We start from the raw sequence: 57,671 nt of genomic DNA, 5'->3' as shown, positions 1-57,671 counted from the left end.
CCTGGCAGGCCGACCTTTCAAACAGCCTCTTTCTTCATGCAGGAGATGCGCATGCACGCGACGCACGACGAACATACCGCCAACGCCGTGCCCGAGGCCGAACGCGGCTCGGCATGGCGGATCTTCTTCATCGTCGCGGGTACGCAATGCGGCCTGCCCGGCTTCGTCCTCTCCGCGCGCATCCTCTCGGCCCTCGGCCTTCATGACGGCATCGCCGCGATCATCGCCAGCGCCCTGATGACGGCGCTTCTGGCCGCCTTCACCTCCTGGCTCGGCGCCGCCACGGGCATGAGCCTCTCCCTTCTGAGCACACGCATCTTCGGCCCTTACGGCGCCGTCATTGTCCGAACGGTCATCGGCGTCTCGCTGGTCGGATGGTTCGGGGCCACGATCGGGCTGCTGGGCAGCACGGCGGCACCCGCACTCAGCGAGCAGTTCCATCTGCACATCTCCCCGCATCTGGTCTCGACCCTCGCCGGCATCGGCATCGTCATCGGCACCTGCATGGGAGCGCGTGGTCTCGAACGGATAGGCCAGATCGTCATTCCCGTCGTGGCACTCGGGCTGATCGCCGGCATCGCGCGAACATGGCATGCCCTGCCGGCCGCGGCCCTGCACGGCGGCACCCACGCCCTGACCTTCGGAGGGGCCGTCTCGGCGATGATCGGCTCCTACGTCGTCGGCATCATCATCCAGCCCGATTACAGCCGCTTCGTGCGGTCGCCGAATGCCGCCGCCGGCGCCGTCGTGGCCGCGCTGGCACTGGCCTATCCGGTCATCATGATCGCATCGGGCATCCCCTCCCTGGCTCTGGGGCGGCCCGACCTCGTCTCCGCCCTCGTCGCGCTGGGTTTCGGCATCCCCGCGCTGCTGGTGCTGGTTCTCAGCGCGTGGATCGACGCCTCGGCCTGCCTGTATTCGGGCAGCCTCGCCCTGGCAAACCTGCTCCAGGGCCGCCGCCTGTGGCCCTATGTGCTCGGCAGCGGCATCGTCGGCGGCATTCTGGAGCTTGGGGGCCTGACCGATGCCTATGTGCGCTTCCTGCTCCTGCTCGGCATCGTCCTGCCCCCGATCGCCGCCATCCTGATCGTGGACACCCTGATCGGCCTCCCGGCCAATGCCGGCCGGCCGGCGGCGGGCAGGCAGCATGCCGCGATCCTGGCCTGGATATGCGGCGGCATCGCCGGCGCCCTGTCCGAATTCGGCATGACGAGCCTGACGACTATTCCCACCTTCGACGGGCTCCTGGTCTCGGCCTGCATCATGACGGTCGCCAGCCTGTACGGGCGTCTCACCCCATCCGATCCAGCCATCTGACCACCGGCATCCCGCCCTCTTGGACGTCCGGAGGACAAAGGCCTATCGTCGGCAGGCAGACGAAACCGCACCACGGAATAATGCCGCCAACCATCCCTCCGACCACCGACCCGCTGGCCGGGTTCACCCAGGCGACCCGCGCCTGGTTCACCGCCGCGTTCGCGTCGCCCACGCCGGTACAGGCGGCCGCCTGGGCCGCCATCGGTGCCGGCGAGAACGCACTGGTCATCGCGCCCACCGGCTCCGGCAAGACCCTGGCCGCCTTCCTGCATGCGATCGACCGCCTGTTCCGCGAGCGCGAGGCAGACACCACCGCCACGCCGCCTGACGCAAAACCGGCCACACGCATCCTCTACATTTCACCCATCAAGGCGCTCGGCGCCGACGTGCAGCGCAACCTCCGCCTCCCACTGCACGGCGTCGAGGCGGAACGGACGCAGCGCGGCGATCCGCCCGTCACCCTTACGGTCGGCATGCGCACCGGCGACACACCGGCGACCGAACGCGCCGCCCTGCTACGCCGCCCGCCCGACATCCTCATTACCACTCCGGAATCGCTTTATCTGATGCTCACGTCGAAGGCGCGCGAGACGTTACGGGGCGTGCAGGCGGTCATCCTCGACGAAGTCCACGCCGTGGCCGCCACCAAGCGCGGCGCGCATCTGGCCCTGAGCCTGGAACGCCTGGACGGCCTGCTGCCCACACCCGCACAGCGGATCGGCCTGTCCGCGACCGTACGCCCGGCCGACCGGGTGGCGCAATTTCTCGGGGGCGCCCGCCCGGTCACCATCGTCAATCCCCCCGCCAGCCGCCGGCTCGACCTCACGATCGTGGTGCCGGTCGAAGACATGAGCAACCTCGCGGCCACCGGCCAACCCGGTGACGGGGACCGCAGCACACGGGCAGGTTCCATCTGGCCACATGTCGAGGCCAGCATCCTCGAAAGGGTCCTGGGCCAGAGCGCAACGATCGTCTTCACCAATTCACGCGGCCTGGCCGAAAAGCTCACGGCCCGCCTCAACGAACTCTACGCCGAACGCTTCACGCAAGACGCGCCCGATACCGGGTCCCCCGTCCATTACGCCTCGGTCACCGGCAGCACCGAAAAGCGCGCAACGGGCGCGCCGCCGCTGATCGCGCGCTCGCATCACGGCTCGGTCTCCAAGGAACAGCGCCGCGAGATCGAAACCGCCCTCAAATCCGGCGACCTGCGCTGCGTCGTCGCGACATCGAGCCTGGAACTGGGCATCGACATGGGGCTGGTCGATCTGGTGATCCAGGTCGCCGCCCCGCCCTCGGTGGCCAGCGGCCTGCAACGGGTCGGCCGCGCCGGGCACCAGGTCGGCGGCGCCTCGGCGGGACTGGTCTACCCCCGCACCCGACGCGATCTGGTCGATGCCACGGTCACGGTCGCCTCCATGCGCGCCGGCCGCATCGAGGCGATCGACCCACCACGCAACCCGCTCGATATCCTGGCCCAGCAGACGGTGGCCGCCGTTGCCGTCGCGCCGCTCCAGGTCGAGAACTGGTACGCAACGGTGCGCCGCGCGGCCCCGTTCGCCACCCTCCCCCGCAGCGCGTTCGATGCCACGTTGGACATGCTGGCCGGCCGCTACCCCTCCGACGACTTCGCCAATTTCCGCCCACGCCTGGTCTGGAACCGCGAAACCGATCTCCTGACCCCACGGCCCGGCGCCCTGCAACTCGCCGTCACCAGCGGCGGCACCATCCCCGACCGGGGCAGCTTCACCGTCGTCCTGCCCGAAGGCGAGGAACGCGCCGGCTCGCGCCGCGTCGGCGAACTCGACGAGGAAATGGTCTACGAATCCCGGGTCAACGACATCATCACCCTGGGCACCACCTCCTGGCGCATCGAGCAGATCACCAACGACCAGGTCATCGTAACACCCGCACCCGGCCGCTCTGCCCGCCTGCCCTTCTGGCATGGCGACGGCCTACGGCGCCCCGCCGAACTGGGCGAAGCGATCGGCACCTTCCTGGCCACGCTCGACGCCGAGGCGCGCGACAAGGCCGAAGACCGCCTGCGGGCATCGGGGCTCGACACGAACGCCACCACCAACCTCATGGCGCTGATCGACGCCCAGCGCACCGCAACCGGAATCCTGCCGACCGACCGCGCCCTGGTGGTCGAACGCTGCCGCGACGAATCCGGCGACTGGCGGGTCATCCTGCACTCGCCCTACGGCCGCCGCGTGCACGACCCATGGGCACTGGCCATCGCGGCGCGGGTGCGCCGTCGGTTCGGCATCGACCCGTCGGTGGTGGCCAGCGACGACGGCATCGTCGCCCGCCTGCCCGACACCGCCGGGCAGATGCCGGGCGCGGAACTCTTCCTCTTCGACCCGGAAAAACTCCGTGGCATCGTCACCGACGCCGTGGGCGGCTCGGCCCTGTTCGCCGCCCGCTTCCGCGAATGCGCCGCCCGCGCGCTGCTGCTGCCCCGCCGCGCCCCCGGTCACCGTTCCCCCCTGTGGCAACAGCGGCTGCGCGCCGGCCAGTTGCTGGAAATCGTGCGCGACCATCCCGATTTCCCGATCCTGATCGAAACCGCTCGCGAATGCCTGCGCGACGTCTACGACCTCGCCGCCCTCGACAGTCTGGCCCGCCGCCTCGCCGACGGCGCGGTCCGGATCGTCGAGGTCACGACCGAGATCCCCTCGCCTTTCGCGGCCGATCTGCTGTTCGGCTACGTCGCGGAATTCATGTATGCGACCGACGCCCCGATCGCCGAACGCCGCGCCTCGGTCCTGTCGCTGGATAGCGGCCTGCTGGCCGACCTTCTCGGCGAAGTCGATCTCGGCACCCTGCTCGATCCCACGGTCACGCAGCAGGTCGAACAGGAATTGCAGCGCCTGACCCCATCCTACCGCGCAAAGGGTCCGGAAGGCGTGGCCGACCTGCTGCGCGAACTCGGCCCATTATCGGCGCAGGAGGTCGCGCAACGCCTCGCGGAAGGCAACGCCGAAACCAGCCTTGCCACCCTTGCCGCCGACCACCGAATCATCGCCATAACGATCGCCGGCCAGTCACGCTGGGCCGCCATCGAGGACGCCGCCCGCCTGCGCGACGCGCTGGGGGTCACCCTCCCGCCCAACCTGCCCGACATCTTCCTCGCGCCCCCCGCCGATCCACTCCGCGACCTGATCGGCCGCCATGCCCGCACCCATGGCCCCTTCACGACGCACGCGCTCGCCCTCCGGTTCGGCCTCGGCGTCTCGGTCGCCGACGCGGCGCTGGACCGGCTGCGCGACCAGGGCAAGCTGCTCAAGGGCAATTTCGGCGTCGAACGCCGGCTGGAAGCACAGGACGAAACCCCACCGCCCCCCAACCCGCTGGCAACCCATGAGTGGGTCGCCGATGACGTGTTCAAGCGCCTGCGCCTGCGCGCCTTGCAGGCCGCGCGCGCGGCGACCCGCCCGGCGGGGCAGGATGCCTATACCCGCCTGCTGCTGGAACGCCACGTCCTGGTCGCCGAACCCGGCGGCCTGGGCCGGCTCGCGGGCATCGACGGCGTCGCCAGGGTCATCGAGCAACTGGCCGGCGTCCCCCTGCCGGCCGCGTTGTGGGAGAACCAGATCCTGCGCGCCCGCATCGCCGACTACACCCCGGCGATGCTGGACGAACTGCTCAGCCACGGCACCGTCCTGTGGTGCGGCCATGCCACTCCCGGCAATGAGGACGGGCTGGTGTCCCTGCACCCAAGCGATTTCGCCGCCGAAACCTTGCCGCCTCCACCGGATGCCGACCGCATGGCGGCTCTCTCGCCGCTCCAGCGCGCCATCCTCGCCATTCTCGCCGATGGCGGCGCCTATTTCGCCCGCCAACTCGCCACGCTGGCCCCCGCCCGGCTGGCGGCGGAACCGGACAGCGACTGGGACAGCAACCCGATCCTGACGGCCTCCGAACTCGATACGGCGTTATGGGACCTCGCCTGGACCGGCCACGTCACCACCGATAGCTGGTCGCCACTGCGCGCCCGTTCCGGCGCCCGCGCGACCCACCGCCCCCGCCCGGTCCAGCGATCGCGGCGTCACCGGGGCCTGCACGGCGCTGCCTTCGCCCGCCCATCGGGCGACCCCACCCTGTCGGGCCGCTGGTCGCTGCTCCCCCGCGAAGCCGTCACCGACACCGCCCGGGCACTGGCCCTGGCCGAGGGCCTTCTGGACCGCTACGGCATCGTCACCCGCGGCGCCACCATCGCGGAAGCGGTGCCCGGCGGCTTCCCCGCCCTCCAGCCGATTTTCCGCAGTATGGAAGACGCCGGCCAGATCCTGCGCGGCCGCTTCGTCGAAGGGCTGGGCGCCACGCAGTTCGCCGAACGCGCAACCATCGACCGCCTGCGCACACATGCCGAGCGCCCCACCACCGCTCCGCTCGCCATCGCACTTTCGGCAGCCGACCCCGCCAATCCGTTCGGCACCGCCCTGCCCTGGCCGCCGCACCCGTCCACAACCCGTCCGACGCGCCGCCCCGGCGCCTTCGTCGTCATCGCGGACGATCGCCTGGCCTTCTACCTCACCCAGGGCGGCCGCACCCTGCTGACCTATCTCGATCCGGACGACCCCGCCCACACGGACCGGGTCACCACCGCCCTGTCCGCCCTCGCCGCCGCGCTGAAACGCGAAAAGCACCTCATGTTCACGCTTGAGATGGTCAATGACCACCCCGTGCAGACAACGTGCCTCGACGCCGCCCTGCGCGCCCACGGCTTCTCGATGATGCCGAAAGGCCTCGGCTGGCATCAGTAACGCGGCACATTCCAAGCCCGATCTCAGGCCCAAACAGGCGCTGCTATCGACACAGAGAGGAATGCAATGCGCATCGAGAGGTTGCGGGTGAAGATCGTTCGATATCGGGATGCACCACATCAGGCTCGCCGGCAAACAATCGAGCAATGGCGGAACAGAATGCGGGCGGATCGTCCGGCCGGCGGAGTGTGACCAGCTTGCGGTCCCCCACCACCGCCCCATCCACCCGGACCGCACCTGCATTCCCGAAACAGGATGACCTGATAACGATCCTTTCATTCAATAACACCATAAATCACACACATCCCGTCAGTCGTGCATGATCGGCAATGCCTGCGCCATGCGCAGATGCTCCTTCAACGTCGGCAGCGCATGCGTGGCAAAATTGCGCAGCGCCTGATCCTCCTTGCCTTCTGCGTATCGCGTGAACAACGACACCGCATCCTCGTGCGCCGCAATCTGCTGGGTCCGATACTGCCGATCGAAGCCAAGCCCCTTGAGATTGCGCAACTGATTCAGCTTCGTCTCATGCGCGTCATCCAGCGCGGTCGGCGGCGCATCGATCGCCCCACGCCCGGCAATCGCCGCCTTGAGCTCCGTGGTTGTTGCCTGATGATCCTTCAGCATCCGTTGGGCGAAAGCGCGCACCTTCGCATCCGTGCTCTGGTCCAGCGCCAGCTTCGCGGACTCGATCTCGAACATGTCGCTCAATGCCACCATCCGCACGAAATCGGCGGTGGAAGGGCTGACGCCGATCAGGGAATTGATCCCGGACCGCTCGCTAACCGATTGCGCACGCAGCCCGCCACCACCCGAAAGCGCGACGAGGATCACCGCCCCGGCCGCAACCGGGAAAGCGCGATTTGTCATGAACATGACGAATTCCTTCAACTGAATGGATCAGTTTTCTACCCTGCCCGACAGCCAGACCGCAGACGAGTGCTCCACAGCACGCCCCTGCCGCTTATGACGCGCCGAAAAGCGTAGCGTCACGCGAAAGCCCCAAAGCGCCAGACATAAGCCGGTTTTCAAAAATCCTCTACACCAGTGTGTGAGAATCCGTTCTCACCCTGCCTTGCCCGTCAAAGGTTTGGGAAGGTTCCCTCTCCCGGCACATTCTCAAACGGTTCTCCATGAATTTTCCTTTCAGGAAAAACAGAAAGACACCGCGTGCCGGAAAATGTCAGAAACCCGGCCGACGTCATCCGCCAGCCGGGTTTCCTAAAACCGAGTGTCCGAAAAGCGCTCCAAACCCGGCTACGATCGGGCACGCCCCCTGTCGTCAGCCGCGCCCCCCCTTCCGGCACACTCCATCAAGCGCCGTCCTCTACCGGACAGAGTCCCCACCCCGCTTCATGCACCCTTATGGGAATGGGACGCATGGCCCCCCTTGCGGCCGGCCTCCGCCGCCTTCTCGGGATCATCGGCAAAATTGCCCGCTTTATGCTCGGCGCCACCGGCACTATGCCCGACATTGCCATGGCTATGCTGGCCACCCTTGCGCCCGGCCTCGGCTGCCTTTTCTCGATCCTGAGTAAAATGGCCAGGATTATGGCTCCCGCCACTGCTGCCACCTTTATCCGCCGCGCGCACGAGGAATGAATGATATTTTTCCAGTGAAATCATGGCATGCTCCTGCTGTCCAAGGTCGAGCCATGCATCGCGCTGCACATCCCGGACGACACGGCCCACACCCGATTGAATACACCTCTACGAGAGGAGTTTCAAAATTTTCTTTTTTAGAAATGATTTTTTGAAAACAAATCCAGATGACGAACTCCACTGATATTACAGAGACATTCGTCCCCCGCTCCACCATCACAGACTCGTGAAGCCCCCAGCAACATGCTGGGACTCCATGCCGATCGCCCATTCATCCATTTTATTCCAATATTTTTTAAATTTCCGCCCTTTCGGAAAAGATCGCCCTTTCCCACCGTTTCCCTCCTGAGGTGCAGAGCCATCTGATACCCGATGCAATGGAGGATTCTATGGCACATTTCACGAAATATGCTTTTATTATAACGGGCCTCACATGTTCCATGATGTCGCCCGCATCGGCGCAAGGCGCCCACCCCCCACCTCCCCCGTCTTCTTCCCATGCGCACGAAGAGAAATGCATGAACGAGAAAGATCGGAGCAAGACGGGGCCATGTCCCCTCAAGGACCCGAGCAACAGAAAGATCCCCGGCGTCACCACCCGCTCCCCGCCCCCACCGGAAAGGCCGGGCAGACCGCCGCCGCCGATCAAGCCGGACAATCCCTCACCCTAACCCGCAAGACCTCTCCGCCACGCATCGGAGCGCACCTGATGAAGGGTCCCGCCCCGATGCACCGACAGGGCTCATTTTTTCCGGTCCGAACTTGCGCCGACCGTCCGTGTTGCGCCCGGTGCCCGTTCTTCCTTCTGATGCAAGAGGCAGGCCCATCATGACGTCGGAACTCTGGGCCCTCCTATGCTCCGCCATCCTCTGCCTCGCCCTGCCCGCGCTCTACGGGCCGCTCCATGCCCGCCAGACCGGACAGGCCGCCCTGATCGGCAATCGCGAAGACATCCCCGAACCAACGGGTGCCGCGGGGCGCGGCCTGCGCGCGCACCGCAACTTGGTGGAGAACCTGCTTCCCTTCGCCATTGTCGTGCTCACCGCACGTTTCGCGAGCATTTCCAACGTCATGACCGTGCTGGGCGCCTGGCTGTTCCTGGGAGCACGAGTGGTGCATGCCGGATGCTACATCACCGGCGTTACCGGCATCCGTACGCTGGCATGGCTGACAGGCGTGGCCGGAACCTTACTGATCATCATCCAGATATTCTGAGAACCGGCCAGAGAACACGCACGGACGGCATGCCCCCCCCCCCCCCCCCCCCGCGTTTTCCAGACCGTATTGCTGTCTCACAGGCTCCGGTCACAGGCCGCGCCCTCTGCCCAGACAATCCGTCTCAGCGTTTGAGCAGATTGGTCTTGGCGAGATCGAGGATTTCATCCCCGCGCCCGTTCATGATCGCCCGCAGGATATAGAGGCTGAATCCCTTCACCTGCTCGGCCTTGATCGTCGGCGGCAGGGAAAGTTCCTGCGTGGCAGTCACCACGTCCAGCAACGCCGGCCCGTCATGCGCCATGATTTCGGCCACAGCCCCCGGCAGATCGCCCGGATCTTCCACCCGCATGGCATGGATGCCCATAGCCCGCGCCATCGCCGCGAAATCCGGATTCTTCAGGTCGACCCCGACATCGACAAACCCCGCCGCTTTCATCTCCAACGCCACGAAACCCAGTACGCCATTATTGAATATAACAATTTTCACCGGCAGCTTCTGCTGCGTCAGCGTGATCAGGTCCCCCATCAGCATGGTAAATCCGCCATCGCCCGACAACGATACGACCTGCCGCCCCGGCTGCGCCGCCTGAATACCGATCGCATGCGCCATGGCATTGGCCATCGACCCATGCACCCACGATCCGACCAGACGGCGCCTGCCATTCATCTTGAGGTAACGGGCGGCCCAGATGGTCGGCGTGCCGACATCCGCCGTAAACACGGCGTCGTCCGACGCCGCCTCGCTGACCAGTTTCGCGAGATACTGGGGATGAATCGGCCTGCGCCCCGGCGTACCGACCGCCAGATCATCCAACCCCTCGCGGGCCTTGGCATAAAGGCCCAGGCTGGTGTCCAGATGCGTCCGGTCCGCCTTCACTGTCAGCTTCGGCAGCAGCGCGGTGATCGTCGTCCCCACATCTCCGACCAGCCCCAGATCCAGCTTGCAGCGCCGCCCAAGATTCTCCGGCCGGATATCCACCTGCACGATCCGGGCATCCGTAGGCAGAAACTGCTTGTACGGAAAATCGGTCCCAAGCATCAGCAGCAGGTCACATCCCTGCATGGCGGCATAACCCGACGAAAACCCGATAAAGCCCGTCATGCCGACATCATAGGGATTGTCGTATTCAACCCACTCCTTGCCACCGAGGGCATGTACGGTCGGGCTCTTCAGCACCTCCGCCAGTTGCATGAGCGGCCCATGCGCCCCGGCACATCCCCGTCCGCAGAACAGGGTAATACGTGCGGCACCGTTCAGCATCTCCGCCAGCGCATCCAGTTCGGCCTCCGCCGGCAGCACGCGCGGCTGCGGCGGCAGCAACGCCCGCCGCCCGGCCGGCGCGCGCGCCGGCGCCGGCCGCAGCGCGACATCTCCCGGTATCACCACCACCGCCACGCCGCGCTGCCCCACGGCGGCCCGAATGGCATTTTCCAGCACATAGGGAAGCTGCGCGGGGTCGGAGACGAGTTCGCAATAATGGCTGCATTCGCGAAACAGGTTCTGCGGATGCGTTTCCTGGAAATACCCACCGCCTATCTCGGCCGACGGAATCTGCGCCGCAATAGCCAGCACCGGCGTCCGGCTGCGATGCGCGTCGAACAGGCCGTTGATCAGATGCAGATTCCCCGGCCCGCACGACCCCGCGCAGACGGCCAGTCCGTCCGTCACCTGCGCTTCGCCGGCGGCCGCAAACGCCGCGACCTCCTCATGACGCACATGCACCCACTCGATCGCGGGCCGCAGACGCAATGCCTCGGTCAGACCATTGAGACTATCGCCGACAATGCCGTAAATCCGGCTCACACCGGCTTCGACAAGCGTATCGGCAATCAGATCGGCGACGGTGCTGGCAGGCATCCAATATCTCCCGAAAAGTATCACTCAGGTCAGCGGATCGTGAAACGCGCCTGTCCGGACGGCACGCAGGCGGGCAGAGCCTCGCCGCGAATATCCGCATGCACGCCATGCGAAAATTCCAGCCAGCCCGCATCTTGCCGCCCACCCCCACCGGCACAACAAGACGTGAACGGAACGCCGCTGCCCCGGTTCCTTTGTCCCTTCCCGCTCTCCGCCCGCACCAGCCTCATTTCACCGTCCGGCACCGGGGCAGGCATGCGATCAACGCGAGGGAGCCTCTGCCCCATCCGGCAATTCATCGCAGGCGGGTCAGGGTCCAGTCACGAAGGCGTCTTCGCCCTGCTTTGGCGATGCTTCTTCTTTGCCGCCGGCTCGAACATCGCCCGGCAGCGCGGCGAAAGCTGATCGACCTTCTTCTTCATGCAGGCCGTTATCTTGTCTTCGTTCGGAATGGCGAAGGTACACAGCTTGATGGCATCCCCCCGACAGGCCGCGCTCTGCTCCTGGCGAGACGCGGCCTGCGCCGTCCCGAAAAAGAGGGCGGCAAGGACAAATGGGACCAATGCTGAACGTCTCAAGGTCGCGCCTCCTCGGTTACTGGGACGATTGCCCGCAAATATCGCTTTTTCAACGCATTGCCTGCCCGATAGTTCGAGCCGACCCCAAGGAGGGCGGGTCGGGCAAGAGCCCCAGTCAATGACGACACCAGAGTACGTGCGGACACGATCCATCACGCAGAACCTGACCGAAAATGCGCCCTGGTCGCGATCCGACGCGCGTTTCCCGCGCTTCGCGGCGGGCGGCCATCAGGGCCGCTCTCGCTCACCAGACCGCATGTTCGGTCAGGCTCTCAAAAGCCAATTCTTCGATCCCACCACCTCGTTCGCGCGGGCGATCCTGCAATCACAGCGCTGACGCATCATCAGCAACTGGCGGGTCAGGAAAGATTCGCCTGCCCCCGCCGCCGGAACCGGGTGGAAAGAATGATCGCCGAGGTCGTACGTTCCACCCCGTCCAACATGCCAATCCGGTCGATCACCCGGTTGATGGTCTCGGTCGAGCCCGCGCCTACGATGGCGATCATGTCCACCATGCCGCTGACGGCATGCAGTTCGCGAATTTCGCGGATCGGGCGCAGCGCGGCTTCGACCGAGGCCGCATGCCGGGGCGTGATCGTGATCATCACATGCGCCCGCACTGCATCGGCATCATGGGCGGGGGTCACCGTCGTATAGCCGGCAATCACCCCGGCCCGCTCCATCCGCTCGATCCGGCTCTGCACCGTGGTGCGCGACAGGCCGACACGGCGTGCGAGCGCCACGGTCGACATCCGCGCATTGCCCTCCAGCAGGGCCAACAGGGTTCTGTCCGTCTCGTCGGGTTGCATAATGCCGATTATATCCGACATTTCGCCGAAAGAAAGCACCGATCGCACGTCACGCTGTCCATTGTGTCCGGCCCCGTTCCTTCGTTCCATTTCCGTATCGCATCAGCATCAGGAACGATTGGCATGAAGAAGATACTCGTTGTCGGCGCAGGCAAGATCGGTTCGACGATCGCGGACTTCCTGGATGCGACCGGCGATTACGCCGTCACGCTGATCGACCGCGACCAGCCGGGCCTCGATCGCGCCGATGTGGGCCCCCAGGTGCGCAAGGTACGGGTCGATATCGCCAGGGACGGCGCCCTCGCACCGCTGATGGAGGGCCATTACGCCGTCCTCTCCGCCGCCCCCTATCACCTGACGACCGCCATCGCCACCGCCGCCGCCACGGCCGGCATCCACTATCTCGACCTGACGGAAGACGTCGCCAGCACCCGCGCGGTCCGCGCGCTGGCCGAGGGCGCCCAATCCACCTTCATCCCGCAATGCGGCCTCGCCCCCGGCTTCGTCTCCATCGTCGCCCACGACATCGCCCAGCGTTTCGAAAAGCTGGACACGATCCATCTACGCGTCGGCGCGCTGCCGGAATTTCCCTCCAACGCGCTGGGCTACAACCTCACCTGGAGCACCGACGGCGTCATCAATGAATATATCGAACCCTGCGAGGCCATCGTCGGCGGCGAACGCCATATGGTACCGGCCCTGGAAGGGCTGGAGACGCTGGGGGTCGACGGCGTGACATACGAAGCCTTCAACACCTCCGGCGGCCTTGGCTCCCTGTGCGAGACCTATGCAGGCGCGGTGCGCGAGCTCAACTACCGCACCATCCGCTACCCCGGCCACGCCCAGGCCATGAAGATGCTGCTGCGCGACCTGCGCCTGGCGGAAAGGCGTGATATCTTCAAGGATATCCTGGAATACGCGCTGCCCGTCACGCAACAGGACATCGTGCTGGTCTTCGTCACCGTCTCCGGCTGGCGCGACGGGCGGCTGACCCAGGAAAGCTTCGTCCGCCGCATCTATGGCGAGACGGTCAACGGCCGCCCGCGCACGGCAATCCAGATCACCACCGCCGGCGCGATCTGCGCGGTGCTGGACCTGTTGAAAGACGGCCACCTCCCGGCACGGGGCGTCATCCGGCAGGAAGACATCGCACTGTCCGCCTTCCTCGAAAACCGCTTCGGCCGCGTCTATCAGGGCCGCCGCCAGACGGCTTGAGCGTCTGCCCCACCGCGCCCCGACATGCGCCCGCTGCGTGACAGCGGTCATGGTCCTGCCGAATGTGATCTGGTTTCCACCGGGTCACAGGCATAGAGAATGAACCGTCAGACGGCCCTGCCGGAGGGCATCTTCGGCAGGGCCGTCTGACATCCTTCCAGGTGGATCTTGGAGCGCGTGTGTCATGACCAATCCCGTTCGGATGAATGGTATGGCGCCTATGCAGGCCGACCCGGCGAAACCGGCTCTCGGCCCGCCAGGTCCGGCAGCTACATCGTCTCACTCTTCCCGCCGCGCCAGGACGATCGGAATCGGCCTGTTCATCCTGGCCGGCCTGTCGCCCCTCCTGGGCCCTTCGCATCCCGCATGGGCCCAGACCAGCAGCACACCCCCCGATGAGATCACGGTCGAAGGTCAGGGCGAACGCGAAATCCAGCGGATAGCCGTTCCCTATTACCGGCCCGATCTGGCAACCCCCTCCGGAGTTGGCGATCTGGTCTCACGCATCGACCGTGCGGCATTGACCGTATGCGGCGACAGCACTGCACTCAGCGGAGAAATGCGCCGGGCGATCGAACGCTCCGACTGCCGGCGCGACGCCAGGATGCGCGCGGTCAGAGACGTCAACGACGTCAACGTGCAGCGGGCCGTAACCCGATACCCGCTGCCGTAATAACCTCCCGCCCCGTTCCCGGAATCATGAGTACATCCATGCCATGATCCAGGCGCGGGCAAAGGCTTTTTTCTACCGTTCCCCTGCCGGCAGCAGACTCCGCAAGGGAGCCCGTCCGATTCCCAGCGCCATCAGCGCCGCCAGCAACCCGGCGCAACCGGCCAGCACCAGCATGTCGCGATAATTTCCCTGCGCCTGCCGCAGCAATCCAGCCAACGACGCGGCGCAGGCCGCGCCGATCTGGTGCCCGAACACCACCCAGCCAAACACCACGGATGCCGCCCGCTCGCCAAATGCCGAAGTGGCCAGACGCAGTGTCGGCGGCACGGTCGCAATCCAGTCCAGCCCATAGAAAATACCGAAAACCGTCAGGCTGGCAGGTGAGAAATCGCAGAACGGCAAAGCGACCAGCGATACACCCCGCAGCCCGTAATAGGAAAATAGCAGCCAGCGCGCGTCCATCCGGTCGGTCAGCCAGCCGGAGAGGGTGGTGCCAAACAGATCGCATAACCCCATCATGGCCAGATAGCCCGCCGCCGGCACCTCGCCGATCCCATGATCGGCACAGATGGCGATGAAATGCGTACCGATCAGGCCATTGGTGGTAAACCCGCACACAAAAAAGGTCAGGAACAGAAACCAGAAATCGCGCTTCACCACCGCATCGCGCAACGCCCCCACTGCCATGCGCAACGGATGCCGATCGGGCGGCGGCGGCGGAACATAGTCCGGCGGCGCCCCATGCGGCAGAAGCCCCAGCCGCTCAGGATGCTCAGGCAGGCACAGCGCAACCAGCGGCACCAACACCAAACAGGCGATGGTGACGGCCAGCACTGGCGCCCGCCAGCCGCGATCATGCGCCAAGGCCGCCAGCGCCGGCAGGAAGAACAGCGATCCGGTCGCCGTGCTGGCTGCCAGCAGCCCCATCACAGTGCCGCGCCGGGCCACGAACCAGCGATTTACCACCGTCGCCCCCAGCACCATCGCCACCGCCCCGGTACCCAGCCCGGTCAGCACACCCCAGGTTACGAAGAACTGCCAGGGCTGCGTCATGAACAGGGACAGAAAACTGGCTCCGCCGATCAGCATCAGCGCACCGACCAACGTGCGGCGTATCCCCACCGCCTGCATCAACGCCGCCGAAAACGGGCCGACGAAGCCGTAGAGAAAGATGCCGAACGCCGCCGTGGCCGAGATCCCGGCCCGGCTCCAGCCCAGTTCCATCTGCAACGGCATCATCAGCACGCCCGGCGTCGCACGCACGCCAGCCGAAACCAGAAGCGACAGGAACGTCAGCCCGACCACCACCGCATATATGCGCGCGGGCCGGGAAAGCTTGCGAGGGGACGGTATCACGCTCATATCACTGACCGGTCAGTTCTGCTGCTGTTGCCAAAGCCCCGCGCGCCCCGTCCACGCATCCTCGGCGCTTCGGCAGCAGCCTCCAGGGCCACGCCACGTTATGTACCGATCGGTAACATCGTCAAGCGGGTTTCGTGCATGTCCATTCCCCCTTCCCCTTCCCCTTCCCGACGCCCCACCGCCGCCGACCGGATCCGCCAGTCGGCCCGCGACCTGTTCTACCGGCAGGGGATAAGGGCCGTCGGCGTAGAGGAGATCGTGCAGAATGCGGGCGTCACCAAACCGTCGCTCTACCGGGCCTTCCACTCCAAGGACGGCTTGGCCACCGCCTTTCTCGCCGACTACCAGGACTGTTTCTGGGACCGGATCGCCCTTGTCCGCGCCGCCCACCCCGAAGACCCGCGCGCGCAGCTCCTGGCCTATTTCGAAGGGCTGGCAGAGCGTTCAGCCGCTCCCGACTATCGTGGCTGTGCGCTCACCAACGCCATTCTCGACTATCCCGACCGCACGCACCCGGTGAGGCAAGAAGCCGCGCGTCTGAAGCATCAGGTACGCGACTGGCTGGTCGAACGCGCCCACCAGATGGGGGCTACCGATCCCGACCAGCTTGCCGACGGTCTAATCCTGCTGATGGAAGGCGCCTATGTCGTGGGTCAGGCTTTCCCGCCGCCAGGCCCGGCGGCGCGGGTGGGCGACTGCGCCCGCTTGCTGATCGAGGCACAGTGCGGGCCGCGATAACCGGGCGGCCCGCCATCCTCTATCTGCGGCTCAAGTCACACAGGGCATCGATTTTGTCGGCCAGCGCGGCAATCCCCTCACGCAAGGTCTCGGGCGTCTGCGGCATGGACTGCGCCCGACTGTTCAACTGCTCCACATCCGACTGGATTTCGGACAGAAGCATACTGATTTCCGAAAAATGGTCACGTTCGTCATGCCGCCGCATGCCTGATATCCTTTGTCCGGCTCGGGAAAAGCCATCCTACGCAAAAGAGCGCAACCTGACGATCTCCGGATTTCCCTTCACGCAATGATCGAACATCTCGGACGCGGCCAGAAGAACCATCCACCGCGATCGCCCTGAGCAGGACGATCGCGGCGCTCACGGCTGTCAGTCCTGCTTTTCGAAGGCACCGGCAATACGCAGGGCCACTTCGTCGCTGACATAGGGCACATATTTGCTCACGCCGAAATCGCTGCGCTTGATCGTGCCGGTCGCCTCGAAACCGGTCGTGTATTTCTTGTCGAGCGGGTTCACGCCGGCACCGATGAAATGCACCTTCAGCGTCTCGGGCTTCGTCACGCCATGGATCGTCAGGTTCCCGGCCACCACGGCATCGGCCTTGCCAGTCAGCTTCACACTGGTCGAAACGAAGGTGGCATCGGGGAATTTACCGGCATCGAACCATTCCGGCCCCTTCAACTCACCATTTAGCACATCGCTGGTGGTCTGCACCGAAGCGACAGGGATCGTCACCGACAGGCTGGACGCAGCCGGGTTCTTCACATTCAGTTCCAGCGTCCCGGAGACGTTGGAAAACACGCCCGTGTAATTGGTGAAGCCGAAATGCAGCACCGAGAAACCGACCTGGGTATGACCGGGCTCGACCGCATAATGCCCCGCCTGCACCTCGGCCGGACTGGTCGCCGCCTGGGCGGCGAGGGGAAGGCTGGCGGCAAGGGCCAGGACGGCGAAAAGCGAAGAGGCACTACGCGTCATGGGAACGAACTCCGAAATCTGAACAAATCCACACCGAACGCCCAGGCCACACCGGCCCGAACCATTCCGCTCCATCCAGACATAACGGATGTCCCCCCATCCAATAATAAAAATGCCGGAAACAGATCGTTTCCACATTTTGCACCGATCACCCACCCCGTGGCATGCCCCGCCCGTTCGGTTATGCTGCCCCCATGTCAGCCAGCACGCCCCCCGCTCCTCCCCCCCCGCGTCGGCTGCGGGGCCGCCATCCTAAAGGACGGCAGATTGCTGTTGGTCCTCCGCCGCCGAGATCCGGAATCCGGCCACTGGGGCCTCCCCGGCGGCAAACTGGACCCATACGAGACGCTCGCCGAGGCCACCACGCGCGAGATCGCCGAAGAACTCGGCATCACCATCGCCCTCACCCGCCTGCTCTGCGTCGTCGACCAGATCGACCGCCCCCGTGCCACGCACTGGGTCGCCCCCGTCTTCCTGGCCACCATCCAGGCCGGCACCCCCGCCATCCGGGAACCTCACGCCCTGGCCGACTGGGGCTGGTTCCCCCTCAAAGCCATGCCCACCCCGCTGACCGAGGCGACACGACGGGCATTGGCGGCAATGAAGAGGGATGAACTCTGAGCACACGAGCACCCTGTCCATTACGACATCTCTTGCCCGCATGGCAGACATTGGGGAATCAGAAAGGGATTGCTATGACGGGACATAAAACTGCATAGCCTTCAGATTGTAACGCGCGTGATGAAATCCTGTAAGAAGGGAAGAACACTCTCAGGCATGTCTTCAAGTAGCGAGTGTTTAGCGAAGGGCAGGTTAAGTAACCTGGCACCTTTGACCTGCTCAGCAAGGTCGAAGGCCTGTTGCCGCGACACCAGCATATCGTCGTCACCATGCACTACGAGCAGAGGGCACCGAATGTTTTTTACAGACGCGGCGGGATAGGCATCTTCATCGCAGCCGAGCCACATCTGCGTCGCCGCCGTGAATAGCTTGCCGAAATCCGAGTCGGGATTTTCCGTGTTGTAGACCGATATTTGATTCCCGAACATCGCACGCCATTTTTCAAGAGTGATCGTCTGATAAATCTGCCGGGCCGGATCATTTTCCGGCAACACCCAATGCGCGCCGACGCTATGACGAACTCCGGTTGTACGGCACGCGATGCAGCCAGCCGCAAAGCGACAATGCCACCGTCACTATATCCAATTATACCGGATTTTTGCAGCCCCATCGTGGTAAGAACCACGGTAAAATCATCCTGAAGCTGTCGATATGTCAGAGGGGCGGTCCCGATACCGGATCGACCATGCCCACGCGTATCAATAGCAATCAGCCTGTAATCTTCTGAGAGATGCTTTGCGAGTGGGATGAAATCGAGACGGCTCTGCAAGCCTCCATGAAGCAGGACTATAACTCTTCCTTTTGGGTTCCCGGCTTCAGAGACGAACAAATTTATATCGCCAACGGATACAAACTTCCCTGTGTCAAACATTCAATGGCTTTCATACGGTTGAATTGCTCTGGATCGTGCAGTGAGATTATCAACGGCAACGTTACATTCTCAAGGTTTCACGCTGCCCACACCAGACGAAGGTTTTCACATCGTTCGACATACAGTTTAGATGAATAAGAACGTCTGCTATTTTACGTTCAAGCGCAGATAGCGGACTTTAGCTTCCCGCCCCATAACTGCCGTCATTGCTTTCACCCCACACAAGTGGTCGGGGCTTTCGCCCCGCCCCACCCCATCAACCGATATCGAACGTAACGCCCTGCGCCAGAGGCAGCGTGCGGCCATAATTGATCGCATTTGTCTGCCGCCGCATATAGGCCCGCCAGGCATCCGATCCGGATTCCCGGCCACCACCGGTCTCCTTCTCGCCACCAAAGGCGCCACCGATTTCCGCACCGGACGGCCCCATATTGACGTTCGCAATCCCGCAATCCGACCCCGCGCCAGAAAGGAACTGCTCGATCTCCCGCAGGTCATTGCCGAAGATGGAGGAAGACAGCCCCTGCGGCACGTCGTTCTGCAACGCGATGGCATCCTCCAGGTCACGATATTTCAGAACATACAGAATTGGCGCAAAGGTTTCCTCACGTACAGGCCCAACCTGCCCCGGCATTTCCACCAGCGCGGGACGCGCATAGAACGACTCGCTCCCGTTCACATCGACCCGCTCGCCACCATGTACGATGCCGCCATGTGCCGCCGCATCACGCAGGCTGGCCTGCATCGCCTCGAACGCGGCCCCGTCGATCAACGGCCCCACCAGCGCGTCACTCTCAATCGGGCTCCCAACGGAAATGCGCTGATAAACCTGTGCCAGGCGCGGCACCAGCGCGTCATAGACGCTTTCATGCACGATCAGCCGGCGCAACGTGGTGCAGCGCTGCCCCGCCGTACCCATCGCACCAAACGCCACGGCGCGGAGCGTCAGTTCCAGATCGGCCGACGGCGTAACGATCGAAGCATTGTTCCCACCCAGTTCCAGGATCGACTTGCCGAAGCGCCGCGCCACCCGCTCGCCGACAACGCGCCCCATACGGGTCGACCCGGTCGCCGAAACCACCGGCACCCGCGCATCCTCCACCAGCAATTCACCGATCTCCCGGCCGCCAATCAGCAGCGTGCCGAGATCGGCCGGCGCGTCGTCACCAAACCGCGCCACCGCACGCTCGAACAGAGCCTGTACCGCCAACGCGGTCAGCGGCGTTTTCTCCGACGGCTTCCACACCACCGGGTCGCCGCAGACAAACGCCAGCGCCGCGTTCCACGACCACACCGCCACAGGAAAATTGAACGCCGAAATCACCCCGACCACGCCCGCCGGATGCCACTGTTCCGTCAGTCGGTGATCCGGCCGCTCCGACTGGATCGTCAGGCCATAAAGCTGCCGCGACAGCCCAACCGCGAAATCGCAGATATCGATCATTTCCTGGACCTCGCCGAGCCCCTCGGACACGACCTTGCCCACTTCCAGCGTCACCAGCCGGCCCAGCGCCACCTTGTTAGCCCGCAATTCCTCACCCAGAAGACGCACCAGTTCGCCACGACGCGGCGCAGGCACCCGCCGCCAGGCCTTGAAAGCCTCCGCTGCCGCGCCGATGGTACGGCGCGCGTCATCCGCCGTCGTCTCGACCACCCGCGCAATCTCCTCACCGGTCACCGGCGAACGCACGGCCAGCGTCCCACCCATAAACCGCGCGGCCGGCACGCCCAGACCCACCAGCAGGTCGTGCACCTCGGAAGCTATCAGGTTTGTCATCGTCTCTCCGCTTTCTCTCTTCATGCGTCTGATCTCTGTTCTTTTTTGAAAAAAAGAACCAAAAAACTTTTGATTCGTTCAGGAACCTTGTGCAGAGCACGCACGATATTCCTAAACCGATAAAAGTTTTTTCTTCCCCTACAGTCGCGCCGTCACAAGATGCACGGCGGCCGAGCCATATTCATACATCGCCTCCCGCGCCCGCCGGGCACGAGCCGGAACCGCCCGGGTCAGCGGCAACGGCAATTCAGCCTCGGATACCACGCCCCGCGCGAAATCCGCCAGCACGCGGCCAAACACCGTGCCCGGTGCAATGCCCCGTCCGTTATAACCGCTGATGGATACGACATTCTCCGCTAACAGATGCAGGCGCGGCAGGTCATCGACCGTCATGCCGATGCTGCCGAACCATTCACTCTCGAACCCGATGCCCACAAGCTGCGGATAGATCCGCGCGAGCGCGCGCGCAGCCCACTGCCGATGCACAGCCAACCCCGTCCCCCGCAACGCCCCCACGCTGCCGATCACCAGACGCCCTGCCCGATCAAGCCGGAAGGACGTCAGCACCTCCTTCGTATCCCACGCCCCTTGCCTCTTCGGCAGCACGGAACGCAATTGCGCCGCATCCAGCGGCACAGTGGCAATATTGAAATAAGGCAGATGAATCAGCTCCGCCCTGATCTCGGGCCACAATCCACCGACATCGCCATGCGTATAAGCGTTGGTCGCCACGATCACCTTCGGCGCGCGCACACTGCCCGCCTCGGTTCGCAACCGCCACCAACCGCCCTCCTGCCGGGCGGAGACAACCGGGCTGGCGGTATGAATCCGCGCCCCCGCCGCCAATGCCGCCCCCGCCAGACCGCGCGCATAAGCCAGCGGCTGGATCGTGCCGGCCCGTGCATCCAGCAGCGCCCCCTCATACACACCGCTGCCGACCATCTCCCGCGTCTCACCAGGGTCCAGCAGCCGCACCGGCGCGCCCAACCGCCGCCACTGGCGCGCCCGCTCCCGCAGGCTGGCAAGCCCCCCACGCCCAACCCCGCAATGCAGCGTGCCGGCATGCTCGGCCTCACAGGCAATGCCATGGCGCGCAACGAGATCGAACACCACGGAAGGCGCATCCCCCAGCAACCGAAGAATTCGCGGACCATGCACCGGCCCCAGCCCGTCGATCACATCCTCGGGCATGACCCAAAGCCCGGCATTGACCAGCCCGACATTCCGCCCGGACCCGCCGAAGCCGACCTCCTCCGCCTCCAGCACCACCACCGAAACTCCGGCCGAAGCCAGATGCAGCGCCGCCGAAAGGCCGGTATAACCCGCACCGACAATGGCGACATCGGCCTCCACATCCCCGGCCAGCGCCACGGTGGCAGGCGCGGGCGGCGCAGACAGTTCCCACAATCCATGGCTACGCGGATCGTTTCTCATCGCCGTACTCTTCCTCTGCCCGATGCCCTCGGCAACCACCGCTCACGCAACCGCCGTGCCCCGCAGAGCATCCCGGATATCGGTAATGGATCGATTCTGAAGGCCCGCATACAGCGCGCATTCATCCAGAACCTCCGCTCCCAGAGCAGTCTCGAACCCCGCGCGATCGGCGCTCACCGCATAATCCGCGCCACCCCCGCCACCCAGATTGGAGCGGAAAATCCCCGCGGCACTCACCGGCAAAAAATCCTCGTAGGTTATCGGGGTCGCCACGACCACGCCCGCGCGCACCATGTCTTCGATCGGCGCGTCGGCCGAAAAGCCGGGCGGCAGGGTGGCGGCGCCCGCCAGATCGTACCGGAAATAGGCCAGTTCCTGGCCGCGCAAAGCGTCCTCGGTATCGGGAAACTGCATGAAGGCCCGTTCCAGCCGCATCCCATACGGCACATCCTTCGGCCCGTCGTCCCGCGCGGCGCACAACAGGCGGTCGTACAGCGCCCGCCCTTTCGGGGTCAGGGCCACGCCGCGCTGCTCGATCTCGCCAAAACGGGCGGTATGGCATCCATCCTCACCCGCATGGCCCTCACCGAGGAAGAGGATCGGTTCCTCCAGCGCCGCAAAACTGGTCTGCCGCAGCAGGATCGGGCAGGCCCGGCGCGGCGGTCCTTCGATCACATCCTTGGCCCGCATGCCATAAGATGGCATTTCAGCCTGCGCCGCATCGATATCCAGCGTGCGGGGCGTCAGATGGTTGATATGCGGCCCCTTGAAGCACACCACATCCGCGATCAGCCGATGTGCATCGTGCAGGCGGCGATAGGTCGCAGCACTGACCGTCGCCTCGCGATGCCACCGAAAAGTCTCCAACGCCTCGCGAACGAACAGGTCCGCCGACACGTCCGCAAGGCCACCCTCCTCCTCCCACTGCCCGATCAGCGCCAGCACGCCGGGCGTGAAAATCCGCCGCGCCGCCAGAATGCGCTCGGCCTCCGCCCGCAAGCCGTCATCCGCAATCAGGTCCAGCCGCAGCAGCGACGTAAAGACGCGGAACGGATTACGGCCCAGCGCCACGTCATCGACCGGCCGAAACGCGGTGGAATGCACCGGAATCCCGGCAACCGAGAGATCGTAATACCCCACCGGCACCATACCCATCACGGCGAACAGCCGGCGCATGGTGGCCAGTTCCGCCGCCGTACCCAGCCGGATCGCGCCATGCCGTTCCACATCCAGCCGCGCCAGCGATCCGGTCGCCTCCAGCCGGGCCTTCAAAGCCGGATCATCATGCAGAACCCGCGCATTCACCCGTGCGACCAGTTCCGTCAACGCGCCATATTGCGGCACTTCCTGGCGATACATGTCCGACATCGCCCGTGCGAAACGGGTCCGGATCTCGTCCGCGCCGATCATTCCGGTCTTTTCCACCACACGTTCCCCACCCTGTCGGGCACCACCGGCGCGGCCCGCCTATTGTTCCGATTCCACATCATTCGCGACGCCGCCCCGCCTTTCAAACGATAAAGGAAACTGACATCATGCGAATCTGGAATGACCCGCCCATCCCGCGGCGGCTCCCCCTTCGCACCCACGGGCTGATATGGCGACCGCGCGACGTTTCCTGCCCCCCACCCTGCTGCTGCATTCCTTCGAGGCCGCCGCCCGCCTGGAAAGCTTCACCGCCGCGGCGCGGGAACTGCACCTGACGCAGAGCGCGATCAGCCGCCATATCCGCGCACTCGAGCAGCAACTTGGCGCCGACCTCTTCGTGCGCGACCGGCAGACGGTGCGCCTCACACTGGCAGGCGAGGCCTATGCCCGCGAAGTCCGCGAGGCCCTGCGCCATATCGCCACCGCCACGCTGGGCTTTCGCGCCAACCCGACCGGAGGCGCCATCAATCTGGGCGTACTGCCCACCTTCGGCGCCCAATGGCTGGCCCCCCGCCTGCCGGATTTCATGCGCGCCCACCCCGACATCACGATCAATCTGATGTCCCGCCCGCTGCCCTTCGATTTTTCGGGAGACACGCTCCATGCCGCCATCCATTTCGGCGCAGCCGAATGGACGGGTGCGGAAATGGATTTCCTGATGTCCGAGCAGGTCGTCGCCACCTGTAGTCCCACCCTGCTGGCCCGCCACGCATTCCGAACGCCGGCCGACCTTCTGGACGCCCCGCTGCTGCATCTGGTCTCCCGCCCCGATGCGTGGGAGCGATGGTTCGCAGCCCAGGGCGTGGAAGCACTGAAGGTCCACGGCATGCTGTGCGACCAGTTCACCTTCATTGCGCAGGCTGCGGCAGCCGGGGCCGGCGTTGCCCTGCTGCCGCGTTTTCTGGCCGCGGACCTGCTGGAAAGCGGCCGCCTGGTCGAACTGCCGGGCCGGACACTCCCCAGCGAAGGCGCCTATTACCTGGCCTACCCCGCAAACCACGGCAGCTATGGCCCGTTCCAAACCTTCCGCGCGTGGCTGCTGAAGGCGACCACGTCACATGGGCAGACCGCTTGATCCTGCTTCCATCATGTCGTACCTCAATCACGAGGCCACGTCCTCGCCCCTCTTGGGGGTTTTCAGGTCCGGGACGGCCCGGCGGCTCTGAATGGAGACCGCCATGTCGTGGCTGATGCTGACCATCGCCGGATTGCTGGAAGTCGTCTGGGCCTTCGCGATGAAGGAATCCCAGGGGTTCACGCGCGTCATCCCCTCCGCGATAACCATTGTCGGAATGATCGCCAGCTTCGCCCTGCTTTCACTCTCCATGAAACATCTGCCGCTCGGAACCGCCTATACGGTCTGGACAGGCATCGGGGCGATCGGAGCCTTTCTGGTTGGCATCCTGTTTCTCGGCGATGCCGCCAGCCCTCCGCGCATCCTGGCCGCCCTCCTGATCACGAGCGGCCTGGTGCTGATGAAACTGTCCAGCGGCGGATAAGGGATGTTCGCCTGCCTCCAGCCCATAGACGCATGCGAGGTTCCAGCTTCCCGCAAACTGTCTATTCCGTTCTGCGGCGGGGAATGCCAGAAGGGTTTTCGAAGAATCGGCATCAGTCCGTCAATTTTGGTATTCGCGACAGGTCCCCATGCTTTTCAAAACCCTGCCGACCAGCGCCGTCATCGGTCTCTGGGCATTGTTTGCCTGTACCTTCACGGCACTGACCAGTGAGGTCGCCCCCGTTGGCATCCTGATCGAGATGGCGCGGACCTTCCACATTCCAGAAGGCCATGCCGGGCTGGCCGTCAGCGCCTTTGCCCTGATGGTGGCCCTCGGCGCGGTCCCGCTCACGATCATGACAGCGCATATCGACCGCAAGCGGCTGATGCTCCTCTCGCTATCGGGCTATGTGCTGTCCAATCTGGTCGTGGCGATGGCCCCCAACTTCCTGCTCCTGTGTGCCGGCCGGCTGATCGGCGGGCTGGCGCACGCGCTGCTGATGTCGATCACCTCCGCCTATGCGGCGCGCCTGGTGCCCCAGAACATGACCGGACGCGCCATTTCCTTCGTCTATGGAGGCACCTCGCTGGGTGCCATCCTGGGCGTGCCAGGCGCGGCGGCAATCGGGCATCTGGCAAGCTGGCGGGTCGCCATGTTCGTCATGACCGCACTGGCCGTCATGCTCACCCTCTGCATCGCCTTTTTCCTGCCACCGGTCTCGTCTCCCCCCAATGTCCGCAGCAGCCTGCCCGGCGTGGCCTCCCGCCGGGTCATGCGGGTCTTCCTGGTCGTGGTGGCGGTCGATGCGGTGTTCTTCTTCGCGCACAACCTGCTCTACACCTATGTCACGCCGCTGCTGCTCGACCACGGGCTGACGACGGGCACCCTGAGCCTCGCCCTGCTGCTGACGGGCGCCGTCAGCATCCTCGGCCTGTGGGGCGCCGGGCAGTTCGTCGACCGCAACCCCGGCGCCGGCCTGCTGGCCGGCGGCCTGGCCATGCTCATCGGCATGGGGCTGATGTATGGGCACATCCTGTCCGGCTGGGCGGCGGTGGGGGCCGTGGGGCTATGGTGCGTCGGCTATTCGGCCATCATCCCGTTCGTCATGTCCGGGGCGATCCGCGCCCGCGCCACCCGTCCCGACGTGGCCGGGGCCGCGATCAATTCCGCCAGCAACGTCGGCATCCTGCTGGGTTCCGCGGCAGGCGGACAGGTGCTGACCCACGCCGGCTTCAGTATTCTCACCCCATTGGCCATCGTCGTGGCGCTAGGCGGCATCCTGCTCGGCTTTTTCAATCCCGCCGCCTTTCCACACAGCCTTCCTCCCACCGAACACGACGATTGAAAGCCAGACCGGAAACGGGCGCCGGCGGCGATATTTAAAGCCTTTCTTAACCCTGTCGCCCGCACAAACCGCTCTGGGCCTTTCTGGACATGTGGGCAGACAAGCGGGAACGACCATAAGGTCGCCCACCGCGCGCATTGCCGGACAGGCCTTTACGGGGATCAGCACCGGAAAGGCGTCAACCCATGCGCATCATGATAACGGGCGGATGCGGCTTCATCGGATCGGCGGTGGTGCGACACGTGATCGGGGCGACCGGCCACACGGTGGTCAATATCGACGCCATGACCCCTGCCGCCACGCGGGCCTCGACGGCCGATGCGGCATCGAACCCGCGCTACCGGCACGTACGGGCGGACATCACCGACGGCGCGGCGATGCGGGCAGTTTTCGCAGCCCATCAACCGGAAGCGGTGCTGCATCTGGCCGCCGAAAGCCAGGCAGACCCCACGACCGACGCCCCCGGCGCCTGCGTGGCGACCAACGTGCTGGGCACCTTCACCCTGCTGGAAGCGGCACGGGACTATTGGAACGGCCTCGATATGGCCGACCGCATGCTGTTCCGTTTCCATCACGTCTCGACCGACGCGGTCTTCGGCCCCCAGCGACCCGGCGCGCCCCCTTTCACCCAAGCCACCCCCTACGCTCCGCGCAGTCCGTATTCAGCGTCCAAGGCAGCCTCGGACCATCTGGTGCGGGCCTGGCAGCACACATACGGGCTGCCGACTTTCGTCACCAGCAGCACCAACAATTACGGCTTCTGGCATTTCCCCGAAAAGCTGATCCCGCTGATGACGATCAATGCCATCGCCGGTCGCCCCCTGCCCGTTTATGGCGACGGGGGCACCCTGCGCGACTGGCTGTTCGTCGACGACCACGCCGAAGCCCTGGTCCTCGCGGTGGAACGTGGCCGACCGGGCGAGACCTACGCCATCGGTGCCCGCCAGCCGCGCACAACCCTCCAGGTCGTCCGCGCCATCTGCACGCTCATGGACGAACTGCGCCCCGACCCGGCCGGCCCCCACGCACGGCTGATCCGATCCGTCGCCAACGGGCCGGCACATGATCGCCGCTCCGCAATCGACCCGTCGCACGCCGAGGCCGCGCTCGGCTGGCGCCCCCGCCATGATTTTGAAACCGGCCTGCGCCGCACGGTGCAATGGTATCTGGGGCACCGCGCCTGGTGGACCGCGCTCCACGCCCGGCAGGGCAGCACACACCCCACCGAAGCCGCCGCCTGAGAGCCCACCCGTAGCGGCCTGGGGCCACTCTGGCAGGACAACATGCGCAGACGGCGCAGACGGATTCATCACGATGTAATGATTATTTCATCATCATCGCTTCCGACAATCGGATAAGAGCGACCCGCTGTGCAAACACCCTCGGCCGGGCCTTCAGGTCCGGCCTCTTTTTTTGCACCGGCGCGGGAACAAACCGGGAAGAACAGAGCAAGGTCCGTCGGATTCAAGCCCCAGCGGCATCCACCCACAGAGTTATCCAGAGGGGTATCCCCGGATTCTGTGGATAATCCTGCCCTCCCCGGAACGGGTCCGGACTTGGGAAATGGCTGTTTTCCGCCAATTCCAGCAAGATTGCATCCGATCCCCGAAAGCCTCTTGATTCCATGTCAGTTTTATGACTGCCCTCACGGGCAAATCATTCACAGCCAACCAGAGAGACGGGTCAGGAGCCACCACTGCACTGTCCCCTTTTTCTTCTGCCGGAGCACGCAGCGCTCCCCGCCCAGCCGGAACAAACCAAGAAAGGCGGGATTCGTCGCGCTCCGGCCTGTTTCCGGCCAAGCAATCCACAGAGTTATCCAGAAGGGTACCCCCGGATTCTGTGGATAATCCCGCCACTCCCGCCATGGACCGGCACAGAAAAAATGCTGGTTTTTCGCCCTTCTCAGGCAGTCAAGAGAGGCATGACCAAATATCCATGATTCCTGAGCACTTTCTCATGGACCCATCCGCCGAAACAATTCACAGCTTCATAACGATTCATGCTTGACTCCTTTTCGGGGCTGATCCCCGCCAGAGTCCTTCCGAATCCGTGCAGGCCGACGCGCGGCAAGGCGGGCGACCGGGCAGCCGACAGGCTTTCATTTCTGGTTTCGGCGCAGCCCGTATAGAGTTCGCGTACAGATCCGAAGTGATACAGGACTGCGGAAAGGCACCATGGCAACCGCGAAACCATTCGTCATCCCTGCTCTCGCCACCCTGCTGATCGGGCTCGCTCCGTCCGCCCCCGCCCGAGCGGACGCGCCCCAGGCCAACTGCACGCCAGGCAAGCCGGCGCTCCCCGACGATCTACGCGCATGGACCTCCCCAACCCACTTCGAAGCCGCCGGCACCGTTTCCGCGCTCGATCACGCCGTTCTCCCACCGGGGCAGGCAGCACTGGTGGCCCTGCGGCCCACGCCCGATGTCAGCTATGCCCTTCGCCCCGACGAACCGGGCGGCACGGTCAGTTCGGGCGGCATGGTAGCCTTCGATGCCCCCAAGGCAGGCACCTACCGGGTCATGCTCAACGCCCGCGCGTGGCTGGACGTCGTGCGCGACGGCACCGCCATAGCGTCCACCCACCACGAGCACGGGCCAGCCTGTAGCGGGATCGGCAAAATGGTCGATTTCCCACTCCCGGCCGGACGCTCCGTCATCCAACTCAGCGGCAGCGGCCAACCTGAAATCGAAATCATGGTGATGCCGGTGCCATGATGCGCCGGGACGCTTGGCAGAAATGCCTCGTCCCCCTCGGCCTCGCGGCCACGCTCTACCTCCCCGTCCTGGCCGGAGTCTCCACCAAAACCTTATCGTAGACCACGGCGCAGGAAGCCGGCGTGCCACTCGGCCGCCGACTGTTCTACGACGCCGACTTGTCCACGGACGGCAGCATGTCCGCGCCACCTGTCATGCCCGACCGCATCACCCGTCATGCCTGCTACCGCCTGCAATTCGCCCGCGTCTTCCCCACAGCGGCCGTCGCCCTCTTCAAAAGCACGCAGGTCTCACGCGACAGCCTATAGGACCAGACACGGCCCCGGCATACGCATGGCGGAATCCGCATAGGAACCCTTCCCGCTGCCCCTGAGCGACGCACATTTCCTGCACGATCCGGTCCCGCCTGAGCGCCCGACCGTCAACGCGTGCAAGCAGCGACCAGACGGCCACGTTCTGCACTTCGCGCCATCACAGACGCCATCGATATTTTCGAAACACCCCTCGATCAGACAAAAAATTTCCTAATGATCGTCCACCTTTTTCGACCCCAGCATCGCTTCCACAGCCTGGGCATCGAGCGCATCCTGATAATGATTGCCGAAATGGGTCCGCACATAATTCACCACCGCCGCAATCTGCGCCGGCGACAGAATGTCGGAAAACCACGGCATCCCCCCACGCCCCTGTGCCACGATGGTCGCAGGATAAGCCGCTATAGCCAGACGGGCATTATGCGCCAGCGCCGGCACCTTGCCCGCCCCGATCGCACCCGTCCCCCCCTTCATATGGCAGGCCTGGCAGATCTGCCGGTAAATCACGGCCCCTTCGGCAACGGGCCCCTGCGTCTGCGCGCACGCCGGGCCGACTGTCCCCCAGGCACAGGCCAGCAGCAGCAAAATCCGACCAGGCCACCTCATGCGGCGGTCGCACGATGATGAAGTTGCCGGATAGCATCGAGCGATGACAGCAAAGCCCCCTCCTGCCATCCCGCCATATAGGAGGCATGATCACCGGCCAAGACGATTCTTCCTTCCATGGCCACCAGATTCTGATAATGCGCAGCCCGGTCGGCCTCGCCCCAGCGCGCGCGGCACCCCAGCATCCACGGCACCCGGCTCCACGCCACGGATGCGCCGCTCATGAATTCCTTCCGATATTGCGGATGGATTTTCTCACCTTGCTTCAACGCAGCCTCAATGCGCTCTTCCGGCGTCATCCCGGCCAGGTCGAACCCGCCTCGTCCCAGGGCAAACGCCCCCAGCAGAACCGCCGGTCCGGAGGCATGAAAATTATCATTAGGGTAGGAGACTAAAGCGATTTCCTGATCCGTGAAGCTGATTCCACCATAGATCGCCTCGTCCTCCTCCCAGAACCGCCGGCGAAATTCCAGTCCGATCTTCGCGTGCGAGGCATAAGGCACGGCACTGATCGCGGCCGTCTTGGCCGCCGAAACCTGAATATCCACCTGCGAAAGAATGCTCAGCGGCAGCGTACAGACACACCAGTCCGCCGTCGTTTCATGCACCGCCGCCGATCGCGTGTCCGCCCACCGAACCGTCACGCCCTTTTCATCCTGGGCGATCGCCGTCACTTTGGCATTCAATGTGATCTGGTGCGGCAGACGGCTGGCAAAGGCCTTGCCGATCATATCCATACCCCCGACCGGCTGAAACATGGTCGGCTGCATGTCATAGCTGGTGAAGAACTTCATCGTCTTCCACACGACCGGGTCCAGCACGTCATGAAACGGCAGCAGGTCGGATGGCAGCGGCGCGCCATCGGCCCCGGCACCCGGCGGGCGGGCATAGCTGCGCTGTCCCGATACATGCAGGCCCTTGCGATAGGCGAGGGAATCGTCAAGCGTCCCCCACCCTTTCAGGGCCTCCATCAGCCGCTCGCGATCCTCCTGCGTCACGGCATGATCAAGCCCGCCCGTATTGATCGCGGTGGCCAGCAACGACGCCACATTGCCGTGGAAATCCGCCGCCACATCCCGGTAACGCTGCGGCCGGCCATCGAACGCATGGGTGGCATGGACGAATGCATTATTGTTGAACTGGATAAACGGCTCCAGCCGGACATTGAAAGCCCGACAATAATGCAGGATGGCGCGATGATGATGCGAAATCCGCCACGGACCAGGGTTCAGATAGTTGCCGGCCGTAAACCGTACCGTCTGCGCAGCACCACCCAACTCGGTATAGGTATCACCCCCACGCAGGGTCCAGTTCCGTCCACCGGGGCGGTTCTGATATTCCAGCACCTGCACCGCATAGCCGGCCCGCTCCAGTTCATACGCCGCCAGCAAACCCGCCAGACCAGCCCCCAGCACCACCACCCTGGCACCACGAGGCGCCCCGGACAGATCGGGCACGCCGGCAAATTGCGATTCCGCCGCATGGCCAAGTGCCGTCATCGCCTGATACAGCGCCCCCGCACCCGCGATCAGGCCAATGGCCCGCAGCATATCCCGCCGCGTAAAGGCAGTCTGGCCCGTCGTCATCCTGTCCCGTCTCTCCTGCCGCCACAGCATCAATGCGATACCGTTATGACAGAGCCGAACAAGGATTGTCAAAATTCGATTGGCCTGGATATCTCTTTTGTTTTCTGTCTTTTGAAAAAAAGAACAGAAAACTTCAATTCGGCCAGGGACCCTATGCCTGGGACATAGGATGTCTCTGAATGAGAGAAAGCCTTTGTGTTTCTCTATGCTTCTAAAAAAAACACCTCTTTCAAAGACCATCAGGCAACTTCGAGCGCATCATCTCCCGTCGGTCGATCCTCCGCCCATCCACGACGAAGCTGCCGTCGCCAATCGCGTGGATCATCCGCCGCTCCCGCCGCCCGGCGTCCATATAAGCTGCCACACCTTCCAGCACCACGACGCCGTAGCGTTCTATGAAATCGACCACCCTGCATTCGATATGCGCCAGGCACTGTCCGATCAGCGGCGCCCGCACATGCCCGGCCTTTTCACGCACCAGACCGAATTTCGCAAATTTGTCGGTATCCTTCCCGGAGCAGGTCCCGATCCCGACGACGGTATCGATCATGTCCACCGTCGGGATCGCGATCACGCATTCCTTCGTGCGCTGCAAGGCGGCGAAGGAATAATTCCATGGGCCGGTCGTCAGGGCGAAGGAGGCGGAGAAATCCAGCACCATGGTCCAGGAAATGGTCATCACATTGTCCCGGCGGCCGTCATGTGTGGTCACAAGCACCACCGGCCCCGGTTCCAGCAGCGTGAATGCCTTGCTGATCGGCAGTTCGTCCACGGCTGATATCCCTCCGCTTGCGCCGCACGATAGCACGGTTTCCCTCGCCTGATGCGGCATGCAGCGGTCTCCGCTGTCGCATTTTCGCGATCATGTTGTTATCCCCTCCGGGACCGGTCCTCCTGTGAGGGGACCCGCACCAATGGAGACCGCGATGCCATCGGCGATGCTCATCCTTATCGGATGCCAACTTCTGGGGGAATTACTGCGCACCACGTTCCACTTCCCGGTTCCCGGCCCGGTCATCGGCATGTTCCTGCTGGCCCTGGCACTCGGCGTCCGTGCGAAGCGAACCGGCCAGGACATGACACCCGCACCGCTGAAACCGGCAGCCGAAAGCTTGATCGCCAATATGGGCCTGCTGTTCGTGCCCGCCGGCGTCGGAATCATCGCCGAGGCAGGTGTAATCCGCAAAGAATGGCTGCCGATCATCGTTGCCGTGGCCGGTTCGACCATCCTCAGCCTCATGGTAACAGCGTTGGTCATGCACTGGACCCTTCCGCGCACGTCCGCCAATCCCGCCGATCGTGAAGGAGGCATGTCATGAGCGCCGCACTCCATCATCTCTGGACGCCGCTCTCCGCCACCCCGCTGCTGTGGATGGTGGTTACACTGGCGGCCTATGTCATCGGCCGCCAGGTCCAGAAGGCATGTGGAGGGTCCCCCTTCGCCAGTCCGGTCCTGATTGCGATCCTGATCGTAGCGGCGACCCTGCTGGGCACCGACACGTCCTACGACACCTATTTCGCTGGCGCGCAGTTCATCCATTTCCTGCTCGGCCCGGTCACGGTAGCGCTGGCCGTGCCGCTGGCCGAGAATTTCGCACTGGTCCGCCGCCACCTCTCCAGCATCGGCCTTGCCCTGCTGGCCGGGTCGCTCACTTCGGTCCTCAGCGGCGTGGGCCTCGTCTGGCTCCTGGGCGGTTCACGCAGCGTCGCGCTGTCCATGGCCCCCAAGGCCGTCACCACGCCGATCGCCATGGCGGTTTCCGACCAGATCGGCGGCGTGCCCGCCCTCACCGCGTCGCTGGCAATCCTGGGCGGCATCCTGGCGGCCATCATCGGCCGGCATATGCTGGTGCGCTTCCAGATCGCCGACTGGCGCGCGCACGGCCTCGCTGCCGGCGTCGCCGGCAGCGGCATCGCGGCTGCCCAGGTCGCGGCCCTTGACGAAGTCGGGGCCGCCTTCGCTGCGCTCGGTATCGGGCTGAATGCCCTGCTGACCGCCGTGCTGGTCCCGTTGCTGGCCACTCTGTGGCATTGAAGCCCGGCCGAACACGCGCGCTGGCAACAACCCAGCGCGCATTTCATAAAGCGACATCCCACTAGCCGACCGGTCTAATCCCGGATAACCTCCCCACATGAACGCAGCCTCCGCCCATCATGATGTCCGGCGCCATATTCTGGATACGGCGCGCCCGATCATCGGCAGCAAGGGCTTCTCAGCAGTCGGGCTTAACGAGATCCTCGTCGCGGCAGAGATCCCCAAAGGCTCGTTCTATCATTACTTCGCTTCGAAGGAGGCTTTCGGCGAAGCGCTGCTGGAGCAGTATTTTACAACCTATCTCGCCCGCATCGACGCGCTGCTTGAACAGCAGGACGGCACCGCCGGCCAACGTTTCATGGCCTACTGGATCCAATGGCGCGACGCCCATGTGGCGGGCGCGGTCCACGACCATTGCCTGGCCGTGAAGCTCGGCGCCGAGGTCTGCGACCTGTCCGAGCGGATGCGCCTTATCCTGCAAGACGGCGCCAGCGCCGTGGTCGACCGGCTGGCCCGTTTCATCGCGGCCGGCCAGCAGGACGGCTCGCTGCCCGCGATGCAGGATGCCCGCCCGCTGGCGGCATCCCTCTACCAACTCTGGCTGGGGGCGACGCTGCTGGCAAAATTCACCCGCGACAGCCATCCGTTCGACGACGCCATGGCAACCACCCGCCGCATGCTCGGCCTGCCTGCCTGACCTGATATTCCGCCGGACGGGCAGCCCCGCCCCGGCGGCAAGGAGACACCATGCAGAATTTCGAATTCTACAACCCCACCCGAATCATCTTCGGCAAGGACACGATCGCCCAGCTTGCCGACCATGTTCCGGCCAAAGCACGCGTTCTGGTCCTGTATGGCGGCTCCAGCGCCGAAAAGAACGGCACGTTGGCCGAAGTCCGCGCAGCCCTCGGTACGCGCACGGTGCGCGAATTCGGCGGCATCGAAGCAAACCCCACCTACGAGACCCTGATGCGCGCGGTCGCGACCATCCGTGCGGACGGGCTGGATTTCCTGCTGGCGGTCGGCGGCGGATCGGTGATCGACGGCACCAAATTCGTCGCCGCCGCCGTCAATTACAACGGCGACGCCTGGGACATCCTGCGCACCCATGGCAGCGACGTCAGCGAAGCCCTGCCGTTTGGCAGCGTCCTGACATTGCCGGCCACCGGCTCGGAAATGAACAGCTTCAGCGTCATTTCCCGCACGGAGACGAAGGAGAAGCTCGCCTTCGGCAGCCCCCATGTCTTCCCGCGTTTCTCGGTGCTGAACCCGACCAAGACCTATACCCTGCCGGTACGGCAGGTCGCCAACGGCGTGGCCGATGCCTTCACGCATATCATGGAACAATATCTGACCTACCCGGCCGGCGGCATGGCGCAGGACCGTTTCGCCGAGGGGCTGCTGCTGAGCCTGGTCGAAATCGGGCCGCAGGTCATCGCTAACCCGCATGACTACGACCTGCGCGCGAACCTGATGTGGATCGCGACCCTGGCGCTGAACGGCCTGATCGGCGCCGGCGTGCCGCAGGACTGGGCAACGCACATGATCGGCCATGAACTGACAGCCCGCCACGACATCGACCACGCCCGCACGCTGGCCATCATCCTGCCGTCCATGCTGCGGGTCCGCAAGGACGCCAAGCGTGGCAAGCTGCTGCAATATGCCGAACGGGTCTGGAACCTGCGCGACGGCACCGAAGACGAACGGATCGAGAGCGCGATCGAGCGCACACGCGCTTTCTTCGAAAGCCTGGACATCCCCACCCGCCTGTCCGCCTACGGTCTCGGCACCGAGACGATCGACGGCGTGATCGGCCAGCTTGAACAGCACGGCATGACCGCCCTGGGCGAACACCAGGACGTCACGCTGGACGTCAGCCGCCGCGTTCTGGAAGCCAGCCTCTAGAGCATTTCCACCGAAAACCGGTTCGGTGGAAATGCTCTAGTTTATTGCTTTTACGAACATCTCCACCTGTTTGAATGCACGCATTCAAACAGGATCTGCTCTAAGCGCCCACATGCTCATGGTCCCATCGTCGCGTAAGCGGTAGCAACGCCGCGAACAGGACCGTGATCACACCGGCAGCGATGGCTAGGGTCAGAAACAGGCCGGCATACGCCGCAGCCCCCGCCGCAGGCTGCGCGGGGGCACCGGCCGCCAGGTTGGCGACCATGCTGCCCACATACATCGCCACCCCCATCGACAGCAGATACGACCCCATCATGAATCCGCCCATCGCGGCCGGTACATAGCGTGCAATCACCGCCAGCCCCAGGCCACCGACCAACAGTTCACCCACGGCCAGGGCGCCATAGGCTGCGATCATGAACCAGGGTGACACCAGCCCCGTCCCGCCCGAGAGCGCACCCAGCCACCAGATCACGAACGCCAGCGTCACCAGGCTGTAGCCCACGACGAATTTCCGCGCGATCGGCAGGTCGCGCCCCTGCCGGGCAAAGCGCCGATAGAGAAAGGCCAGGATTGGGCTGGCACCCATGATCCAGATCGGGTTGAGGGCCTGGAACTGACCGGCCGACATATGAAACAGCGTCACCCCGCCCAACGTCACATCGCCGCGCACCGCACGCAGGGCGAACAGGGTCAGCGAGGTCGCCATCTGCTGGTAGAACACGAAATAGAGCATGCCCTGGATCGAGAGCATATAGGCCATCCGCAGCCCCGGCCGCTGCGCCGGCGCGGCACGACGATAGATCAGGGTCCACATGACCAGAACCGCCAGTGCGGCCAGCCACACGCAATCCCGCGCCAAGACGGGACGGTCCAGAATCAGATGCAGCCCCGCAATGGCCGCCACGATGCCCAACAGCAGAGAGGCCACCGGCCCCGCCGCCAACGGCGCGAAATCAGGCGCCGAGCCAACATGACGCAGCCGGCCGCGCAGGGCGGTATAAACACACAAACCAAACAGAAGCCCGGCGGAACAGGTGGCAAATGACACGGCCGGACCGAAATGGTCCTGCAACAGGGGCGTAAGTAGGATCGACGCAGTCGAACCGACATTGACGGCCATGTAATAGAGCGTGAACGCGGAATCGAGTGCCGCATCGTCACCCTCATAAATCCGACGAACCAGATTGGCGGCATTGGGCTTGAAGAATCCGTTGCCGGTCGCGATCAGCGCCATGGCCACCGTCATCAGCCCGACATGAACCGTCGCCACCGCCAGCGTGGCATAACCGCCCATCATGCAGGTGGCCCCAAGCAGCATCGCCCGACGCGACCCCAACACTCGATCCCCCAGCCAGCCGCCAACGACCGGCAGGGCGTAGGCCATGGCTGCGAAGGCCCCCATCAGCAGATTCGCCCGCGCATCCGCCATGCCGAGCTGCCGCACCATGAACAGCAACAGCACGGCCTGCATGCCGTAGTAACCGAACCGCTCCCACAATTCGATCGCGACCACGACAGCGAAGGAGGAAGACCGCGTGGACCGCGACGAAACGGAAGAAAGTTCAGACGGCATGCATTTCCTGACAGATGACTAAAACGGGTCTTAGATTTCCGTTTTCAATAGACTGTTCATCCAGCCGGACAAGCGTAAACGTTTCGTAGGCGGGCGGGAGCATGACGCATCCATTCGGCGCGGGAACGCGGGCAATGCACTGCCGCCACTGGCCGGCCCTGTCCGATCTCGGCATGTTGGCCCCAGCCGGAACGACAGGCCGGATCGCCCCACGGCATGACGAGAAAGGATCAGGGATGGAACAGAGCCAAGCCGGCGCACAAAGCTCCGCCAAGCATGCAGTGGGCTATCGTGGCCTGACGATCCATGACGGGGTGCAGGATGCGGAGATCCCCCTGGCGATCCTCTATCCCACCACCGGCATACCGCGCCCGTGCCGCTTCGGCCCCTACCACTTACCCCTCGCCGAAGGAGCGGTAGAGGGGCGCGACCGCCCACTGATCGTGCTCTCCCACGGCAACGGCGGGTCGCCCTGGGTCTATCGCGATCTGGCAATGGCCCTTGCCGCGCGCGGCTTCGTGATCGCCATGCCGAAACATCCCGGCAACAGCCTGAACGACGACGCGCTGGCCCGCAGGCTGGCCAATCTGGAAAACCGTCCCCGCCATGTCTGCCTGAGCATAGCCGCCGCCTTCGCAGACCCGGTAGTGGGTCCGGCCCTGCGGCCCGAGCGCGTGGCACTGATCGGCCACTCCCTGGGCACTTACACCGTGCTGGCGGCAGCGGGCGGCCAGCCCTGGAGCGGCGGCCGCGGCCCCGAAGACCCACCGCGCCGCATCGCGGTCACGCACGACCGGCGCGTGCATGCCCTGGTGCTGCTGGCACCGGCCACCGGATGGTTCCGCGCCCCCGGCGCCCTGTCGGCGATCCGCTGCCCGATCCTGATACGCACAGCCTCCGAAGACGACGTCACCCCGCCGGCATTGGCCGATATCGTAATGCAGGGCGTCCCCGATCCGGCGCTGGTCGATAACCGCTGCGTCCCCGGCGCGGGGCATTTCTCGTTTCTCAGCCCCTTTCCCGCGAACATGGCCCGCCCGGATTTCCTGCCGTCGCAAGACCCGCCGGGCTTCGACCGCACCACCTTTCAGCACGTCATGGCGGAAGAAATCGGCGCCTTCCTGCACCGGACGATGCCGGACCAGCCATAAGCGTAACCGTCATCCGCTGTAGTATCGCTATCGGCGGCCCGTCGCCGCGACGGCTCACTCCGTCCGGATCAACGCCAGCCTGGGTTTCTGTCGCGCGAACACAGGCCGCATCTCGCCTGCCGACAGGGTGAACCCCGCGACCATCCGTGTCAGTTCGTCGGATGTCGCCACCAGATTGCGCACTGCCGAGGCACTCGCCTCGGCGACGGCCGCGTTCTTCTGGGTCGTCTGTTCCAGGCCACCCATGGCGATGTTCAATTGGCTAATGCCGGCCGACTGCTCTTGCGTCGAAGCCGAAATGGTCGACACGACATCATTGATCTGCTGCACCTGCGACATGATGCGCCGCAACGCATCGCCCGCCTCATGCACCAGCGCCACCCCAGCTTTCACCTGCCCGCCCGAAAGATTGATCAACGCGGAGATTTCGCGGCCGGCATCGGCCGAACGCTGCGCCAGTGCGCGGACCTCGCTGGCTACCACGGCGAAGCCACGGCCGACATTCCCCGCCCGAGCCGCCTCGACACTGGCATTGAGGGCCAGAATATTGGTCTGGAACGCAATCTCGTTGATGATCCTGATAATGCCCGCCATTTCATGCGAGGACTTCTCGATCTCCGAAATCGCCTCGATCGTGCCATGCACCACGCTTCCCGCATGCTCGGCATCGCTGCGCGCCATGTTGGCCATCTGGCTGGCCTTCAGCGTCTCCTCGGCCGTCTTCGTTATCCGTTGCGTGATCTGGCCCAGCGCCGCCGACATTTCCTCCTGCGTCGCGGCCTGCTGTTCGCTGCGACGGGACAGGTTTTCTGCCCCCTGGCGGATTCCGTCGGCATTCGACACAATATCCGTCGCATTCACTGCAATCTTGCCCAGACTCTGTTCCAGCGTTTCGGCTGTCTGGTTGAAATGCGCCTTCAGCGCATCCAGGCGCTCCGGGATCTGGCCGCCTTCGATGCGGTGGGTCAGATCACCATTGGCCAACGCTGTCAGCGCATTGCCTATGATCTCGATCACCTCGCGATCCTCCTGGGCGCGGCGATCCTGTTCCGCCTGCATCTCGACGCGCGCCTTGTCGATGTTGGCCATGTAGGACGATATCGTGAGGTCGATCTCCATCAGCACCGCCTTGCACAGGCTGCCGATCGTCTCTCCCACGTTCCGCGCCACCCGTGACGAGGTCCGGGAGAAAAATCCACCCTGCGACAGCATGTCATCAATAAGAGACTGGACGAGATGGTTGAGGATGATCCCGTAGCCGCCGATATACAGGCTCGGATCCAGCCCGATGCGGGCATGCACCGAACCGATCGCCTGGACCTTCTTCACATATTCGTCATCAAACCGTGCGCCGGAAATCCGTTTCCAATGCATCTGCTGAGCATGTTTGGCGTGCTCGATCTGCGATTCGGAAGAAAAGAAACTTCGTGCCTTCGGTGTGCGACGAACCTGAGCATAGAATTTATCAAGGGCGGGCGACACTTCCCGATCAATGAGAGTCTGAACAGATCGGATAGAACGAAAGTCATTTTCGTTCATCTCAACGAAATCTTGTCTGGACTTGAAGTCAGACAGATCATGATTGTTCATAATTATTTCTCTCTTATGTAAGACTGAGAGTTGCCGGAAACGAGCATTCCATTTGGACTCCCATAAATTTAATATTCAGATAACGGGAGTCGTTTTAGGTTATGTCGTCCTGCTCTTTATCTTCCTCCGGGAAAAAATCCCTCCCGCCCCCTTCATAGGGGAGCGCTATGTTATTGATGAACAGCTTTCTTCAAAACCCTTTTGTCTCAGGATGCTGGCCTGCGTTCTGAAGGAAGCAACTCAACAGAAGATACAAGGGTATACAAAATCGCTCCACGCTTTCGGAGCAGCGCGAACGCGGGGGCCTGTGGATCTCCCCCGCGTCCGGCGTATCGCGTCAGTAGCGCGACGGAACGATCATGGCATCCGGGGTCGGCTGCCGTTCATAGTCGGGATGATGGACGCGCTCAGGCAGAACTACGTCCGGCTTCGGCACCGGCCCATAGGGCACGAGCGAGAGCAGGTGAGCGATGCAATTCAGGCGCGCGCGCTTCTTGTCCACCGCCTGCACCACCCACCAAGGGGCTTCGTCAATGCTGGAACGCTCGAGCATCGTCTCCTTCACGCGGGTATAATCTTCCCAACGGCGACGGCTTTCCAGATCCATCGGGCTGAGTTTCCACTGCTTCAGCGGATCTTCGATCCGCGCGCGGAAACGAGCCTCCTGTTCGTCATCGGTGATTGAGAACCAGAACTTGACGATCTGGATGCCGCTGCGGACGAGCATGCGCTCGAACTCAGGCACCGAACGGAAGAACTCCTCGTATTCATCCTCCGTGCAGAAACCCATGACACGCTCGACACCAGCACGGTTGTACCAGCTCCGGTCGAACAGAACGATCTCACCCGCCGCTGGCAAATGAGCCACATATCGCTGGAAATACCATTGGGTGCGCTCGCGGTCGTTGGGGGCCGGCAGGGCGGCAACGCGACACAGGCGCGGATTCAGGCGCTGGGTGATCCGCTTGATTGCACCACCCTTGCCGGCGGCGTCCCGTCCCTCGAAGATCACGACCAGACGATGGCCTGTCGTTTTCACCCAGTCCTGCAACTTGATCAGTTCGCCCTGAAGACGAACCAGTTCGCGGAAATAGACGCGCCGGAACGCGCGATCGGCTGCATCGAGTTTCCCCCCGATGGCCTCTTCCTCCAAGGTGAGTTCGAACTCCTCGTCCAGATCGTCGATGAGCTCGCGGCGCATCTGCACACGCTCGCGTTCCTCCGCCGAAAGGCTGTTCAGATCCTCATCGTCCATTGTCGCTGTCTCCTCCGCCGCGCGCCATGCGCCGCATCCGCCGGAATAGGATTTCCAACAGGGAAACACCTTGAAATTTTAATGAAATCCATACCGTCAGCTTCTCAGAACGTGGTGGTCATGTTCACGCCCAATACAACACCGTTACCGATCGCCCGGCCGGTCTCCGGGTCGAACGATGTGCCGCCGACATGCCAGAAATACTGAAAATCCGGTTGAACGATAAGATACGGAGTTACGGCCGCCTGATAGGTGGCCTCAATATGCTGTTCAGACTTCAACGCACCGGCCAGACTGGTGCCCAGACGCATGGCGTCATGCGCATTCCCAATCGCCCTGCTACCGTAAAATCCGGTTCCCCAGGCGAGACCGATCGTATCGTCGGTTCGGCCCGGAACCAGACCATCTAATGTCATGCCCCCCTGTATTTCGGTCGAATACCGATTGCGCGAGCCATCATTGGCGGTGGCGCGCACGAACAAGCTGATCGTCTTGCTTGATCCCGGCATGGCCCGCCAGATCATCTGGTCGGCCACCACGTACATCATCCAGTTGTCGTGATGATAGAGCGGCTGACCTGTGCTGTAGGGCGAGGCCAGCAAGCCGCCATGGCTATCGTATCGCTGATCGGGGAACCGCCCGGTGTCGTAGAGCCCGCCAAGCTTCCACGTCCCTGGCAGGCTTGGTGCATCCTTGCCGCCAATCCAGGGGGCGACATCGGCTGAAAACTGGGCTTCACCGATGAACAGCGTGCCACCGCTGGTCGAAAACGCCGTACCCGAGGGGTCGCGCTGCGTGGGTGCCTCATTGCTGTAGAACGGACCGCGCGTCGGGTTGTCATCGGTAACGGCACCCATCAGCACCAACGAGTCGATCGGCGTCCATTTCGCCCGCATCCCCAGAGCTGAGAACGGCCAGGATGGCCCTCCGGAATACAGGTTGCTGGAAGTGGAGAGCGGCCAGCCGAAACTGGAGTTGAGGAAGAACGAAGCATTCTGGCTGACGAGAAACTCCGTATCGAGGTCGATCGACCCCACGCGGACATCCAGCCGGTTTGCAAAGAAGCCCTGGCCGTACCAGAGTTCGAACAGCCGGGTCGAACGCCCCGCATCATAGCCGCTGACGGCATTCACCGCACCCAGTCGCTCGCCCGTCAGAGATCGGCCGCGGATCTGCAAGGCGCTGACATTCAGTAACCCGTCGGGCCAGCCGAAACCGCGCTGGGTATCGAACATCAGGGTCATGGCGGTCATGCCGTCATAGGTGGGACCGGGGTGAAGGCCACCGGCGGCCAGGCCCCATAGTTCCTCGACATCCTGCATGTTGATCCGGATGCCGTGACGGGCCAGCCAAGGTCGCGCCCCGGCCGCCTCGCCCAGAAGCTCGCTATCGGTGTCTTCGGGAGGCTGCACTTCCATCGGCGTCGGCGGAGGCAGCGGCACGCCCGAGGGCAGAATATCGGTTACCTGCGGCGTGGTGGCGGCCAGAACGCCGCCACCTGCCGTCAGGGGACAAATCATGGCCAGAACACCCGCCACACGGCACAGAACCGGAGGGGGTAATCTGACCGTCATGGCCTCGGATCAGAAGACATGCCTCAGAATAAAGAAGAGTACGCCGCTGATCAACATGGCGGCAGGCAGGGTGATCACCCAGGCCATGGCCATGGTACGCAGCGTCCGCCACTGCAGGCCCGAGCCCGCCGCCGCCATGGTGCCCGCCACGCCGCTGGAAAGGATATGGGTGGTGGAGACCGGCAGGCCATAGCCCTCGGCGAGGCCGATCGTCCCCATCGCGACCAGTTCCGCCGAAGCACCCTGCGCGTAGTTCAGATGCGTCTTGCCGATCTTTTCGCCCACGGTGACGACGATACGCTTCCAGCCGACCATCGTACCCAGGCCCAGCGCTACCGCGACGGCAACCTTGACCCATGTGGGGATGAAGCGCGTGCCCGCGTTAAGCTGCCCCATGAAGTCCTTCAAACCGGCAGCCTCGGCTCCTGCGAAGGCATTGGTCTTGCCCAGCACGCGGATCGCATCCGACACCAGATACATGTCGGTGCGGACGTTCGGCACCTGTGCGGCGGGGATGGCGTTGAGAGTGCGGTAGCCTTTGACCGAATTCGCGATGTCGTCGGAGAGCACGGCCAGCGCGCCATAGACCTGTCCATCCGCAACAGCCCGGTCGCGCAGTGCCGCCGTTACCCGCGCACGGGCCGCCGCCACATCATCGGCATCGGTACCCGCCATGTGATGGCGGAAGATGCCCGCGGCGTCACCGGCCGACTGGACGAAAGCCGGCATCGCGGTTTCCGGCATCGCGCGGTTGAGGGCGTAGGCGGTGGGTGCTGCGCCGATCAGGATGAGCATGATCAGACCCATGCCCTTCTGCCCGTCATTACCGCCGTGGAAATAGGAAACGCCGGTGCAGGTGCCGATCAGCAGGCCGCGAATCCACAGCGGGGGCGGCTTGTGGCCTTCGGGCGTCTCGAACAGCGTCCGATTGCGCACGAGGACGCGGAACAGCCAGAACAGCGCCATGGACAGTACGAAACCGCAGAGCGGACTGAACAGCAACGCACTGAAAACCTTGGACACTTGCGACCAGTCGACGCCGTAGGTGGCGGCCCCGGCGGGCGCCATCAACTGGTTGGCGATGCCCACCCCCATGATCGAGCCGATCAGGGCGTGCGAGGAACTGTTAGGTACCCCCATCGCCCAGGTCGCGAGGTTCCATACGATCGCGGCAATCAGGAGCGCGAAGATCATCGCATATCCCGCGCCGCTGCCGACCTGGAGGATGAGTTCGACCGGCAGCAGCGTGACCACGCTGTAGGCGACGGCACCGGAGGAGACCAGCACGCCCAGAAGGTTCCACATGCCCGACCATACGACAGCCACCATGGGCGGCATGCTGTTGGTGTAGATCACGGTCGCGACCGCGTTGGCCGTGTCGTGGAAACCGTTGACGAATTCGAAGCCCAGCGCGATCAGCAGCGCCAACGCCAGCAGGGCGAAGGCCCCGATCGCCAGTCCGTTCTCGCCGGCCGCCCGCAGGTCGGCCAGGACGCTGTAGCCGACGAACCCCAGCGCGCACGCCAGCACGGCCAGGAAGAATATCCTGAACGCGGGGGTTCCCCCACTCTCCATTCTAGGACGCAGAAAATGACTGCGCGGTATGGTTGTCTCCGACAAGGCTTCCCCCCCTTGGCCAAAAAGTGCTGTGACAGCGCGACACTCAGCGGAAAGTCCGGCCCAGAAACAGTGAAGTTATTTTGAAAGGGGAACCCTGCCCCACGCACGGAGCGGCCTTTCCGTGCGATATCCGGAGGATGGCCGAACTACCGACATCGGGCGTTCAGCCGGATACCAGCACATCCAGCGGTGCTCCGCCGGCCAGCATGGCGAGGTCCAGCATCGCCGCACGGTCGATGATGCGGTCCGGGTGGAGCAGCGAGCGCCACGGCCCGGCAGGGGCATCGTCCCAGTCCAGCGTGGTGCCGCGCCACAGCATCGCCGGGCAGGACAGGTTGGCCGGGTCCGGCATCAGGGCAGCGGACAGGCGCGGCGCGACCACCAACATCGTGGTACCTTCCGTCACGCGGGCGAAGGCGAGCAGATGTTGCCGCCGCGTGCCCGTAACCCGGACCGGACGGTACGCGCCATCGGCAAACAGGGCCGGATAAATGGCGCGAAACCGCAGCACTGCCGCGATCAGCGTCTGTTTTACCCTGCCATCGCGCCAGTGCGGCAGCAGCGACCCGACATCCGCACCTTCGGCCAGGGCTGCCATGCGGGCCGGGAAATCCACCGGGCGGCGGTTGTCGGGATCGACCAGGCTGAAATCCCAGAATTCGCAGCCCTGGTAAAGATCTGGCACGCCGGGGCTGGTCAGGCGCAGCAGCGTCTGCGCCAACCCGTTGAGGGCGCCGGCGGGGGCGATCTGATTGGCGAATGCATCGACCATCCAGGGGAAGCGGTTTTCGGGATGGGCGGACAGCAGGCCGGCGAGGAAGGCGCTGCAAGCTTCCTCGTAGGCGGGTTCCGGGTCGATCCAGCTTGTGTGACGCTTGGCCTCGCGGAGTGCCTTGACCTGCCAGGCGGCTATGCGGTCGTGGAAGTCCGGGGTGATTCTGTGTTCGAGCGGGCTGTCGCCGATCGGCCAGGCGCCCAGCAGGGTCTGGTAGAGGATCAGTTCGTCGGCGCGGTCTGGTGCGGTGCAGGGGCCGGACCGGATGGCGACGCGATGGCGTAAGGGCGCATTGAACTCGCTCCAGCGGGTGGCGACGCGTACCCATTCCTGCGCCAGCTCGGACAATACCGCGATGCGGGCACGGGCGTCCTCGCCGCGTTTGTGGTCGTGGGTGGCGGTGGCGAGCATGGCGCGGGGCCAGTCGTGCTGACGCGCGAGATTGGCGGCGTGGAAGGCGGCGACCGTGCCACCGAACTGGCCGGGATGCGTGCCGACATCGTTGCGCGACAGCAGGCGGCCATAACGGTAGAAGCCTGTATCTTCTACTGATTTTGCGGCCAGTGGGGCCGTCAGATGCACGAAGCAGGCGATGGCTTCGGCGGGTCCGTCGGGCCCGATCTGCCGCTCCAGCCAGTCCAGCATCGGCTGCTGCGCGGGCACTAGCGTGGGCCGCACGGCATGGCAGATCGTGTGCAGAACCTCGCCGCCACCGTCTTCATATGTCCGGTAGACGGGAAAGCGGATCAGGATCTGGCGCAGCACACGGTCCAAGGCGGCCGGCGTGAAGTCGCGGGCGCGCGGGTCGCGGCCGGCGAGGCCGGACAGGACGTTGACCAGGCGGGCGAGATCGGCGGCCAGGGTGCCATTCAGGACCGCTTCGCGCGCTGCCTGTTCTTCCTCGCGGAAACTGGTGGCGCCGCCGGCGCCCCAGACCCACAGATCGTCCAGCGCGTCGGCGCCGCGCTGGTCGTGAAGCAGCAGGTCTACCTGTTCCAGAAAGTCGTAGCCGGTGGTGCCGTCGACCGGCCAGTCGGCGGGCAGGGCTTCGTCCGCCGCCAGAATCTTCTCCACATAGAGGGGGGTATCCGATGGGGCCTCGGGAGGGCGGCGTGGGGCAGCGGCGGACAAGGCGCGATGCAGGCGGGTGGTGTAGGCATGGGGGTCGGTGAGGCCGTCGATGTGGTCCACCCTCACGCCATCGATCAGCCCGTCTTCATACAGGTCGATGACGGTACGATGCACGGCGTCGAACACGTCGGGCTGCTCGACGCTGAGGCCGGCCAGCGTGGTGATGTCGAAGAAGCGCCGCCAGTTGATCAGGTCGGAGGCCGTGCGCCACCAGGCCAGCCGGTAATGCTGGCGTTCCAGCAGCGCGTGCAGGCGTGCCCGGCCTTCGGGATGGTCCGGCGCCATCCGCGCCAGCACGGCGTCCGGCGTTTCATCATCGCCCGTGAACAGGCCGGCAGAGTGATCCGGGCAGATCGGGAAGCGGTGTTCGTAATGCCAGCAGGCGAACGAGCCGTCGGCGGCGTCGTAACGCAGTTGCAGCGTGCCATTTTCCAGGCAGTCACCGTAGGGCTCGGCCAGGAACGGCAGCAGGACGCGGCCGCGCAGGCTCTCGTCGGGCGGGTTCCAGTCAATGTCGAACATATGCGCGCACCGGCTGGCCTGGCCCCACGCCAGAACGTCCTCCCACCACGCATTGCCGCTGCCGCCGACTGCCATGTGGTTGGGTACGATATCGAGGATCAGGCCCATGCCGCGCGCGCGCAATCGGGCCACCAGCCGGGCCAGGGCTTCGCGGCCGCCCAGTTCGGGGTTGATGCGGCTGTAATCGAGCGTGTCGTAGCCGTGGGTCGAGCCCGGACGGGCAGCCAGCAGCGGCGAGGCGTAGAGATGGCTGATGCCCAGGCCGGCGAAATAATCGACCAGCTTCACAGCGTCATCGAGCGTGAAGCCGGCGTGGAATTGCAGGCGGACGGTTGCGCGGACACCTGTCATGCCGGGCTCCGTGCCGTGCGCAGCAGGTCCAGCCGGCGGGCGGCGTCCGGCCGGGCCAGCAGCGGCGGGCCGGGCGGATAACGCTGCTGCCAGTTGGGATGGCCGGAGACGGTGCCCGGCAGGTTGGGCTGCTCGGGCAGGCCCAGCGCGTCTTCCAGCGGCAGGATGGCCAGCGGCGACGCGGCCGCGCCGACGAAGCGGGTTGCCGCATCGACCACCTGGGCCGCGCCGGCAGGTGTGACCGGGGGTAGTTCTGGCGCCTGGGGCGGGTGGAGCGCCGCCCACAGGGCCGCGCGGTCATGCGCGCGGGCGGCCAGCGCGTCTTCGGCGCGGGTGCCGCGCGGCAACTGGCGCAGGGTCTTGCGCCAGCCGATGTCGGTGGCCTGCCACCAGCCGGCGACCGTCGGCAGATCATGTGTCGTCGTCATGGCCACGTCGTTCGCCCCCCATTGATCCGGCGGCAGGAACGCGCCCTTAGCGTCGCGCTGGAACCACAGCACGTTCATGCCCATGATGGAACGCTGCGCGGCGCGGGTGCGGAAACCCGCGGGCACGGTGCCCAGGTCCTCGCCGATCACCACCGCGTCGTGCCGGTGCGATTCCAGCGCCACCAGCCGCATCAGGTCGCGGCCCGGAAAGGACAGATAGGCGCCGTCGGCGGCCGAGGCGCCGTCGGGGATGACCCACAGCCGCTCCAGCCCCATGACATGGTCGATGCGGATGCCGCCCTGGCGTGTCAGCGTCGCGCGCAGCGTGTCGATGAAGGCGCTGTAGCCGTGGGCGCGCAGCGCGGCGGGGGAGAAAGTGGTCAGCCCCCAGTTCTGCCCCAGCGGGCCAAGCGGGTCGGGCGGTGCGCCGACCGACCCGCCGATCAGGAAATCGTCCTGGTTCGCCCAGCACTGGCTGCCGCCCGGATCGGTGCCCACCGCCAGATCGGCGATCAGGCCGATGCGCATGCCGGCCGCGCGCGCGGCCTCGCCCGCGCCATGCAGGCCGCGCGCCGCCAGCCATTGCAGGAACAGGTGGAAACCGACCTCGTGATGACGCTCCGCCGCGAAACGCGCGACCTCGGGGCTGGCGGGGTTGCGCAAGGGGGCGGGCCACGCGCGCCAGTTGCCGCCGCGCGGGCCACGGCCGAGCTGATGCGCGTGCAGGGCCTCGAACACCGCGTGGCAATGCAAGGCACGGCCATGGGCGGCAATGAACGCCGTCAGTTCGGGCGGCGGGGTATCGCGGATATGCTCGTCATACAGGCAGCGCAGCATGCGCAGCCGCAGCGCCGCCGCCGCCGGCCAGTCGATCAGCGGCGCGTCTTCCAGCGCGTGCGTGGCCTGCGGCGCGATGCGCAGCCGGCGCATCATCGCCCCGATATCCTGCGTGGAAAACCAGCTGCGCATATCGGCCAGCAGCACGTTCAGGAACAGCCGGCTGGAAGGGGAATAGGGGCTGAACTGCGTGGGACATGCGCTGAACATGGCATGGACCGGGCTGATGGCCAGCGCATCGGCGCCGGCCGCCGCCGCCTGCCGCGCCAGGTCGGCCAGCGCGCCGAAATGGCCGATACCGCCATCGTGCCGCGCGCGCAGGCCGGGGATCTGCACCGACAGGCCCCAGCCGCGCGCGCCATCCGTCGCATCGGCCACCGTGCGGCAGCGGGCCGGTGCGATGGCCAGCACGACGCGCCGGCCCGCGATGTCCAGGCGGTGATAGCCGATCCGCGCGATAGCGGGCAGCCGCACGCAGCCGTCGCGCGAGCGGCCGGCCTGGCCTTCGAGCGTGCCGCCATCCTCATAATCCAATCGGAAGGCCGTCTGGCGGGACAGGGGTCGCAGCGGCAGCACGGTGGCGACCCCGACCTGCCCCACGATCATCGGCGGCAATGCGCCTTCCTCGGGCATCGATCCGTCTTCGAGCACCCGCAGCAGGCTGCGCAGCGTATCGAGCCCGACCCGGTGCGAGACGCCGCCGGCATCCTGCCATACCGTGACCAGCCCGGCCTTGCGGGCGCGCGCGCGCAGGGTTCGGTCATCCATGGGCAGGCTCGGCCAGATGGATCGTGACGGCATGGCGCGGTAGCCGCGCGTCGGTGCCGGCGGCAGGCGGGTACTGGAACAGGACCGGGCCGGCGACCCAGTCCGGCAGATCGACCGGGTCCGCGCCCAGATTGAGACCGACCGACAGGATCGCGCCGTCGGCCATCCGCCAGCGTGCGGCCACCGCGCCCGGCCCGACGACCCGTGCCCCCAGCCCCTGCGCGCCGCGCAGGCGCGGCGTGATGCGGGCATGGCGCAGGCGCAGCAGGCTGGCGAAGAAGGCCAGCCAGTCCTGCCCTTCCGGCGTTTCGGCCTCGTCCGGCGGCGGGATCGAGGCGGCGAAGGTGTCGGGGTGGTTGGGGTCGGGGATCGTCTCGCGCCGGGCGGGGTCGCTAAAATGGGCGAAGGCGGCGAATTCGCGGCGGCGGCCGTCGCGCACGATGTCGCCCAGGATCGGCGGATGGCTGGTGAAATACAGGAACGGCTGGCGAGAGCCCCATTCCTCGCCCATGAACAGCATCGGGATCTGCGGGGACAGCAGCAGCAGGCCGTAGGCGGCACGCAGGGCCTGGGGGGCGGCCAGCACCGTCAGCCGCTCGCCCAGCGCGCGGTTGCCGATCTGGTCGTGATTCTGCAGGAACAGGACGAAGGCGGTGGCGGGCAGGCCGCCCGTTTCCATGCCGCGCGGATGACCGAGGGTGGGGAACATCTCGCCCTGGAAGGCGAAGCCCTCGGCCAGCACCCGCGCCAGCCGCCCGGCGGGGTCGGTGGCGAAATTGGCGTAATAGCCTTCATCCTCGCCGGTCAGCAGCACATGCAGGGCGTTGTGCCCGTCATCGTTCCACTGGGCGTCGAAGCCCGCGCGCAGCAGGCCGGAATCGTTGTTCTCGTTCTCCAGGATCAGATGCACATGGCGGCCGGGCTCGACCCGCGCGCGGACGTGGGCGGCCAGGTCCACCAGCCAGTCGCGCTCGCCGATCGCCTGCACCGCGTCGAACCGCAGGCCGTCGAACCGGTATTCCATGAGCCAGTACAAGGCATTTTCGGCGAAATACGCCTGCACTTCGGGCTGGCGGAAGTCGATGGCATCGCCCCAGGGCGTGGGCCGGCCGGCATGGAAGAAGGGGACGGCGTAGGCGGCGAGGAAATTGCCCTCCGGCCCGAAATGATTATAGACGACATCGAGAAAGATCATCATGCCCAGCGCGTGGGCGTGATCGACCAGCGCCTTGAGGTCCGCCGGCGTGCCGTAGGACGATTCCGGCGCGTAGGGCAGCACGCCGTCATACCCCCAGTTGCGGCCGCCGGGAAATTCCGACAGCGGCATCAGTTCCACCGCCGTGATCCCCAGCGCCTTCAGCCTGGCAAGCTGCGCGCGCACGCCGCGAAACCCGCCGGCCGCGCCGACATGGATTTCGTAGATGACCGCCTGTTCCCACGGCAGGCCGCGCCAATCGTCATCCTGCCACGCATAGGCGCGGGGATCGACCACCTGGCTTGGCCCCGACACGTCGCGCGGCTGGGCGCGGGAGGCCGGGTCGGGCACCGCCAGATGCGGGTTGAGCCGGTAGCGGTAGAGCGCGCCGGCGCCGCAGGGGGCCAGGGCCTCGAACCAGCCCTCGGCGTTGCGCGCCATCGGCACCGGGGGCTGGCCTTCGATTTCCACCGACACGCTGGCGCAGGACGGTGCCCAGAAACGGAAGCGCGTCTGCTGCGGCGCAAGCAGCGTCGCCCCGAAATGACCGGCGAAAGCATGGGTCTTACGCATCGGCCGCTCCCTTTGCATGCCGGCCGTCCGGCGTGAAGCCGAACAGCACCACGGCGTGGGCACCGACTGTCCAGCGCGCCAGCCTGTCCGAACGGGTGCCGGTCCGCGTGGGATCGGCACTGTCGAGCAGCAGCGTCCATTCGCCCGAAACCGGTGGCAGGATGCAGTCGATGTCCTCGTCGCCCGTGTTCATGATCAGATAGGTGGTGTCGGCGGGGCCGTCATCGGTGCTGGAGCGGAAAAGCCCCAATATTCTTCCATGTTCGTCGTTCCAGGCATCCGACGTCATGGGGTGGCCCTCGGCGTCGTACCAGGCGATGTCGAGCAGGCCCGGCGCTGTTTCGCGCTTGCCGTACAGGTAGCTGCGGCCGCGCACCGAGGCATGGGCGGCGCGCAGGGCGGCCAGTTGGCCGACATAGGCGGTCATCGCCTGCCCGGCGGGTGTAGCGGCCAGCGGCCAGTCCAGCCAGGACGTGGCATTGTCCTGGCAATAGGCGTTGTTGTTGCCGTTCTGGCTCTGGCCGAATTCGTCGCCCGCCAGCAGCATGGGCGTGCCCTGGGAGAAGAACAGCGTGGCCAGAATGGCGCGGCGCACCCGGTCGCGCACCGTCAGGATCGCCGGATCGTCGGTCGGGCCTTCCGCCCCCCAGTTGCGGCCGAGATTGTCGGAATGGCCGTCCTGGTTATTCTCGCCGTTGGCATCGTTATGTTTATGATCGTAGCTGACCAGATCCATCAGCGTGAAGCCGTCATGCGCCGTGACGAAATTGACCGATGTCCAGGGCCGTCGTCCGCACCGGTCGAAGATGTTGGCCGAGCCGGCGAGACGGGCCGCCATGTCGCCGCGCGTCAGCGCATCGCCCCGCCAGAAGCGACGCAGCGTATCGCGATAGCGGTCGTTCCATTCCGCGAAGCCCGGTGGATGGTTGCCGAGCTGGTAGCCGCCCGGCCCTGGGTCCCACGGTTCGGCGATCAGCTTGCGGGTGGACAGGACCGGGTCCTGGCGCAGCACGTCGAAGAAGCCGCAGAACGGGTCGAACCCGTAGCTCTCGCGCCCCAGGGTGGAGCAGAGATCGAAGCGGAACCCGTCGACATGGAAATCGACCGCCCAGTGACGCAGGGAATCCATGACCATCTGCAACACGCGGGGATGCGACAGGTTCAATGTATTTCCGCAACCGGTATCGTTGATCAGGTGGCGCTCGTCCTCCGGCACCAGGCGGTAATAGACGGCGTTGTCCAGGCCGCGATAGCACAGGGTCGGGCCCAGTTCGTTGCCCTCGCACGTATGATTGTAGACCACATCGAGGATGACCTCGATGCCGGCCGCGTGCAGGCGGCGGATGGCGGTGCGGATCTCGTGCGGGGAGCCTTCGGCCAGATAGCCGGCCTGGGGGGCGAAGAAGGACAGCGTGTTGTAGCCCCAGTAATTCGTCAGTCCGCGTTCGATCAGGAACCGCTCCTTGACGAAGGAATGGACCGGCATCAGTTCCAGCGTGGTGACGCCGATGCGCAGCAGGTGCTCGATCAGGCGCGGATCGGACAGGGCGCGGAAGGTGCCGCGTTCGACCGGCATCAGGTCGTTGCGCCGCATCGACAGGCCGCGCACATGGGCTTCCATGATCACCGTGCGTTCCCACGGCACGCGCGGCAGCCGGTCGTCGCCCCAATTGAAGGCGTCGTTGGTGACGACGCTTTTCGGCATTGCGGGCGCGCTGTCACGCCGGTCGATCGACAGGTCGGCGCGCGGCGAGTTGACGCGGTAGCCGAACAGGGAGTCCGACCACGTCAGCGCGCCATGCAGCGCGCGGGCATAGGGATCGACCAGCAGCTTGTGCGGGTTGAAGCGGTGGCCGCGCAGCGGTTCGTACGGGCCGTAGGCGCGGTAGCCGTAGAGCATGCCGGGCCGGGCGTCGGGCAGGTAGCCATGCCAGACTTCGTCGGTGCGCTCGGGCAGTTCGAACCGCGCGACTTCGCGCCGGCCCGAAGGATCGAACACGCAGAGGTCGATCCGGTGCGCGTTGGCCGAGAAGACCGCGAAATTGACGCCCAGCCCGTCCCATGTGGCGCCCAGCGGCGCCGGAGCGCCGCGCATCAGGCGGGCGGGAAAGCGCATCACGATGCGGAACCAGTCTGGACATATGCGCTGGCGGCGGCCGCGCGCGCGCGCCGGCGTAGATCGCCCGGCAGGGTCTTAAACATCATCATGCGCCCCACTCCGGTGTGAGATAGAGGACGGCGAGCGGGGGGAGGACCAGGACGCAGGAATGGTCGCAGCCATGGGCGGGCTCGGGTTCCGCCAGTGCGCCGCCGCCATTGCCCATGCCTGATCCCGCATATTCCCCTCCGTCGGAATTGAGCAGTTCGCGCCAGTAGCCGCCCGAGGGCACGCCCACACGGTAGGCCGGGCGCGGCACCGGCGTCATGTTGCACACCACGAGGACCGGAGCGGCGTCGGGCGCGCGGCGCAGCCAGACGAAGACCGCGTTGTCGACATCATCGCCGATCAGCCATTCGAACCCGTCGGGCGTGCAGTCGGCGCGGTGGAGGGCCGGGATGGCGCGGTGCAGGCGGTTGAGGTCGCGGACCAGCGCCTGCATGCCCCGCCCTTCCGGCTGGTCCAGCCGGTACCACGCGATTTCGCCATCTGCCCGCCATTCGTGCGGCTGGGCCAGTTCGCCGCCCATGAACAGCAGTTTCTTGCCCGGATGGGCCCACATGAAGGCGAAATAGGCGCGCAGGCCGGCATGTTTGCGCCAGTCGTCGCCCGGCATGCGCTCCAGCAGCGAGCCCTTGCCGTGCACGACCTCGTCATGCGACAGCGGCAGGATGAAACGCTCCGAAAAAGCATAGTGCAGGCCGAACATGATTTCGGAATGATGGTAGCGGCGCCAGATCGGGTCGCGCCCCATATAGGCCAGGGTGTCGTGCATCCAGCCCATGTTCCATTTGTAGGAAAAGCCCAGGCCGCCATCGGCCACCGGCCAGCTTACGCCGGGCCAGGCCGTCGATTCCTCGGCGATCATGAGCGTGTGGGGGCAGAGTTCGGCGATGGTCACGTTGAGGTCGCGCACGAAGGCGACGGCTTCCAGGTTCTCGCGGCCGCCATGGATGTTGGCCAGCCATTCGCCCTCGCGCCGGCTGTAGTCGCGGTAGAGCATCGATGCCACGGCATCGACCCGCAGCCCGTCGACATGGTAGCGCCGCAGCCAGGTGAGCGCGCTGCCGATGAGGAAGCCCCGGATCTCGTTCCGGCCGAAATTGTAGATCAGCGTGTGCCAGTCTGGGTGGTAGCCCTCGCGCCGGTCCGCGTGCTCGTACAGGCACGAGCCGTCGAAATGGGCCAGGCCGTGGGCGTCGGCGGGGAAATGGGCCGGCACCCAGTCGAGGATGACGCCGATGCCGGCGCGGTGGCAGGCATCGACGAAGGCGGCGAACTGTTTTGGCGCCCCGAAACGGGCCGATGGCGCGTACAAACCCAATGTCTGGTAACCCCATGATCCGTCGAAGGGATGCTCCATGACCGGCATCAGCTCGATATGGGTGAACCCCATGTCGACAACGTAGGGAATCAGCGTCCGTTCCAGGTCCTCCCAGCGCAGGATGCCGTGGGGGTCGCCCTCCGGCCGGCGCCAGGAGGCCAGATGCACCTCGTAGATCGACAGCGGGGCGGTATGGGCCTGCCGGCCGGCGCGGCCCTGCATCCAGTCCTCGTCGGTCCAGGCGAAGGGGGAGGTGTCCGCCACCACGGAGGCGGTGGCCGGGGGTTGCTCGGCCGCCAGGGCGTAGGGGTCGGCCTTGGGGGGGAGCAGGCGCTGTTCGGCGTCGATGATTTCGTATTTATAGCGCTCGCCTGGGCCGATGCGGGGAATGAACAGTTCCCAGATGCCGGCTGCGTGGCGCAGGCGCATGGGGTGGCGGCGGCCGTCCCAGACATTGAAATCGCCGATGACCGAGACGCGGAAGGCATTGGGCGCCCAGACCGCGAAGCGCACGCCGGCCACGCCGTCGATCACCATTGGCTGGGCGCCCATCACCCGGTCCAGGTCGCGATGTTCGCCGCGTGCGAACAGGTGCAGGTCGAGATCGCCCAGCAGCAGGCCGAAGGAATACGGGTCCTCGGTTTCCTCCCAGCCGTCGGCCCAGCCGATCTTGAGCCGGTAGCGGGCACCGGCGGGCACGGTGCCGACATACAGGCCGCGTTCGTCCACCCGGCGCATTGCCCGCTCGACCGGGGCCGAGCGTGGGCGCTGCACCACCAGCCGCACCGCCCGCGCATCGGGGCAGAAGGCGCGCACGACGTCCAGCCGCCCGTGCGGCTGGCGGCCGAGGACGGCGAACGGGTCGGGGCAGGTGCCCCGCAGCAGGTCTTCGGCTTCCGGCGGAAGGGAATAGGCACTTTCGTTCGAGGCAACATTCATGAGGCGGACTTCCGGCGGGCAGGAGATGCAGGCGGAGAATGGCGGACGAACACATAGGCAGGCAGGCGGTCAGGCAGACCGCCGGAGACGGCCGGGCATGCCGGGCAGAGGACGACGCGGGGCCGTCAGCCGGGGCGGCCGAACGGATCGTTGGCGCGGACCCGCCCACGCCGGGCCGCCTGGTAGCTGGCCCGCGCATTGCGCGCGGACTGGGCCGGGCCGGCGAGTGGCGGACGGCGGCGCATCGAGGACTGGTCGAATTCGGCCATGCCGACTTCCGCGCGGCCGAGGACGCGGCGGAAAAGCCGGGCATATTCCTGCGCCTTGCGCCCCCACGAGACATCGTAGCGCGCACCGTTGCGTTGCAGGCCCGCCCAGCGCGCCGGCTGGCGATACAGCGTGGCGGCGCGGCGGATGGCACCAGCCAACGTCTCGCCATCGACCGGGGAGAACAGGAAGCCGGTCGCGACGTCGCTGGCCATCGCGGCCTCGTTGGCGTCGATGATGGTATCGGCCAGGCCGCCGACGCGCGAGGCGATGGGCACGCAACCATAACGCACGGCGCAGAGCTGGGTCAGGCCGCAGGGCTCGAAGCGCGAGGGCAGCAGCAGGGCGTCGGCCGATGCCTGGATGCGGTGGCCCAGTTGCTCGCTATAGCCGATATGGCAGGCCAATCGGTCGGGATACTGGCGGGCCAGCCGGGCCAGGGCGCGCTCCATCCCGACCTCGCCGCTGCCGACCACCACAAGCTGCGTCCGGTCGTCGAGAATATGGGGGATGATATCGGCGAGGATATCCACGCCCTTCTGGCCCGTCAGGCGGCTGACCAGCCCCAGCAGGAAAACGTCCGGGTCCTGCCGCAGACCGAATTCCGCCTGGAAGGCGCGCTTGTTGGGCCGGCGGCCCGCCAGATCACCCACCTGGTAGGGGAAGAGGACCGATGGGTCGGTTTCGGGATTCCAGTCGTTGGTGTCGATGCCGTTGAGGATGCCGCGCAGGCGGTCCGCCCGGCTGCGCAGCAGGCCGTCCAGCCCCATGCCCCATTCGGGGGACTGGATTTCGCGCGCGTAGGTCGGCGACACGGTGACGATGCGCGCGGCGAAGAGCAGGCCGGCCTTGAGGAACCCGACCTCGCCGTAGCATTCCACGCCGTCGATCGAGAAAGCATGGGGCGGCAGGCCGAACCGTTCGAGATCCGCCACCGGAAAGCGGCCCTGGAAGGCGAGATTGTGGATGGTCTGCACCACCGGAGCGGCCGGCTGGCCGTCATAATGCAGATAGGCGCCCGTTAGGGCGGCCTGCCAGTCATGCGTCATGACCAGATCGGGCCGGCGGCCGGGCACATGCCCCTGCGCGAGACTGGCCGCGACGCGGGACAGGCAGGCGAAGCGCAGCCCGTTATCGGGCCAGTCGGTGCCGTCGGGCGCCAGGTAGGGGTTGCCCTTGCGCCTGAACAGCGAGGGACAGTCGATGACCAGCAGGCGATGGCCGGCCGCGTAGCCTTCGAGTAATGCGATTTCGACCCCCGGCAGCGGCGACATCTCGGCCACGCGCACCGGACCTTCCAGCGCGTCCAGCACTGCCGGATAGCCGGGCAGCAGGGTGGTGACCAGCACGCCCTCGGTATGCAGCGCCGCCGGCAGGGAGCCCACCACGTCGCCCAGTCCGCCCGTCTTGACGAAGGGGAACATTTCCGATGCCACGGAGAGCACGCGGATCGGACCCGATGGCTCCTGTTCCTGCTGGTGACGGTGCATGCCGCGTACCCTTCTTGGTCAGGAGGAAAGGAAGGCGCCCGATCGGGCCTCTGAAAAAATCTAACGACGGGGAAGGGCCAGGGAACCACTATCACGATAAAGTGATTGCTTCGAAAGAATCCTGCCAGTTCGGCGAGAAATGCGAACTTGTGATGCGAACTTTTCGCCGCCTCGCCGATCGGGACCGGACGGTGGGCAGCGGGCATTTTCCCTTCCGGGCCGGCCCCCCCCTGCCATCGGGGCCAGTTGCCGCTAGAACGGAGGAAAGCAACAAGGAACCGCCCCGATCATGACCCCCCTGCCCCCGACCGGCGCGGCGCCCCCGCTGCGCAGCCTGAGCGACGCCCGGCACATTATCGCCGCGTGCTTTCTGGGCTGGACGCTGGATGCCTGCGATTTCTTCATCGTGCTGTTTACGCTGGACAATGTGGCCCACAGCTTTGCGACCTCGCTGGAGGCGATCCTGCTGGCGCCGACGCTGACACTGATCAGCCGGCCGGTCGGGGCGTATCTGTTCGGCCGGGCTGCCGACCGGTACGGCCGCCGCCCGATCCTGATGGCGACGATCGTGACCTATTCGACCATCGAACTGCTTTCGGCTTTCGCGCCGAACCTGACGATCTTTCTCGCGCTGCGGCTGCTGTTTGGCGTGGCGCTGGGCGGGGAATGGGGCGTGGGGACCTCGCTGACCATGGAGACCGTGCCGCCGCACTGGCGCGGCACGGCATCGGGCCTGCTCCAGGCCGGGTATCCGGCGGGCTATCTGCTGGCGTCGCTGATGTTCCTGCTGCTGCCGGCGCTGGGGTGGCAGGGGCTGTTCGTGCTGGGGGCATCGACCGGGCTTTCCGTGATCTATGTTGCGCTTTACGTGAAGGAAAGCCCGGTGTG

The 57,671-nt window shown here is 65.3% G+C and carries 45 protein-coding genes and 1 pseudogene (1 of these 46 cut by a window edge); 20 read left to right on the top strand and 26 right to left on the bottom strand.

The annotated features are described in order from the left end of the window. Positions 1-51 precede the first annotated feature (51 nt). Together C7453_RS03050 and C7453_RS03045 are read left to right on the top strand one after the other, a co-directional pair. A complete protein-coding gene (locus C7453_RS03050; RefSeq protein ID WP_170143094.1) occupies positions 52-1,317 on the top strand; it encodes a cytosine permease in 1,266 nt (421 codons plus the stop codon). 80 nt (positions 1,318-1,397) lie between these two features. Next, a complete protein-coding gene (locus C7453_RS03045) occupies positions 1,398-6,086 on the top strand; it encodes an ATP-dependent helicase (RefSeq protein ID WP_114725838.1) in 4,689 nt (1,562 codons plus the stop codon). Between the two features lie 309 nt (positions 6,087-6,395). On the opposite strand, the gene C7453_RS03040 is transcribed toward C7453_RS03045, so the two are convergent. Both C7453_RS03040 and C7453_RS03035 read right to left on the bottom strand, forming a co-directional pair. Further along, entirely contained in the window at positions 6,396-6,956 is a 561-nt protein-coding gene (locus C7453_RS03040) for a DUF4142 domain-containing protein (RefSeq protein ID WP_114726116.1), read from the bottom strand. 483 nt (positions 6,957-7,439) lie between these two features. Then, positions 7,440-7,712, bottom strand: a complete 273-nt coding sequence (locus C7453_RS03035) for a con-10 family general stress protein (protein ID WP_114725836.1) — start codon at positions 7,710-7,712, stop codon at positions 7,440-7,442. An 804-nt stretch (positions 7,713-8,516) separates the two neighbouring features. Here C7453_RS03035 and C7453_RS03030 point away from each other — a divergent pair. Continuing rightward, positions 8,517-8,903, top strand: a complete 387-nt coding sequence (locus C7453_RS03030) for an MAPEG family protein (protein WP_114725834.1) — start codon at positions 8,517-8,519, stop codon at positions 8,901-8,903. Positions 8,904-9,027: 124 nt separating this feature from the next. Here C7453_RS03030 and poxB read toward each other — a convergent pair whose 3' ends face one another. After that, positions 9,028-10,764, bottom strand: coding sequence for a ubiquinone-dependent pyruvate dehydrogenase (gene poxB, locus C7453_RS03025; RefSeq protein WP_114725832.1), 1,737 nt, complete (start codon positions 10,762-10,764; stop codon positions 9,028-9,030). A gap of 696 nt (positions 10,765-11,460) precedes the next feature. Between poxB and C7453_RS03010 the strand changes: the two genes are divergently transcribed. Beyond that, on the top strand, positions 11,461-11,679 hold the full coding sequence (locus C7453_RS03010) for a hypothetical protein (RefSeq protein ID WP_114725825.1): 219 nt from the start codon (positions 11,461-11,463) through the stop codon (positions 11,677-11,679). Positions 11,680-11,701: 22 nt separating this feature from the next. Here C7453_RS03010 and C7453_RS03005 read toward each other — a convergent pair whose 3' ends face one another. Further along, entirely contained in the window at positions 11,702-12,151 is a 450-nt protein-coding gene (locus C7453_RS03005; protein ID WP_245948729.1) for an Lrp/AsnC family transcriptional regulator, read from the bottom strand. Positions 12,152-12,274: 123 nt separating this feature from the next. Between C7453_RS03005 and C7453_RS03000 the strand changes: the two genes are divergently transcribed. Both C7453_RS03000 and C7453_RS02995 read left to right on the top strand, forming a co-directional pair. After that, the gene (locus C7453_RS03000) at positions 12,275-13,366 is read left to right on the top strand and encodes a saccharopine dehydrogenase family protein (RefSeq protein WP_114725824.1); all 1,092 of its coding nucleotides are present in this window, start codon (positions 12,275-12,277) and stop codon (positions 13,364-13,366) included. Positions 13,367-13,550: 184 nt separating this feature from the next. After that, positions 13,551-14,039 (top strand): UrcA family protein, encoded by a 489-nt coding sequence (locus tag C7453_RS02995; RefSeq protein ID WP_114725822.1) that lies wholly within the window; start codon positions 13,551-13,553, stop codon positions 14,037-14,039. A 72-nt stretch (positions 14,040-14,111) separates the two neighbouring features. Here C7453_RS02995 and C7453_RS02990 read toward each other — a convergent pair whose 3' ends face one another. Further along, entirely contained in the window at positions 14,112-15,395 is a 1,284-nt protein-coding gene (locus tag C7453_RS02990) for an MFS transporter (protein ID WP_245948728.1), read from the bottom strand. Positions 15,396-15,539: 144 nt separating this feature from the next. Between C7453_RS02990 and C7453_RS02985 the strand changes: the two genes are divergently transcribed. After that, positions 15,540-16,139, top strand: coding sequence for a TetR/AcrR family transcriptional regulator (locus C7453_RS02985; RefSeq protein ID WP_114725820.1), 600 nt, complete (start codon positions 15,540-15,542; stop codon positions 16,137-16,139). Positions 16,140-16,158: 19 nt separating this feature from the next. On the opposite strand, the gene C7453_RS18840 is transcribed toward C7453_RS02985, so the two are convergent. Both C7453_RS18840 and C7453_RS02975 read right to left on the bottom strand, forming a co-directional pair. Then, positions 16,159-16,302 carry a hypothetical protein gene (locus C7453_RS18840; RefSeq protein ID WP_170222059.1) on the bottom strand — a complete coding sequence of 48 codons (144 nt, stop codon included), beginning with the start codon at positions 16,300-16,302 and terminating at the stop codon, positions 16,159-16,161. A gap of 207 nt (positions 16,303-16,509) precedes the next feature. Then, positions 16,510-17,118 carry a YceI family protein gene (locus tag C7453_RS02975; RefSeq protein WP_114725818.1) on the bottom strand — a complete coding sequence of 203 codons (609 nt, stop codon included), beginning with the start codon at positions 17,116-17,118 and terminating at the stop codon, positions 16,510-16,512. A 183-nt stretch (positions 17,119-17,301) separates the two neighbouring features. On the opposite strand from C7453_RS02975, the gene C7453_RS02970 reads away from it, so the two are divergent. After that, on the top strand, positions 17,302-17,739 hold the full coding sequence (locus C7453_RS02970; protein ID WP_114725817.1) for an NUDIX domain-containing protein: 438 nt from the start codon (positions 17,302-17,304) through the stop codon (positions 17,737-17,739). Positions 17,740-17,840: 101 nt separating this feature from the next. Here the strand turns inward: C7453_RS02970 and C7453_RS19250 are convergent, their stop codons facing one another. The 5 genes and pseudogenes from C7453_RS19250 to hglS all read right to left on the bottom strand — a co-directional run bounded on the left by C7453_RS19250 (position 17,841) and on the right by hglS (position 23,246). Next, complete coding sequence (locus C7453_RS19250) at positions 17,841-18,233, bottom strand: alpha/beta hydrolase (protein WP_245948748.1); 393 nt, start codon at positions 18,231-18,233, stop codon at positions 17,841-17,843. A gap of 29 nt (positions 18,234-18,262) precedes the next feature. Further along, positions 18,263-18,610, bottom strand: a pseudogene (locus tag C7453_RS19245) (alpha/beta fold hydrolase); the annotation flags it as partial. Positions 18,611-18,866: 256 nt separating this feature from the next. Beyond that, a complete protein-coding gene (gene amaB, locus C7453_RS02960; RefSeq protein ID WP_114725816.1) occupies positions 18,867-20,387 on the bottom strand; it encodes an L-piperidine-6-carboxylate dehydrogenase in 1,521 nt (506 codons plus the stop codon). A gap of 138 nt (positions 20,388-20,525) precedes the next feature. Further along, positions 20,526-21,821, bottom strand: a complete 1,296-nt coding sequence (locus C7453_RS02955) for an NAD(P)/FAD-dependent oxidoreductase (protein WP_114725815.1) — start codon at positions 21,819-21,821, stop codon at positions 20,526-20,528. 42 nt (positions 21,822-21,863) lie between these two features. Continuing rightward, positions 21,864-23,246 carry a 2-oxoadipate dioxygenase/decarboxylase HglS gene (gene hglS, locus C7453_RS02950; protein WP_245948726.1) on the bottom strand — a complete coding sequence of 461 codons (1,383 nt, stop codon included), beginning with the start codon at positions 23,244-23,246 and terminating at the stop codon, positions 21,864-21,866. A 172-nt stretch (positions 23,247-23,418) separates the two neighbouring features. On the opposite strand from hglS, the gene C7453_RS02945 reads away from it, so the two are divergent. The 6 genes from C7453_RS02945 (at position 23,419) to C7453_RS19065 (ending at position 29,118) form a co-directional block, all read left to right on the top strand. Beyond that, positions 23,419-24,324 (top strand): LysR family transcriptional regulator, encoded by a 906-nt coding sequence (locus tag C7453_RS02945; RefSeq protein ID WP_114725813.1) that lies wholly within the window; start codon positions 23,419-23,421, stop codon positions 24,322-24,324. A gap of 103 nt (positions 24,325-24,427) precedes the next feature. Beyond that, positions 24,428-24,748, top strand: a complete 321-nt coding sequence (locus tag C7453_RS02940) for a DMT family transporter (RefSeq protein ID WP_114726112.1) — start codon at positions 24,428-24,430, stop codon at positions 24,746-24,748. A 148-nt stretch (positions 24,749-24,896) separates the two neighbouring features. Continuing rightward, a complete protein-coding gene (locus C7453_RS02935) occupies positions 24,897-26,093 on the top strand; it encodes an MFS transporter (protein WP_114725812.1) in 1,197 nt (398 codons plus the stop codon). 185 nt (positions 26,094-26,278) lie between these two features. Continuing rightward, entirely contained in the window at positions 26,279-27,334 is a 1,056-nt protein-coding gene (gene rfbB / locus C7453_RS02930; RefSeq protein ID WP_114725811.1) for a dTDP-glucose 4,6-dehydratase, read from the top strand. A gap of 936 nt (positions 27,335-28,270) precedes the next feature. After that, the gene (locus C7453_RS02925) at positions 28,271-28,810 is read left to right on the top strand and encodes a hypothetical protein (protein WP_114725810.1); all 540 of its coding nucleotides are present in this window, start codon (positions 28,271-28,273) and stop codon (positions 28,808-28,810) included. A 122-nt stretch (positions 28,811-28,932) separates the two neighbouring features. Then, positions 28,933-29,118: a hypothetical protein gene (locus C7453_RS19065; RefSeq protein ID WP_114725809.1), complete on the top strand. Its 186-nt coding sequence runs from the start codon at positions 28,933-28,935 to the stop codon at positions 29,116-29,118. 216 nt (positions 29,119-29,334) lie between these two features. Here C7453_RS19065 and C7453_RS02915 read toward each other — a convergent pair whose 3' ends face one another. The 3 genes from C7453_RS02915 to C7453_RS02905 all read right to left on the bottom strand — a co-directional run bounded on the left by C7453_RS02915 (position 29,335) and on the right by C7453_RS02905 (position 32,088). Continuing rightward, positions 29,335-29,730 carry a c-type cytochrome gene (locus C7453_RS02915; RefSeq protein ID WP_114725808.1) on the bottom strand — a complete coding sequence of 132 codons (396 nt, stop codon included), beginning with the start codon at positions 29,728-29,730 and terminating at the stop codon, positions 29,335-29,337. Continuing rightward, positions 29,727-31,316, bottom strand: coding sequence for a flavin monoamine oxidase family protein (locus C7453_RS02910; protein WP_114725807.1), 1,590 nt, complete (start codon positions 31,314-31,316; stop codon positions 29,727-29,729). The genes C7453_RS02915 and C7453_RS02910 overlap by 4 nt, the downstream gene beginning before the upstream one ends. Positions 31,317-31,545: 229 nt before the next feature. Continuing rightward, entirely contained in the window at positions 31,546-32,088 is a 543-nt protein-coding gene (locus tag C7453_RS02905) for a flavin reductase family protein (RefSeq protein WP_174788011.1), read from the bottom strand. 142 nt (positions 32,089-32,230) lie between these two features. Between C7453_RS02905 and C7453_RS02900 the strand changes: the two genes are divergently transcribed. The 4 genes from C7453_RS02900 (at position 32,231) to C7453_RS02885 (ending at position 35,256) form a co-directional block, all read left to right on the top strand. Then, positions 32,231-32,635, top strand: a complete 405-nt coding sequence (locus C7453_RS02900) for a CidA/LrgA family protein (protein WP_170143093.1) — start codon at positions 32,231-32,233, stop codon at positions 32,633-32,635. Then, complete coding sequence (locus C7453_RS02895; RefSeq protein ID WP_114725805.1) at positions 32,632-33,351, top strand: LrgB family protein; 720 nt, start codon at positions 32,632-32,634, stop codon at positions 33,349-33,351. The genes C7453_RS02900 and C7453_RS02895 overlap by 4 nt, the downstream gene beginning before the upstream one ends. 97 nt (positions 33,352-33,448) lie before the next feature. Continuing rightward, positions 33,449-34,048, top strand: coding sequence for a TetR/AcrR family transcriptional regulator (locus C7453_RS02890; RefSeq protein WP_114725804.1), 600 nt, complete (start codon positions 33,449-33,451; stop codon positions 34,046-34,048). A 50-nt stretch (positions 34,049-34,098) separates the two neighbouring features. Further along, positions 34,099-35,256 (top strand): iron-containing alcohol dehydrogenase, encoded by a 1,158-nt coding sequence (locus C7453_RS02885; protein WP_114725803.1) that lies wholly within the window; start codon positions 34,099-34,101, stop codon positions 35,254-35,256. A gap of 100 nt (positions 35,257-35,356) precedes the next feature. On the opposite strand, the gene C7453_RS02880 is transcribed toward C7453_RS02885, so the two are convergent. Beyond that, a complete protein-coding gene (locus tag C7453_RS02880; protein WP_114725802.1) occupies positions 35,357-36,835 on the bottom strand; it encodes a peptide MFS transporter in 1,479 nt (492 codons plus the stop codon). Between the two features lie 101 nt (positions 36,836-36,936). On the opposite strand from C7453_RS02880, the gene C7453_RS02875 reads away from it, so the two are divergent. Further along, positions 36,937-37,986, top strand: a complete 1,050-nt coding sequence (locus tag C7453_RS02875) for an alpha/beta hydrolase family protein (protein ID WP_245948725.1) — start codon at positions 36,937-36,939, stop codon at positions 37,984-37,986. 54 nt (positions 37,987-38,040) lie between these two features. Here the strand turns inward: C7453_RS02875 and C7453_RS02870 are convergent, their stop codons facing one another. The 10 genes from C7453_RS02870 to glgA all read right to left on the bottom strand — a co-directional run bounded on the left by C7453_RS02870 (position 38,041) and on the right by glgA (position 56,783). After that, a complete protein-coding gene (locus C7453_RS02870) occupies positions 38,041-39,576 on the bottom strand; it encodes a globin-coupled sensor protein (protein ID WP_114725800.1) in 1,536 nt (511 codons plus the stop codon). Between the two features lie 337 nt (positions 39,577-39,913). After that, the gene (gene ppk2, locus C7453_RS02865; protein ID WP_371858485.1) at positions 39,914-40,777 is read right to left on the bottom strand and encodes a polyphosphate kinase 2; all 864 of its coding nucleotides are present in this window, start codon (positions 40,775-40,777) and stop codon (positions 39,914-39,916) included. Positions 40,778-40,935: 158 nt separating this feature from the next. Further along, positions 40,936-42,351: a carbohydrate porin gene (locus tag C7453_RS02860; protein WP_174787966.1), complete on the bottom strand. Its 1,416-nt coding sequence runs from the start codon at positions 42,349-42,351 to the stop codon at positions 40,936-40,938. Between the two features lie 63 nt (positions 42,352-42,414). After that, the gene (locus C7453_RS02855) at positions 42,415-44,025 is read right to left on the bottom strand and encodes an inorganic phosphate transporter (protein ID WP_371858484.1); all 1,611 of its coding nucleotides are present in this window, start codon (positions 44,023-44,025) and stop codon (positions 42,415-42,417) included. 163 nt (positions 44,026-44,188) lie between these two features. Continuing rightward, positions 44,189-46,804, bottom strand: coding sequence for a malto-oligosyltrehalose synthase (gene treY, locus C7453_RS02850; RefSeq protein ID WP_114725796.1), 2,616 nt, complete (start codon positions 46,802-46,804; stop codon positions 44,189-44,191). Further along, positions 46,801-48,837 carry a 4-alpha-glucanotransferase gene (gene malQ, locus C7453_RS02845; protein ID WP_114725795.1) on the bottom strand — a complete coding sequence of 679 codons (2,037 nt, stop codon included), beginning with the start codon at positions 48,835-48,837 and terminating at the stop codon, positions 46,801-46,803. The genes treY and malQ overlap by 4 nt, the downstream gene beginning before the upstream one ends. After that, complete coding sequence (treZ, locus tag C7453_RS02840) at positions 48,830-50,605, bottom strand: malto-oligosyltrehalose trehalohydrolase (protein WP_114725794.1); 1,776 nt, start codon at positions 50,603-50,605, stop codon at positions 48,830-48,832. Before treZ ends, malQ begins: the two co-directional genes overlap by 8 nt. After that, entirely contained in the window at positions 50,598-52,724 is a 2,127-nt protein-coding gene (glgX, locus tag C7453_RS02835) for a glycogen debranching protein GlgX (RefSeq protein WP_182977135.1), read from the bottom strand. Before glgX ends, treZ begins: the two co-directional genes overlap by 8 nt. 85 nt (positions 52,725-52,809) lie before the next feature. Next, positions 52,810-55,026, bottom strand: a complete 2,217-nt coding sequence (glgB, locus tag C7453_RS02830; RefSeq protein WP_114725793.1) for a 1,4-alpha-glucan branching protein GlgB — start codon at positions 55,024-55,026, stop codon at positions 52,810-52,812. Between the two features lie 125 nt (positions 55,027-55,151). Beyond that, the gene (gene glgA, locus C7453_RS02825; protein WP_114725792.1) at positions 55,152-56,783 is read right to left on the bottom strand and encodes a glycogen synthase GlgA; all 1,632 of its coding nucleotides are present in this window, start codon (positions 56,781-56,783) and stop codon (positions 55,152-55,154) included. A gap of 289 nt (positions 56,784-57,072) precedes the next feature. Between glgA and C7453_RS02820 the strand changes: the two genes are divergently transcribed. Next, positions 57,073-57,671, top strand: the beginning of a protein-coding gene (locus C7453_RS02820; RefSeq protein ID WP_114725791.1) for an MFS transporter. It continues 661 nt past the right edge of the window; 599 of the gene's 1,260 nt are visible here — the first part of the coding sequence; it begins with the start codon at positions 57,073-57,075; the stop codon falls past the right edge of the window.

Source organism: Gluconacetobacter liquefaciens, assembly GCF_003350405.1.
GTDB classification, from domain to species: Bacteria; Pseudomonadota; Alphaproteobacteria; order Acetobacterales; family Acetobacteraceae; genus Gluconacetobacter; species Gluconacetobacter liquefaciens.
The sequence above is the reverse complement of the archived record's forward strand: the minus strand, read 5'-3'. Positions and strand labels throughout refer to the sequence as shown.

Bases quoted from the DNA above. Each gene is read 5' to 3' on its own strand.
- C7453_RS03050 (WP_170143094.1), top strand. From the start codon at position 52: ATGCACGCGACGCACGACGAACATACCGCCAACGCCGTGCCCGAGGCC.
- C7453_RS03045 (WP_114725838.1), top strand. From the start codon at position 1,398: ATGCCGCCAACCATCCCTCCGACCACCGACCCGCTGGCCGGGTTCACC.
- C7453_RS03040 (WP_114726116.1), bottom strand. From the start codon at position 6,956: ATGACAAATCGCGCTTTCCCGGTTGCGGCCGGGGCGGTGATCCTCGTC.
- C7453_RS03035 (WP_114725836.1), bottom strand. From the start codon at position 7,712: ATGATTTCACTGGAAAAATATCATTCATTCCTCGTGCGCGCGGCGGAT.
- C7453_RS03030 (WP_114725834.1), top strand. From the start codon at position 8,517: ATGACGTCGGAACTCTGGGCCCTCCTATGCTCCGCCATCCTCTGCCTC.
- poxB (WP_114725832.1), bottom strand. From the start codon at position 10,764: ATGCCTGCCAGCACCGTCGCCGATCTGATTGCCGATACGCTTGTCGAA.
- C7453_RS03010 (WP_114725825.1), top strand. From the start codon at position 11,461: ATGACGACACCAGAGTACGTGCGGACACGATCCATCACGCAGAACCTG.
- C7453_RS03005 (WP_245948729.1), bottom strand. From the start codon at position 12,151: ATGCAACCCGACGAGACGGACAGAACCCTGTTGGCCCTGCTGGAGGGC.
- C7453_RS03000 (WP_114725824.1), top strand. From the start codon at position 12,275: ATGAAGAAGATACTCGTTGTCGGCGCAGGCAAGATCGGTTCGACGATC.
- C7453_RS02995 (WP_114725822.1), top strand. From the start codon at position 13,551: ATGACCAATCCCGTTCGGATGAATGGTATGGCGCCTATGCAGGCCGAC.
- C7453_RS02985 (WP_114725820.1), top strand. From the start codon at position 15,540: ATGTCCATTCCCCCTTCCCCTTCCCCTTCCCGACGCCCCACCGCCGCC.
- C7453_RS18840 (WP_170222059.1), bottom strand. From the start codon at position 16,302: ATGCTTCTGTCCGAAATCCAGTCGGATGTGGAGCAGTTGAACAGTCGG.
- C7453_RS02975 (WP_114725818.1), bottom strand. From the start codon at position 17,118: ATGACGCGTAGTGCCTCTTCGCTTTTCGCCGTCCTGGCCCTTGCCGCC.
- C7453_RS02970 (WP_114725817.1), top strand. From the start codon at position 17,302: ATGCTGCCCCCATGTCAGCCAGCACGCCCCCCGCTCCTCCCCCCCCGC.
- amaB (WP_114725816.1), bottom strand. From the start codon at position 20,387: ATGACAAACCTGATAGCTTCCGAGGTGCACGACCTGCTGGTGGGTCTG.
- C7453_RS02955 (WP_114725815.1), bottom strand. From the start codon at position 21,821: ATGAGAAACGATCCGCGTAGCCATGGATTGTGGGAACTGTCTGCGCCG.
- C7453_RS02945 (WP_114725813.1), top strand. From the start codon at position 23,419: ATGGCGACCGCGCGACGTTTCCTGCCCCCCACCCTGCTGCTGCATTCC.
- C7453_RS02940 (WP_114726112.1), top strand. From the start codon at position 24,428: ATGTCGTGGCTGATGCTGACCATCGCCGGATTGCTGGAAGTCGTCTGG.
- C7453_RS02935 (WP_114725812.1), top strand. From the start codon at position 24,897: ATGCTTTTCAAAACCCTGCCGACCAGCGCCGTCATCGGTCTCTGGGCA.
- rfbB (WP_114725811.1), top strand. From the start codon at position 26,279: ATGCGCATCATGATAACGGGCGGATGCGGCTTCATCGGATCGGCGGTG.
- C7453_RS02925 (WP_114725810.1), top strand. From the start codon at position 28,271: ATGGCAACCGCGAAACCATTCGTCATCCCTGCTCTCGCCACCCTGCTG.
- C7453_RS02915 (WP_114725808.1), bottom strand. From the start codon at position 29,730: ATGAGGTGGCCTGGTCGGATTTTGCTGCTGCTGGCCTGTGCCTGGGGG.
- C7453_RS02910 (WP_114725807.1), bottom strand. From the start codon at position 31,316: ATGACGACGGGCCAGACTGCCTTTACGCGGCGGGATATGCTGCGGGCC.
- C7453_RS02900 (WP_170143093.1), top strand. From the start codon at position 32,231: ATGGAGACCGCGATGCCATCGGCGATGCTCATCCTTATCGGATGCCAA.
- C7453_RS02895 (WP_114725805.1), top strand. From the start codon at position 32,632: ATGAGCGCCGCACTCCATCATCTCTGGACGCCGCTCTCCGCCACCCCG.
- C7453_RS02890 (WP_114725804.1), top strand. From the start codon at position 33,449: ATGAACGCAGCCTCCGCCCATCATGATGTCCGGCGCCATATTCTGGAT.
- C7453_RS02885 (WP_114725803.1), top strand. From the start codon at position 34,099: ATGCAGAATTTCGAATTCTACAACCCCACCCGAATCATCTTCGGCAAG.
- C7453_RS02880 (WP_114725802.1), bottom strand. From the start codon at position 36,835: ATGCCGTCTGAACTTTCTTCCGTTTCGTCGCGGTCCACGCGGTCTTCC.
- C7453_RS02875 (WP_245948725.1), top strand. From the start codon at position 36,937: ATGACGCATCCATTCGGCGCGGGAACGCGGGCAATGCACTGCCGCCAC.
- C7453_RS02870 (WP_114725800.1), bottom strand. From the start codon at position 39,576: ATGAACAATCATGATCTGTCTGACTTCAAGTCCAGACAAGATTTCGTT.
- ppk2 (WP_371858485.1), bottom strand. From the start codon at position 40,777: ATGCGCCGCGAGCTCATCGACGATCTGGACGAGGAGTTCGAACTCACC.
- C7453_RS02860 (WP_174787966.1), bottom strand. From the start codon at position 42,351: ATGATTTGTCCCCTGACGGCAGGTGGCGGCGTTCTGGCCGCCACCACG.
- treY (WP_114725796.1), bottom strand. From the start codon at position 46,804: ATGACAGGTGTCCGCGCAACCGTCCGCCTGCAATTCCACGCCGGCTTC.
- malQ (WP_114725795.1), bottom strand. From the start codon at position 48,837: ATGGATGACCGAACCCTGCGCGCGCGCGCCCGCAAGGCCGGGCTGGTC.
- treZ (WP_114725794.1), bottom strand. From the start codon at position 50,605: ATGCGTAAGACCCATGCTTTCGCCGGTCATTTCGGGGCGACGCTGCTT.
- glgB (WP_114725793.1), bottom strand. From the start codon at position 55,026: ATGAATGTTGCCTCGAACGAAAGTGCCTATTCCCTTCCGCCGGAAGCC.
- glgA (WP_114725792.1), bottom strand. From the start codon at position 56,783: ATGCACCGTCACCAGCAGGAACAGGAGCCATCGGGTCCGATCCGCGTG.